The sequence below is a fragment of the Pseudanabaenaceae cyanobacterium SKYG29 genome (assembly GCA_025055675.1).
Classification (GTDB): Bacteria; Cyanobacteriota; Cyanobacteriia; order Pseudanabaenales; family Pseudanabaenaceae; genus M5B4.
Genome location: JANWWT010000001.1, coordinates 688767 through 745831, shown reverse-complemented (window position 1 = coordinate 745831; position 57065 = coordinate 688767). Strand labels below are relative to the sequence as shown.

Sequence of the window (57065 nt, the reverse complement as noted above, 5' to 3'; positions counted from 1 at the left end):
TTGTACATATCCCGCATCGATCGGGCTAGAATTTGCGGCTCTAATTCCGCATTACTGCTTTGAATTTGTTTGAGGGTAGTTTCCGCGTCCTGGGGACTGAGAAAGAAGGGCAATACCCGATCGCTGTCCTTGTCACCATTTGTACCCACCAAAGGAATACCCTGGCTATCAGCAATGACAAAAATAGGAATAGTGGCTAAACGCTCCACCACCTGGGCTTCTGTGAGGGCAAAAGCAGGCAGGGCAAAACTGGTAAGGAGGAAAACCAGCACCAGCAGACGGACACAAAAGTTAACCACAAACTTACTCCTGAAGGGGGATGCCCCTAGTTTAGCAGATCAACGCTACTTCTTCCCCTGGGTCTCCAAGGCTTTTTGCACCGCACTGCTGGAAGGGACAAATTGGAAGGTAGCACTAGCGGGGTCAGGTTTGTTAGTGGGGGTGGTAATCATAGCGCTAATCACCCGATCGAGGGGCACCACCTCAATTCTGGGCTGGGGGGCTTGGGGATTGGCACGGCGATAGTCGTTGATGAAATTTTGTAAGTCCGAACGATCGAAGTAGAAGGGTGTAAATTTTCTTCCTCCCTCCTCAATCATGATCAAACTACCATTTTTATCGGCAGTAGCATAGAAGACAGGAATGCCCTCAAATTGGTTATCAGGTTTACCCTGTTCCCTGAGGACAGCACGGGTAGCCTCCAAACTGTTACGGGCAGGCACAATAACAAAATCGATATTGGTAGCTTTCTTTTGCCTTTGCAGTTCAAAAAACTGAGGCATAGCAGCAGCAACAATGCGCACCTGTCTTGCCAGTTGGGGGTTAACTTTTTGTAAGTCCTGGAAAGCCACTTGGGCATCATTGTAGCTGAGGTAAAAACGAACAAGTTGCACTTCCTTACCCTTGTTAGTCAAAGATAAAACCACTGGTTCATTTTGGGGGGTCATCAACACAAATAGAGGCACAGAACTGAGACGACTTATCGCCTGTTGTTCTGTCATTGCCAATGTGGGTGCAGCCATGCCTAGTAGTAAACTGCCCGTAACAGCAACAAATTGTCTAATCATGCTTACCTCTTTCTCAATCACGCCTACCTTAAGCAAAGAATATCAATACTTACAAATGTTCCCTAGTTTTTCAAGCCTGTGGCTGCTACCCCCCGCAGGATTTGTTGTTGTCCTAGCCAAAATAACACTAAAACAGGAAGAGTTGCTATGACAACAGCTGCCATCAGTAATGACCAGTCGGCGGTGTAGAGTTCCTGAAAGCCGGCTAATACCTGTTGCACTGTCTGTAAACTGGGTTTGGTGGTAAAAAGGAGGGGTTTGAATAGGTCATTCCACTCGCCAATAAAGGCAAAAAGACCAAGGGTCACAATAGCTGGTCTGGTCAAAGGGAAAATAATATACCAAAGGATTTGCCAGCGGTTGGCACCATCAAGCATGGCAGCTTCTTCCAAAGCAATAGGAATTGTTTCCATGTATTGCCGCAACCAAAAAATGCCAAACCCACTTGCTGCCGTGGGTAGAATTAGAGCAGCGTAGGTATTAATTAAATTACCCAGCCGTAGGATTAAAAAGATGGGTAGGGCTAGGAGCTGAAAGGGAATGACTAAGGTGGCAATTACAGCAAATAGTACGAAGTTCTTGCCGTAAAATTGTAGGCGGGAGAGGGCATAGGCAGCTAACAAAGATGTCAGCACTTGCAAAACAGTTGTGGCTACCGCCACGATCGTGGAGTTGACAAATGCCAAGATAAAATTTGCTTGGTTCCAGGCTTTGGTATAGTTGGCGATGGTTAAGCGAGAGGGCAACCAACTCACAGCGGGACGAAAATCAGGGGGAGCTAGGGAGGTAAGCAGGACAAATAGTAAAGGCAGCAAAAGAACAGCTACCCCCAGCCACAAAATAGTAGTTAACCACCAGTTTTTCATAACTAAAGGGGCGGTAATTTAGCCAGCAAATTAGAACGCAGCGGAACAGGGCGTTCCTGCCATGCCATCATACCATCGGGTTTGCGGTGATAAATTGCAGCACACTCAAGAATAGCCGCCACCGATTCTGTTTGCAAATTGCCAAATAAATAACTGTACTTGCCAGGAGACATAAACGCCACGGCACAAGACTGGCTGCAGGCACTCATACAGTTTACCGGTCTAATCACCAATTCCTGATCACTGTTGCTGTCCGTTAAAGCCCGCAACAACATTTCGCCGCCACTAATGCCAACTCTTTTGCCATTTTCCCAAGTACTAGCACAGGTGGTACAAACATAGACAATTGTGGTCATCCCAGTTCCTATTGCCGTGGGACTAAATTGTTAACTGATTGCTGCCCCGTCGCCATCTCCCTTGTACCAGATTTTTTAGGGGGAAGGGACATTCGCTTGCAGCTTATTGTTTTTGCTAGCAATGATTGTGCGCTCTCCATATTGCAACATCCGCTCGATCGCTGTTAAACGGTTATGCCAGGTGTTGACCCGGTAGGGGCGTTCCAGGGCTTCTAGGCGCAGCCATTGGGGTAAATCTTGACTGAGACTCCGCAGCGCTGTGATCGCAGCCTGGTAATTAGTACGAGTGGGGCTGGTTTGCAAGTTTACCAAAGCCGTCTTGAAAGCTTGAGTTTTGTTTTGCATTGCCTGTAGAGTCAATCCCCGTAGCCATAGGCGTTCCCCCGCCAAAAAGGGCTGCCATTCCTTTAACAGAAGTTCATAGCGAATCAGAGCTGCTTGGAAGGGATTGCGATGGGGCAGTATCCTCCCCTCAGGAGTAGAGCGGGTGGACTTCAACAGTTCTTCGTGTTTGGCATTCAAATATTCAGCCGCAAAGAGGGAAAAGCCCCCTGCCGGCAAATCCCGCACTGCCTGCAATTTATCCAGTAATTCTCCCTCGCTCACGTTTTTAAGCAATACCCCCGGCAGGAAGAGACCAGGGGAAGCACCCATACCAGTTAGGGCGGGCTGTACCTTCTCCTGCAAAAAGCGGCTAGTTTCCGGGGCATAGGTCATAGGCACCAACCAATCCACGTGCCCCTCTGCTACCCAAGTCTCCCAGTTCTGTTGAATGCGGTTTAACCGATCGATTTGCTTCCAGGGAAACACCGCTGCCGAAATCACTAGTCGCGGGCGCAGGGGGCGTAACTCTTTAGCAACCCTAGCAACAAATTGATTGATCTGCTCAGCGCGGTATTGTGTCCACAGCCACCACAGAGAACGATCGTTGGGTGTGATATTGACGGGGTCAACCCCAGTCAGTTGTTTGAAGCCCTCCCGAGAAGCCTGCCCATAACTAGCGCTGTGCCAACTACTCTGGCGGGGGTAGCGAATGTAATCCAAATGCAAGCCATCCACATCATAGCGGGTGATAATTTCCCGATAGAGCCTGAGTAAATATTCCTGCACCTGGGGATTAGCAGGGTCAAGGAAGGTTTTGTTTTCGGGGGGGAAGATACTCCCGCTGGCACTGGCATCCGCCCACTGGGGATACAGGCTTAACACTGGCCCAGGATAATCGCTATCCTTACCCACCAACAGGTTGTGGCGACGATTGCCTGCCGCAAATACCCAAACCCAGGCATGGATTTCCATCTTGCGCTCTTGGGCAAGCTTGACTGCTACGGCTAGGGGGTCCCAGCCCTTGGTGAGGGGATTCTGTTCAGGCGCTACACTACTAGGGTAAATAGGATAGCCAGCGTTTACAGTTTCAATAAACACTGTGTTCACACCAGCCGCTGCCATGCGATCGAAAATCCCCTTTAGCCCTTCTGCAGACTTAGCCGCCACGATCGTGCCCCGATCGAGCCAGATTGCCCGCACTTCCGGTAGAGAAGACAAGGCATCGGTAGGGTAAGCCCGCCACAAATTCTGCCGTAGTTGTTCCCATTGTGTCCTTACCTGTAGGTCTCTACCCTGGGCAATTAAACCGGGCATTTGCTTAAGGAAATTTTTAGCCTCCAGGAGTATGGCATTTTCCCCCTGAATGCCGCCCGCTAGCATTGCACTCTCTACTCTGCCAATTAAATCCTGTAATTCCTGCCGCATGGCAATTGCCTCTAGGGTATTGATAGGCATAGAAGTAATTACAGGGGGATCGCCCAAGGAATCACGATCGATGTCATCGGGAGTCTTGAGGGGCTGCGCCACCACACTCAATCCCCACACACCACTCAGTAGAAACAGCCAGAGGTATCTCAATGTCTTTATCTCAAAACCTCAGGTATTGTAGCGGAATTTGCACCCCGATCGGCAGATTTTCGCCAACAACTTCTGGCTATGGTCAAGGGCGTTTGTGTTAAGATGAGCACTAGACTAAATTTAACGCCCAGAGCATGACTACTGAACTGAGTCAACTAAAGGTAGCAAATGACTTACGCCAGCTGCAAAGTCAGAATGTTTCAGGCATCCTGCGCGTAAAACATGAAAAACCAGACTATCCCGACTGGGAACTTTATGTCTATCTGGGGCGCTTGACCTATGCTACGGGGGGCATGCATCGGGCGCGGCGGTGGATTCGCGCAGTACGTTTACACTGCGACATTAACAACTTAAGTAAGGAATGGTTTGCTACACTTAACGATTTGCAATCTCCCTGGGAAATAGATGTTTTGACGCGGGCAGTAATTGAAAACAAAATTACTTCTGACCAGGCAAAGCAAGTCATCCAGTCTTCTATCCGCGAGGTATTTCTAACAATAGTTGACCAAAAAATTGTGGAGACGAAGTGGGAGGAGAAAGAAGCGACGTTCCGCCCCCTAGTGGTTATCTCTGCTGAGCAAGTACTGCAAAATATTGCCACCGCCAAAGCCAAATGGCAGGAAGCAGGACTCTCCCACGTGCAAAATATGATTTCGGGATTTAGTTTTGAACTGGCTCCCGTGGTAGTGGATAACGATCGGTTTCACCAGGTGCTGACTACAGGTGCTTATCCCAACTTGGAGAAACTGGTAAACGGCAAAAACACGCTCTGGGACTTGTCCTTCCTGATGCAAAAATCCATGATTGCAGTTATGCGCTCCCTGTTGCCCTTAGTGTTAGATGGGATTGTGGAATTCCGAGAAGTACCAGATATTGCTCTGCCCTTTTTGAGCAGGGTCAGTGCCAAAGCTACCAAACGAGGAGTGATTGCCTGTATTGATGACAGCCCCCAAATTGGGCAGACGCTGGCGGCGATCCTGAACCCCCATGGTTACGAGACAATTGTCATCACTGATCCCCTCCAGGGCGTAAGCACACTCTTACAGAAGAAACCAGATTTAATTTTTCTTGACCTGGTCATGCCCAACACCAATGGTTATGAGTTATGTACGTTTCTGCGCAAAACCTCCCAGTTCCAGGAGGTACCGATCGTGATTTTGACGGGGCACGATGGGGTAGTTGACCGTGTGCGGGCGAAGTTAGCAGGTTCTACCGATTTTGTGAGTAAGCCCCCTGAAGAGGAAAAAGTGCTGCAAATTATCCAAAAATATATTAAGAAATGACAGAGGAGTTTTGGTATGGCGACAATTTTGGTGGTGGAAGATACCCTTACCCAGGCAGAACTGATAGCGGGGACTCTGCGCAATGCTGGCTACACAGTAGTTGTTGCCACCAGTAGTGAGGATGCCAAGGCCAAGTTAGCCCAACAAAAGCCCAATTTACTGATTCTGGATGTGGTGTTACCAGGGGAAAGCGGTTTTGGATTTTGTCGCGAACTCAAAGAGAACGAAGCGACTAAAGACATCCCCGTTGTTATGTGTTCTACCAAGAGTGGGGAGATGGACAAGTTTTGGGGCATGAAACAGGGGGCAGCTGCCTATCTCACGAAACCGATCGATACAGAAGAACTGCTGCGCACAGTCAAGTTGCTGATCAAGTAGTATGGCAGAGCAATTCCTGACCCTGCTGCTGCCTAGCCAGAGGGTAATGTTGCCTACACAACAGTTATTAGAAGTTATATCTCTCTCGGTTGACCGCCTATCTCCCATTCCTGCTACTCCACCCTACACGATGGGCGTTACCAATTGGCGAGGGGAGGTGTTGTGGGTATTAGACTTATCTGCCCTCCTGGGCTTGGAACCCCTCTATCAGCAGCCGACCCGCTTGCGTAGGTTTCCTGTGGTGATCAGTAGCTGCAGACAAAACCCGATCGGTCTGGCTGTCGTACAAGTGGGCAAGATGGTCAGGTGTGCTCCTCAGGAACTACGCTCTGATGCCCCAGAACTAGTCAAATTTGGGCAGGGAGCTTGGATTTCCCCCGATGGGCAGACAATTTTAGCCCTAAGTGCTGACAAACTGTTACCAATATCTGCCTAGTTGTGGCAGGATTTATCTTATTGCTTAGGAAAGGAATTGATGACAGCTAGAATTCAATTGGCACGGGGTATTGACGAAGACGTATTGGACGTAAGAATTACCAGGTCACGGGATGGGGCATTTAGTGTAGCCAAGTTCTATTTTCAAAAGCCCAAGTGTCTGGAAAATGGCGAGCAAAGCATCACAGGTCTGTATCTCATCGATGAGGAAGGGGAGCTAATTTCCCGCTCTGTCAATGCCAAATTCCTCAATGGGGAGGCAACCGCGATTGTGGCGGAATACAAGATGCGTGGGGAAGCAGAATTTCAAAGATTTCTGCGTTTCATGGAGCGCTTTGCCGCCGAAAATGGGATGGAGTTGACGCGCAATTCCTAATGAAACGGCGACAGTTTCTGTTTCTAGCCAGTGTAGCCTGTGGTGGAGTGGCTCTAGGGACAGGGGTAGCGCGGCGTTTCCAGACCCAAAAACCACCAGTTACCTCTCCTGGTTCTTCCTTGTCTGCTCCTCTTACAGCTCCCTCGCCTAACCCTGCTCCGCCTGGTATGTATGCCCCCCCTAGGGGTGACCTGCGCATTGCAGTGATCAGTGACCTCAACAGTCAGTATGGTTCCACCACCTATGAACCAGAGGTACTCAAGGCAGTGGAGTTGATTCCCTACTGGCAGCCTGATTTGGTGCTGTGCAGCGGGGACATGGTAGCGGGGCAATTCCCCAGTCTGACGGAAGCAGAGATTAAGGCGATGTGGGATGCCTTTGACCTGAATGTGGCGGCTCCCCTCCGTAAAGCTAAGTTGCCCTATGGCTTTACCTTGGGTAATCATGATGCCTCCAGTGCCCGCAGCTTGAGCGGTGGTTTTTTGTTTAAGACGGAACGAGACTTAGCAGCTGCTTACTGGCGCGACCCCAATCATCCCACGGGCTTGAATTTTATCGATCGGGGGGACTTTCCCTTCTATTACTCCTTTATGGTGAAGGAGGGATTTTTCCTCACCTGGGATGCTTCTGGCAATGTTATACCCCAAGAGCAGATTGACTGGGCGGAGCGGAGTTTAGCCAGTGAGGTGGCCCAAAAAGCCAAGGTGCGGATTGTGGTGGGACATTTACCCCTCTATGCTATTACCTACGGGCGGGAGTTTCCGGGGGAGTATCTCGATCGGGCGGAAGAGTTACGGGCACTGATGGAAAAATATCGAGTACACACCTACATCAGTGGACATGACCATGCCTACTATCCTGCTCACAAGGGCAAGTTGGAGTTACTGAACATGGGGATTCTGGGCAGCGGTGTGCGGCAGTTGCTCAATGGCAATACGCCCTTGTTTAAGGCGATGACAATCATTGATGTCAAAACTGACTCTGAGACTGTGACCTACACCACCTACAATATGCGTACTCTGCAGGTAGTACAGCTGTCGGAGTTGCCCCGCTTGATTGCTACCCCCACAGGGCAGATTTATCGCCTAGACATTAACGAATCTGACCTCACTCCGGAGGAACGGGCAATGAAGTTTATCCCCACTTACTAGTTATGTGGCGCTGGCTGGAGTTTCACTTTAGTACCCCTGAGTATGGCGGTGGTTTGCTATTCTGGCTTAGTGTTTTCTTTTTTGCCGCTGCTACCAACACTCTTTCGGGTTGGCTCTATGTCATCAGTGGTATTAGCATAGGTTTGCTGATTGCAGGGGCAACCTTGCCGCCCCGCTCCCTCGCCGATATTGTTATTACCCGCCCCAAGATAGAACCAGTCAGCGCGGGGGATTTTTTAGAGGGGGTATTGCTGGTGGAGAACCGGGGCAAGGTCAGTCGCAAGCTGATTCAAGTGTGGGATTTCCTCCCTGCCACTTTTACTGCTAGCCCTCAGACCACGATCGAGCTACTGCCTGCTAAGCAAACCTGGACATGGCGTTACAGCGTGCCCACGACTAAACGGGGGATTTATCAATTCGATCGGGTGGATATTATCACCGCTGCTCCTTTGGGTTTGTTTCGCAGTCGCAGAAAACGATCGGCACCCCAGCCTGTGGTAGTCTACCCGCTGATCTTGCCCCTCAGTTATTGCCCTATTCTCGATCGGTTAGGTGCAGAGACCAGTCCTCGCCCCCATACAACGGAGTTAAATTTCAACAATGCTACGGAAGGCTTGACGAAAAACCTACGCCCCTATCGCTGGGGCGATCCCATTCGACTGGTGCATTGGCGGACAAGTGCGCGCTATGGGGAATTGCGGGTAAGGGAATTGGAGGTGACCACAGGAGGACAAGAATTTGTCATTGCCCTAGATACCCGATCGGGTTGGTTAGACCATTGCTTTGAGCAGGCAGTAATTGCCGCTGCTTCTCTTTACAACTATGCAGTTAAGCATAACTTTACAGTCTCCTTTTGGTCAGTCCCTACAGGTGTGCTTAGGGATGCCGCGGAAGTCTATGAAGCCCTGGCGGGGATAGGAATTGATGACAGGGAAGGAGAGTTACCCCAGCTGCCCCTAGTGTGGTTGACCCATTCTCAAGTAGGCTTAGATGACTTGCCCCTTGGTAGCTGTTGGTTGTATTGGGGAGAAAAGGAACCGCGTACTAATTTGCCTGGCTTGTTTGCAGGGGTTGCTCGCCCTGATAGTGAATTAGCTGCTTGGTTGCAGTCCTATCCTAGTTAGGACAAAAAATTGCTTAAAAAGCTTTACTAAGCTGATTCCCGAATCAAAAATACGACATCAAACTCATATTCCCAGTTGAAGTGCTTGTAGCAAATAAACTTAGAAAATATATTTAGGATATCCTGCAACTTGAAATCATGAAAATGAAAAGGATTGTAGTGGGTAGTCTTTTTGGAGGGGTATGTTAGGATGACATGATTAATCAGGTTCCTATCACAGAAATTTGGTAGTACTAATGTTTCGGGGATATGCTCAATTGTTTCCACAGAAATTAACATATCTATAGGTCGATCGCTAGTCCAGGTATTCAAGTCACCTTGTACAAAACTAACCTTAGAGCTAGCATATTCCCGTTTAGCAAAATCAATAACTCCTGGATCAGAGTCAATCCCAATTACAGAATGTACATCAGGGTTCGTTGCTAACAGGTAACTACCATAACCACAACCACAAGCTGCATCGCACACTACACCCTTGGCAAATTGCCTGAGTAGAGCATACCGTTCTACATGGCGCCCAATACGAATCCGATTCTCAATTTCTAATAGCTCTGCTTTGGTCAAAAAGATGTGTTTATCAACTTTACTTGTCTTCCCCTCATCAGATCTGCTCATAGTTTTGCTCCCTCCTGTTTCTGTTTGCGCATTTCTATATCCATGGAAATTTCATCCCAGACCTTATTAAAAATGTTCTCCCAGTTATGTTCTCGGAGAACTTGCTCCCTTAAAAGCTGACTTCTTTTCAGCAACTCAGACTCAGGTAAGTTTAATGCCCACCTAATGATTTTGCGATTTTCATCGGGATCATGAGTTAAGTAGATAGCGTGATCACTGATGAATCCACTCTCAGGGGTTACCAAAGGAATTAATCCTCTAGCAACATTCTCCAAAATTGTAGTGGCTTGAGCATCCATCGTTGCTGTGTGTATGTAAAAGTCATAATTTTCTATAATCCACTGGTTAGTAAATGGATCGCTATTATCAATACACCCCAAGAAATTGAAAACAAATTCTTCCCCCTGTATATGAGTTTTGATCAAACCTTCATGAAGTTGCGGTACATTTCCAGCTACATGCAGAAGTACATCTAGCCCCATCAAACTGGCACAGGTAATATCAAAACCTTTGTATGTTCCTAGGTGGCTAATGTGTAGAATTCCTCTCTGTCCAATAGGGTTGAACATGCTTTTATAAGGAAAAATATTTTGCGCTGCTAATCCCATGTTAATGTGTACCAATTTGTGCTTAACCTGACATTGGATAGAACTATCTTCTAATTCTAGAGTCCGATCGTACCATATTCTGCCACATAGACCAAAAATTTTGCGTGCTGATAATAGTTGCGATTGCCAAAAAGGCATGCATTCAGTCCATTCAGGAGGAAAAACTGGAACCCAAGGCATGAAAATGTAAGTATTGGGATGACAGAGTAGATCAGTAGTTAGGGCATTGTCCTTTACCCAATTGCGAATAACTTTTCCACACGGATGTTTCTCAGGCTGATCAATAAATGTGGGGTGTCCCAGCAAAATATCATTTGGGTTCTCAGTTACTTTCCCAGCTAAGAAGTTTGTTAGATGAAAACCTGTTTTTCTACTTAGGTAAAACTCTGCCCATTTACATATCTCTGCATTTGAGTATTCGTAAACTTCATAACTGTGCTCTCGTAAGAGATAGGGGATAAGAAAGAAGTGAAGCATAGTAGTCAAGCAGAAGGTTAGCTTAGTGGCATAGTACCATAGGTTTAATCAAAATTTGAAGACCGATTTTTGGGAAATTGTAGGCTGAACTCTATTTGATAGGGTTCACGTTAATGCCTGCGCCGTAGCCAGACTTTGCTATAATCTCCATCACTATCGGAATCAGGGTTGATGCCTGTGAACAAGCGGGTAGTTTATCGCGAATTTGGCAAAGAGCCAGAACCTGAACCAAAAACCACCCCATTACCGATTGCCCAACAAAAAGTGAGGGTGCAAATTTCCCGCAAAGGGAGAGGGGGCAAGACAGTGACTGTAATTTCGGGTGTGCAGGGAACCGAGGATACCTACAAAGAACTACTCAAAAAACTAAAGACTCTCTGCGGGGCAGGCGGGACAGTCAAAGCGGACACGATCGAAGTTCAAGGGGAACATGCAGATAAAATAGTCACTGCCCTGGTGGAATGGGGTTATAAACAGTGTAAGAGAGGGTAGGATGACTGCTCAGATTATAGATGGCAAAGCAATTGCCCAGGCTTTCCAGGAAAAAATTGCCCAGCGTATCCAACAACTAGCACCAGAATATGGTCGTCCACCGGGATTAGCAGTGATTATGGTGGGGAACAACCCCGCTAGTGCTACCTATGTCGCCAACAAGGAAAAAGCCTGCCAGCGCGTCGGGATAGCTTCCTTCGGCAAACATCTCCCCGCAAATACCACCCAATCGGAGTTACGGGCGCTAATTGAAGAGTTAAACAGTAACCCTCTCGTAGATGGTATTTTGTTGCAGCTACCTGTGCCACCTCATCTCGATAGTAGTGCAATAATCAACACAATCCTGCCCCAGAAGGATGCAGATGGTCTCCATCCTGTTAACCTAGGCAAACTAGTGAGAGGGGAACCAGGGCTAAGAAGTTGTACTCCCGCAGGAGTAATGGAGCTATTAAAAACTCTACCGCTCCCCCTGGCTGGCAAACGGGCAGTAGTAGTGGGGCGAAGTATTTTGGTGGGCAAACCCCTAGCCCTTATGCTCCTAGAAGCTAACGCCACTGTCACGATCGTCCATTCCCGTACTCCCAACCCCCAGGAAATTACCCAGACAGCAGATATTTTGGTCGTAGCTGCAGGTAAACCCAATTTAATTAGGGGCGACATGGTCAAGGCAGGGGCAGTGGTAATCGACGTGGGGATTAATCGAGTGGGGGATAAACTAGTGGGAGATGTGGACTTTGGCGAAGTTTCCCAGGTGGCTAGCTACATTACCCCTGTGCCTGGCGGAGTTGGTCCTATGACCGTTACGCTTTTGTTGCAAAATACATTATGGAGCTACTGCCAACGGTATGGCACTTACCTTTGACCTCAAAAGTTACCTCGATCGGTATCGCCAGCAGGTAGAAACTGCCCTGGATACATATTTACCGATGGGCTATCCCCCCAAAATCTATGAAGCGATGCGCTATTCCCTCCTAGCAGGGGGAAAACGGTTGCGACCCATTTTAGTCTTAGCTAGTTGTGAACTCTGTGGTGGTACACCAGATTGGGCAATGCCGACGGCGGTGGCGGTGGAGATGATCCACACCATGTCTTTAATTCACGACGACCTGCCGGCAATGGACAATGACGACTATCGGCGGGGTAAACCCACTAACCACAAAGTCTTTGGGGAAGACATAGCGATCTTGGCGGGGGATGGACTCCTTGCCTATGCTTTTCAAGTCATTGCTGATCGCACCCCCCTGGAAGTACCCAGAGATAGAGTGGTGCGCGTGATTGGGCTGCTTGCCCGATCGGTTTCTGCGGCAGGCTTGGTGGGTGGTCAAGTGGTAGATTTAGAGATGGAAGGCAATCCCCATGCCACAGAAGAAATGCTGGATTACATTCACAAACACAAGACAGCAGCCCTGTTGGAAGCGGCAGTAGTAGGGGGAGCGATCGTCGCAGGGGCAAGTGACCAGCAGATAGAACTGTTGCGGCAATACTCCCAGAACATTGGCTTAGCCTTTCAGATCATTGATGACATTTTAGACATCACTTCTACCCCTGAAGAATTGGGCAAAAGCGTAGGCAAGGATGAGAAAGCGCAAAAACTGACCTATCCCAAGCTATGGGGCATTGCAACCTCCCAACAGAAAGCCCAGGCACTAATTCAAGAAGCCAAACAACTACTGGCAACCTTTGGCGATCGGGCAATACCCCTGCAGTCACTGGCAGACTACATTGTGGAGCGCACTAACTAGCATAGTATGGAACATCTCCTTGATAACCGTGTGTTATTGATTGCCCTGAGTGCTAGTCTGGTAGCACAGCTGATTAAAGTAATCATTGAGAGTATTCGCCATCGCTGCTTGAAATTGCAGGTGTTTTTTGAAACAGGGGGGATGCCTAGTTCCCATTCCGCGTTAGTATCAGCTTTGGCAACAGGGATTGGTCTTACCCAGGGTTGGGACAGTGGGCTATTTGCTATTGCCTGTGTCTTTGCTGTCATTGTGATGTATGATGCTACAGGGATTCGGCGGGCAGCAGGTCAACAAGCGCAACTGCTTAACCAAATTGTGGTGGAATTGTACGAGGATTCTCCCCCTGACCCCCTCAAGGAACTCTTAGGACACACACCTGTGCAAGTGGTAGTAGGGGCGATTGTGGGAATTGTTTTGATGTGGTGGTTACTCTAATTTGTTCACCCCCAAAACTGCAAAATAGTGACAAACGCCAAATTCCAGGGCTGTTTTTCGCTTATGCTACTTTTCCCCTAGAGCCTTTAACAACTTTGTGGCTGAGTTCTTTGACAACTATTTGAGTTAGGTAAGCTCCTAGTTGATTGCATTTCTCACCTTGCTGCTTAAACCCCTGTCAAAATCTTTCAGGTAATAGGAGCTATTGCAACTGCAGCAGTGCTCTTTGTACACTTTCCACCACCTCTGCCCAGCTTTTGTATTCTTGCTGCCAAAACAGACGCATGGAAGGATACCAGGGACTCGTTTCCTGTAAACGCAACCACTGCCAATCAGGGACAAAGCAAAGCATCCCCCACGCGGGTTTACCTATTGCTCCTGCCAAATGCAGCACAGAACTATCAACACTGATAATCAAATCTAACTTAGTCATTGCCCAAGCTAGGTCTAAATAGTCTTTCAGGTAGGGTTCTAGGTCTATCACTTGTACAGTATTTGGTAATTGTTGTAAATCTCTTGCCCGATCGCCCTTTTGTAAACTGAAAAAAGTCACTCCAGACATGGCTAAAATTGGTAACAGATCAATAATTGGACAGGATCGCAGATCGTTATTACTAGCCCAAGCAAAACCAACGTTAAATTTACCTAAATGCTCCTGCATGAATTCGTCAATTTGCGGTCTGAAAACAGGTGTGATATAGGGAATAGCAGCAGGGATGTTGTCAAGAGTAGTTTTTAAGACCTGTGGCACACTTAACAATGGAATATAGGTATCAAACGAGGACAGGAGAATCTCTCCCGCTAACAGCAGTTCATCAATCCCTTCTACCAATTTGAATAATCCGTACAGCTGTTTGGGACACAAAACTAGCAGGCGCTTACACAAGCGTTTAACGATTGGAGCGTAACGAATAAACTGAATTGCCTCCTCTGTGCCTTGCTCTGTGTAGAGCAGAATTGTTTTGTCACTGATGTCTTCCCCCTGCCAGCGGGGTTTGGGGACATTTAGAGGGGTAAATCCGGGAGTTCGCCATCGCCATTCATATTCTTCCCACCCTCGCATGAAGTCACCCTTTCGTAACAGTTCTATGCCTAGATGCCAATGGGCGGTCGCTTGATCGGGTTGTATACTAACCGCCTTCTCGTAAAATGCAATTGCCCTATCCCACTCCCGATAACGAGCACAAATTCTCCCCAGGGAATTCCAAGCATCAGCGTGATCAGGCTGTATTTTGACAATTTCCTCAAATATAGGGAAAGCCTCTTGGGGTCTATCTAGGTCTAGGAGAGTAGTTGCCATGTTATACTTCGCTTGTAAAAAGTCAGGGTCTAGTTCGAGGCAGCGCTGATAATACTGCAAAGCTGAATCTAAATCCCCCTGGTTATACAAATCATTCCCCCACTGCAACATAACGTCAGGGTTTTCCCTGGACAGACGCTGGAGTTTTTCTGCCAAATACTGTAAACGATGCTGGCAATCAAGCCCCGCCTGCTCAGCCGGCGAGATAGACAAGTCCACAGTGCTTGGGGCATTCTGCAACTGCTGTAACTGCCGATCGAAGGAATTGCCTGGATAGCGCATATACTCCACCGTCTCCTCTGCAGAGGAAACGATCGCACAAAAATTAGCCAAACAATTGGTATACACCCCATCTGCCTTATCCAACTCATCTTCAGGAAACCCCTCTATAAAATCATGGGCTTCCTTTCTGACACACAAATTCAGACAAATAACCCTTTCCATTTGTGCTTTCCAGTAGGGATGTAGAGGATCAGCAGTGTGTACGCCCATCTGCACCGCCGCTGGCAAATTAAAAGGCAGCCTAAACTTGGCACTTGTATTCACTGGACGACTCATTAACTGCAAAGCAGAGTAGCAAAGCAGAGTAAATATGTTGCGGATAGTAGAGGTCATCATCATTACAGAAAAATAACACCTTGCCTGTGGCTGCCCTTGCCCCTGTATTGCGTGCTGCTGGTCGCCCCCGCTTCCGGTCATGTTCTATCAAACGATAGAAAGATTTACCCCGGACAAACTGTTGGACTATCTCCCAGGTATTATCTGTAGAGCCGTCATTCACTAGTATTACCTCATATTTACAGTGGTGTTCTGGTTTCTCCTGTGCTAAGTAGTAATCAATGCTAGCCTCTATACTCTTGAGTGTCCTTTCTAGAACCCCCTTGCCTCTCCTGTTAGTGTTGTACACAGGTATGATGACAGAAAAGGAGTCAATCACTCGTTCTGGGGGCGTGGACAGTTCAGTCTGTACAAATTGACAAACAGCCTCATCAGGTAAAAAGAAAGAGTTAGTCAAGTGAACGTCGTTAGTCTCCAGCACCTCAGGATAACGATGGGGTAAAACAGAGATGGCAAAAATTTCCTGCACTCCCTCTATAAATCGTAAAAATCCCAATGTTTCTCCTGTAACAATATTGACAATCCATATACCACAAATTCGCTCTGTCAATCTCTGGGTAAGGGGAATACCGCTAAACACAGCAGTTTCCCGCACTTGCGAAAGACCAATGAAAGCTAGATTACCCCAAAAATCTATCCCCCTGGTAAAAACTGGCAGTTCTGCCACTGTGGTTAGTGCTCCCGTTCGTAAGTCAACGGTGGCAACACTACCTTTACCTGACTCCAACACCCATAACCTATCTCTGTACCATCTAGGGGAATGGGGCATAGACAACCCCCGACAGATAAACTCATTGGTTGCTATATCCATCAATATCCCACCCCTAGCTCTATTTGCGCGCCAGCCGTTAGGTGTATCTGTCTCCCCTAAAGCTGTAACATAGCGGGGTTTGCCCTCCCTCACCCCCAAGCCATTCAAATGACACCGATCGGTTAAATCGTAACCCGAAATAAACGGTGGCCGCCACTGGGGTACAAAACTGTGGACGCGATCGATCGTGCAAAGACAGGAAAGCTTAGTATTGATAAACCAAATTTCATCATCTGCATAAGCCATTTCATGGATGTCAATATCTCCCGTAATATGGGATTGACGGAGAAGATAACAGGCATCGTGTTTGTAGGGAGGGATCAATTTAGCAGTGACAGCTGGCAAATTGCGGAATTCCAAAATCTGATAACTGGAACCGAGGGCAATTTTTTCACCATCCGCTGCCAGTCCCATAGGCTTGTCGAACTTACGGAAGTGGGTATTGAGTTTATCTCCATCCGCCCTCACTATGATTAAAAAACCTGCTTGGTAGGTGGACACTGCTAAACTGATGCCCAAACTTTGTAGAATGTGGGGGAAGTTAGTAGTAAAGACAGTGCGCAGAAAAATTGGGTCTAGGAACAGGTTCCATATTACCAAGTCCTTGGCCAGTCCCCCCATAATCTCCCAGGAGCGAAGATAATCTACTTAATAATATTCTAGTAGAAACTTCAAGGAAATAATAACTGGGAAATCATTACCATGTTAAATAAAAGGCATAGTAGCAGACTAGCGGTGCCCACTGTGTGAATTTGTATCAGGACATACACAAACGAGGCAGGGAAAAGTTTTGCTATAAAGATAGCCCTTGGGTATACCACAGGGAACACCAGTTAACAAAGGAGCATGGGTAAAGGACGGATTAACGCCGGTAAAGTGCTTATGCCAAATTCTGTCTAACACTTGTCAAATGGAATGCCACTAGTTAGACGACCTTGTAAGCCCTTTGGAATGGGAGGTATAGATGCTGTGCAATTTTGGCGGGAAGAATTAAAATTCGGTAAGCTTATCACTAAAAATATATGGGTTGTTCTGATGGTTTATCTACTGTTATAGTTGATGGGAGGAGATGTAAATGGGTGAACTGTGCTGGTTTGGTCATGGCAAAGATGATCTACACCATAATATTTTGTTAAGTTCTATTTGACATTTTTCTGTCGCAGGCGATCACGGGAGCTACACCATCGGTCTGTACCTAGTCTCTAGAGATGGAATCACCATTTAGCCTAGCACAGGGGCAAGGCGGTCAAGGGCAGCGGGGTCTAGGTATTTTTGACGGATAACAGCGGGGGAATTGCCGACCCAGTAGGCAACAACATCGGAGGAAACACCAGCCGCAATTTGCAGACTGATAAAGGTGTCACGGCAGTTGTAGGGGGTCATGCGGATGCCATTTTTGTAATCCAAGCCTAAACTAGCTAATACCCCCCGCCACGCTCCTACGTTGAAGTTCCTGATGTTGATTGGTTTGCCCCTTTTGCTGGGAAAGACGAGGGGATTAGTAGAACGATCGAGGGACTGCAGTAGTTCTTGCAATGCTTGATTACAGGGAAACTTGCGTACAACACCGGTTTTAGTGGATTGGCGTTCTATTAGCTTACTGCCTGCTATAACAATGCTGGCAGCAAACTGGACAAAACTGCAATCTAAGGCAACAGCAGACCATTTCAGTCCCACTGCTTCACAGGGACGACAGCCAGTCCAAAACAAAAATTTCACCAGGGGGGCATAGTGGCTGTAGGTGGAATGATTGACAAAGGCAGCAATAATCTGATCTCTTTCTTCCCGTGTAAAGGCAACAGGAGCAGTAGGTTTATTGGTTTTGATTTCTCTGTACATACCCGCAAAGGGATTCCGATCGAGCAATCCATGTTTTATACCCCACTGACAACACTTAGACAGGTACATCAGCGCATCCTGGGCTTGCCCTTTGGTCGTAATTTGTAGTAGCTCTCCCCGCAGGCTAACAGGGTCTTGCAGTCCTTCTGTAGAACATTTGGCTAGATAGCGTGTGACTGCCTCATAGCTGTTAACGATCGTGGTGGGGGAGAGAATTTGCTTTTGGTAGTCGACAAATCGCTGCCACAGTTCTGCTAAACGGACGGTCTGACCCTCTGGGCGTTCGTTAGTTATGTATAAAGACTTATTTTCTGGGCGAAATAGCCCTAGTTCAATGTCCTGACGAATTTTCAAGGCTTTTTGATGGGCAATGAGGCGGTTATGGGGTGTATCGGGCAGGCGTAGGCTCCAAAAAAACCTCTGTTTATGGAAACTAAAAACTAGACGTAGATTGCCCCGATCGTCACAGACAGCAACTTCCCCTTTGCGGTGGCGTTTTTGTTTTTTGCGTTTCATGTTATTACTTTGTTTTTTGTCCAATAGGTTTCCCTGTATCCCCCGAAAGCCTAGTAGTGTATTTTAACCACGCTTGGCAACAATCATCACAGGCATACCTTTCTGTATATTTTGGCAGAACAGTCGGTAGGCAGGGGCAGAAGACAAACAAATGACATCGTGCTACACCTTGGGAAAATGCTGTTAGTGCTCTCCTATCCTGTTCATAGCTCTGTTAAAATCAACCGATGCTAAGGTATAGAGATTAGCAAATTAGAACAGTTATTTCCCAGTTATTGGCAGCAGAAGCAACCGCTATACTGGAAGAGTAGTTAGCCAAACAATTACCTTGAACCAAAAGCGTCCTGTTTTTCCCTTTAGTGCCATCATCGGGCAGGAGGAGATGAAACTTGCCCTGATCCTCAATGTCATTGACCCCAAAATTGGCGGTGTGATGATCATGGGCGATCGGGGTACGGGTAAATCTACAACCATCCGTGCCTTAGCGGACTTGCTCCCCGAAATTGAAGTTGTGGCTGATGACCCCTTTAATAGTCACCCGACTGACAGTGAGCTGCAGAGTGAGTTTGTGCGGGAGCGCCTAGCGCGGGGAGAAGTATTACCGATTGTGCGCAAAAAAGTAGCCATGGTGGATTTGCCCCTGGGAGCAACAGAAGATAGAGTATGCGGCACGATCGATATTGAGCGGGCGTTAAGTGAGGGAGTAAAAGCCTTTGAGCCTGGTCTGTTAGCAAAAGCAAATCGGGGCATTTTATACATCGATGAAGTGAATTTGTTAGATGACCACTTAGTAGATGTGCTGTTGGATGCAGCGGCTTCTGGCTGGAATACCGTAGAAAGGGAAGGGATTTCCATTCGTCATCCGGCTAGATTTGTGCTAGTGGGGTCAGGTAATCCCGAGGAGGGAGAATTGCGCCCCCAATTACTCGATCGCTTTGGTATGCACGCCCAGATTAGGACAGTCAAAGACCCTGAACTACGGGTGAAAATTGTTGAACAACGCACCCAGTTTGACCAGAATCCCTATGCCTTTCTGAGTGCCTATGCCAGTGCGCAGGCAGAATTAGAGCACAGAATTACGGCAGCTCAACAACTGTTACCCCAGGTCACAGTGCCCCAGGAGTTAAAACTGAAGATTTCCCAAGTCTGTGCCCAACTGGACGTGGATGGACTGCGGGGGGATATTGTCACTAACCGTGCTGCTAAAGCTCTCTGTGCCTATGAAGGCAGAACAACTGTGACAGTGGGGGATATAGAAAAAGTAATAGTTCTCTGTCTGCGCCACCGCCTCCGCAAAGACCCCCTAGCTTCTATTGACTCAGGGGATAGGGTGCAAAAGGTATTCCAGGAAGTGTTTGCCCAAGTAGCGTGATCACCTTGGTGACAGGACCAACCCGATCGGGTAAGAGTGAATGGGCAGAAAAATTAGCCCTCTCCTCTTCTCTGCCGGTTATCTATATCGCTACTGCTCAAAACTACCCCGATGACCCCGAATGGCAGGACAGAATTGCCCGACACCGCTATCGCCGCCCCCCTCACTGGCAAGTGCTGGAAATACCCATTGATTTGCCCACCGTGCTCCCCTCTCTCCCCTCCCCTGCCTTTGTCCTCATTGATTCCCTGGGTACTTGGGTCACTAACCTCCTCTCCTCTCCCCAATGGGAGCAATACTGCCAAGATTTCCTTACCGCTTTGCAACTGTCCCCAGCCGAGATCGTTATCGTAGCAGAGGAAGTGGGTTGGGGCTTGGTATCTCCCTATCCCCTCGGCAGATTATTCTGTGACCGCCTGGGAGTTCTGGTGCGGGAAGTTAGTAAAATCGCCGATCGGGTTGTATTGGTAGTAGCGGGGTACGCCCTCGATCTCTCCCAAATAGGGGAACCCTTGTCCTAAAGTGGCTGCAAACAACTCAGACCTACTGAGCTACAATATAAGGCTAATATCCTAGGGGAATTTTGATGGTAGGAGTCAGACCAGAGATTCGACAATTGCAGTCAAGTCTGATTCGCTGGCGTAGGCACTTCCACCGTTTCCCGGAATTGGGCTTTAAGGAGAAGCAAACTAGTGCCTTTATTCAATCCCACCTGCGGGAGTGGGGCATCCCCTATGAAGTACTACTGGATACAGGGGTGGTAGCGACAATTTCTGATGGGTCAGGGGGCAAGGTATTGGCAATCAGGGCAGATATGGATGCTCTGCCTATCCAGGAGCTAAACATGGTGGAATACCGCTCCCAAATCGACGGACTGATGCATGCTTGCGGCCATGATGGGCATACAGCGATCGCTCTGGGTACAGCCTATTACCTCTGGCAACACCGTCAGGAACTCAAGGGCACAGTAAAAGTGATTTTTCAGCCCGCCGAGGAGGGACCAGGGGGGGCAAAACCTATGATTACGGCGGGAGTTTTGGCGAATCCCAAGGTAGATGGCATTCTGGGGTTGCATATCTGGAACAATCTCCCCTTAGGCACGATCGGGCTGAAACAGGGGGCACTAATGGCAGCGGTGGACATCTTCCATTGCACTATTACCGGCAAGGGAGGGCACGGAGCGATCCCCCAACAAACGATCGATGCGGTAGTAGTAGCTGCCCAAGTAGTAAGTGCTCTGCAAACCATTGTCAGCCGCAATATTGATCCCCTGGATAGCGCTGTGGTCACGATCGGCAAGTTACAGGCTGGGACAGCTCCCAATGTCATTGCCCAAGAGGCCCACCTCAGCGGCACAGTGCGTTACTTTTCCCCTAGGGTGGGAGATGTAATCTATCAGAGGATTGAGCAGATTCTACAAGGTATTTGTGCTAGCTACGGTGCCAGTTATACTCTGGACTACCAGAAGTGTTATCCCCCTGTCGTCAATCACCCCGCAATGACAGAATTAGTGCGATCGGTAGTACAAGAGACGATCGATTTAGAAGTGGTACCCAACTGTGCAACATTAGCAGCAGAGGATATGTCCTTTTTCCTACAAGAAGTACCTGGGTGTTTCTTCTTCTTGGGTAGCGCTAACCCCGCCAAAGGTTTACATTACCCCCACCATCACCCCCGCTTTGACTTTGATGAAACTGTACTGGGGACAGGGGTAGAAATTTTTGTCCGTTGCGCGGAACGTTTCCTTGGTTATGCCCCAGCAAATTAGTCTGTTTGACTTTGGCGAACCCGATCCCTCTCCCCCCACTCCTCCTGGTACTTTTGCCAGCCTAGATGAACTGGTGGTGGTGGCAAGTCAGTGTCAAAAATGTCCCCTAGGAGCGACCAGGACTAACATCGTAGTAGAACGGGGTAGTAGAAATGCCCCCATTATGATTATCGGGGAAGGTCCAGGACAGCATGAAGACGAGCAGGGACTACCCTTTGTGGGAAAAGCGGGGCAGTTACTGGATAAAATCTTGGCTTCTGTCAATCTTGACCCCGATCGGGATGTCTACATTTGCAACGTGGTGAAATGTCGTCCCCCTGGCAACCGTGTACCCACAGATGAGGAAATCGAGAGTTGCAAACCCTACCTCCTGGAGCAAATTCGCCTAGTCAACCCCAAGATTATTCTACTGACGGGGGCAACAGCTGTACGGGCAATTACGGGCGACAAACAGGGGATTACCAAAATTCGGGGGCAGTGGAGTCAATGGGAAGGTCGCTGGGTGATGCCTATTTTCCATCCCGCTTACCTCCTCCGCAACCCCAGCCGTGAACAGGGTAGCCCCAAGTGGTTGATGTGGCAAGACATCCAAGCAGTCAAGCGTAAACTGCAAGAACTCATGCTATCCTAGAAAAGTTGCTTTGATAAATTAGCTGTGCCCAAACTCAAGACCCGCCGATCGGCTGCCAAGCGCTTTCGGGTGACCGGCACGGGCAAGATAGTCCGCCGTCGGGCTTGCAAAAATCACCTCCTACAGCACAAAACCAGTACGCGCAAGAATCGGCTCTCCCACCCAGCCCTCCTCCATGAAACCGACACCGATCGGGTACACGGGATGTTGCCCTACGTCAAACGTCCCCAGCGGAACACTGTAAAAACTACTACCGTAGAAAATAGCCATGACCAGAGTTAAGCGAGGAAATGTCGCCCGTAAACGGCGCAACAAAATCTTGAAACTGGCTAAGGGATTTAGGGGTTCCCATTCCACCCTTTTCCGTACTGCCAACCAGCAGGTAATGAAAGCCCTGCGCAACGCCTACCGCGATCGGCGCAAGAAAAAACGGGACTTTCGGGGGCTGTGGATTGTCCGCATTAATGCCGCTGCCCGTAGCCGGGGGCTGACCTATAGCCAGCTAGCAGACAAACTGCGCAAAGCTAATATTCAGCTCAATCGCAAAATGCTTGCCCAAATCGCCGTCAAAGACCCCCAAACCTTCGACTACATCATCCAAGTTGCTACCCAAGGTTAGAGGACGCGCAAAACAGCTCCCACAGTCTGCAAGGTAGGCAGTTCCTTAATTTCCCGAATTGCCTGCCAAAAATCTGCTTCCCGCACTGTGTGGGTGATGACTACTACTTGGGCGTATTTCCCCAGTCGGTTCTGCTGGAAAATCGTCTCCAGACTGACGCTATAGCGACCAAAAATTGTCCCCAGTTCTCCAATCACACCCGGCTGGTCGAGGGTAGTAAAACGAGCATAGAATTGATTCTCCCTGGGGGGGACAATCTGCGCCTTGCTGGTAGGCATGTAGGATAACAGCGGGTGGGGAGGATGGGACAACAAAGCACAGACATTAATTAGATCGGCAACTACCGCACTAGCAGTAGCCCCCTGCCCCGCCCCTGGACCAGCAAACACAATCTCCCCGATCGGGTCACCTTTAATGGCAATAGCATTAGTTACGCCGTTGATGGTAGCCAGGGGATGCTCTTGGGGAACCAGCATAGGATAAACGCCAATTTCTAAACCCCCTGTCACCAGCTGGGCACGGGCAATTAGTTTAATGACATACCCCAATCGAGCAGCAGAAGCAATCTCCAAACTAGACACATGGCGGATACCTTCACGGCTAACCTCACTGAGGGGAATCCGTTGACCAAAAGCAAGACTGGCAAGAATAGCGATCTTATCGGCGGCATCAAAGCCATCAATATCAGCGGTGGGGTCAGCTTCGGCATAGCCCAGTCTCTGCGCGTCCGCCAAAATCTCCGCTAGATCGCCCCCCTCCTGGTGCATGCGGGTCAGGATATAGTTAGTCGTGCCGTTAACAATACCTTGGATACTGGTTAGGCGGTTAGCTCCCAGAAACTGCTTGAGCACATTGACGATGGGAATACCTCCCCCCACCGAAGCTTCCAGCATGACATAGACTTGGTGGCGTTTGGCTAACTCAAAAATCTCCTCCCCATGGCGAGCAAGCAAGGCTTTGTTAGCAGTTACTACGTGTTTATTGTTGCTAATTGCCTGTAATACTAAGTCTCGGGCTGGCTCAATTCCCCCCATCACCTCCACCACAATTTGAATTGACGGATCGTTAACAATACTTTCCAAGTCAGCAGTAAATAAACTAGGACTGAGGGTGACCGATCGGGGCTTAGAGGTATCCCGCACACCAATTTTGACAATTTCCACTTCCTGTAACAGTGGATGCCGCCCTGCGGGGTCAGTGAGCACCTGCACAACCCCTGTACCCACCGTCCCCATGCCTAGTAAGCCAATTTTGATCGTCATGGTGGATTTGACAACAGTTCTATGATGATAACTTAAGAGTAGTACCTAGGGTATATTGATAGAGAAAAATTCCATAGGTTAAGTAATGCGTAGGTTAAAACAACTAGGGGAAAACTTAAACGCCTACACTGTTTCCTTTGCGGTAGAGTTACTGGAGGACATTCGACAGTCTTACTATCAGTATGTACATCCCCTTCTATCTGACCAGCCGCAATTGTTGCAACCCAAAGAACTACAAGAAAAAGACTTAGGAGAATATCATCTCGTTAATTATCCTGGTACTACTCTGCTATGGGTGTCCAGTAACACTGCCAAAACCTATAATCTTTACCGTCAGTTCCTAGATAAGTTAGACATCATTGATGACATTAAACTTCTCGTTGATTACAGAGAGAAAATTGTCATGTATTGCGGATTTCTCGTGGTCAGCAATGTTATCAGGCAGCCCAAATGGCACTATGACTATCGCCAAGGCGCAAATGCCTATACTTTAATTACTCCCTTGCTAGCACTATCAACAAACCATGGCAACCTATGCTATAGAGATGACCGACACAAAACCAACATCTATCGTTACAAATTAGGGGAAGCAATTATTTTTGGGGAAGGATTTTTGCACTCCACTGAACCTTATCCCCCCTGCTCAGATATACGTGTTTTGGTCAGCTTAACTTGCGGTACTGATAAGCTAGGCTATTGGCATATCACTTCCCGCACCATTGCTACTCAATCCCGTTATTTTGTCCTGCCCTGTGGCTGTGTAGTGGGTACTTGCAACTGTTATGAGCTATTTCAATTACGCCTTGTTCGCTTCCACATCTGGCTATTTCTGCGCTACTTAGCCCCCTTAGGTGATAACGTACTGCTCTATATTGGTCTCACTATCAAAAACAAAGATTGAGATTATTTATGGCAACCCTCCAGATTCAGGTCGCAGCCAAAATTAACCCTATTCTCCAAATCGTATCAGAAAGAGCCGATGGCTATCACGAACTCAGTCTAGTGTTTCAAAGCATAGGTATTTGGGATACCATCCATCTGACATCTAGTGTAGAAACCCAATTGATCTGTAACCACCCAGAATTACCTACCGATCGCTCTAACCTTGCCCTTAAAGCTGCCCACTTGTTACAGGCAAAATTCCCTGACTGGGGCGGAGTCACCATCGAATTGCACAAAGAAATCCCGATCGGGGCAGGACTAGCTGGGGGGTCAGCAGATGCGGCAGGGGTATTAGTGGGGTTGAATAACCTATGGGGCTTGGGGTTAAGTACACCACAGTTGCAAGAATTGGCGCTGGAGTTAGGTTCTGATGTGCCCTTCTGTGTGCGGGGGGGGACAGCCTGGGGTAGGGGCAGAGGCGAAATTCTCACACCCTTACCCAGTCCCAATTGGTGGGTTTTGGTCTGTAAACACAGAGACTTAAGCATTTCCACAGCCTGGGCTTATCAAAGTTACAAAGCAGGGCGCTTCATCGAAAAGCCTAAGACAATCCCGATCGAGTCTCTCCTCTACAGTTGGCAAACCGACCCCCGCCTGCTGACCAACGACCTAGAACAGGCAGTTTTACCCCACTATCCCCAAATTAGGGAGCTAAAAAATGCTTTACAGGAATTGGGGGCTGAGGGAGTGCTCATGTCCGGCTCAGGAGCGGCGGTGTTTGCGGTTGTACCCACCGAGGCAGCAGGAGTAGAGATGCAGCACAGAATTAGCGATCGGTTCCCCACTGTTGCCACCTGGTTGACCCATACTGTGCCTGTAGGTGTGATCGTAAAGAATCAGGAAAAGTGAGCACAAATCCCTGTAAAGTATTATTGGAAGAACGAAAGTGCCATGAACGCCGAGAAAATTTTGAAGGAATACGCCACAGGTACAAGGGATTTCAGTCGCACCAGCTTAGTGGGGATCAACTTGTTCCAGGCAGACCTACTGGGGGCAGATTTCAGCCGATCGGACATCAGCAGAGCCAACCTCGTTCTCGCCTTTTTGAGCAAAGCCAACTTCAGCGGTACCAAACTGACAGGGACACGTCTAGGAGGGGCAACCCTCAACCAAGCGGAAATGACCAACGCCAACCTCAGTGAGGCGGATTTGCACGGAGCCAGACTACAGCGGGTTAATTTGTTCGGGGCTAATCTTGCCCTTGCTAATTTGATGGATGCTGATTTAACCAGTGCAGACCTGCGCAACGTCAATTTACGGGGGGCAAACCTAAAGGGGGCAATCCTTGCAGCTGCTAACCTAAGGGAAGAACGGGGCTATCCCACCACCAGCCTTGCCAGGGCTAACCTGCAAAAAGCTGACCTACGGGGGGCAAACCTTACAGGTGTGGACTTAGCTGGCGCTGACCTCAGTGGGGCAAACCTCAGTGATACTACCCTAGTGCGTGCTAATTTGAAGGGGGCTAACCTAATCGGTGCCATTATGAAAGGGGTACAACTAGCGGAAGCTGACATCAGTGAAGCTATCCTCACAGGGGCGGACATGACTGAAGCCACCCTCACTCGCGCCAACCTCAGTCAATCCAAACTGGACAAAGTCATCCTAAAACGGGCTAGTGCCAACCGTGCCAATCTGAGCAGTGCCTCTCTTGTAGAAGCAGACTTAAGTATGGGCATTTTCAGTGGAGCAGACTTCAGCCGTGCTAACCTAACCCGAGCGCTCCTGCGGGAAGCCTCCCTTGTGGATGCCTACCTAGCCAGGGCAAATCTGACAGAAGCAGACTTAACAAGAGCTATATTGGAAAAAGCGGAAATCAGCGGGGCAATTCTGATGCGGGCAATTTTACAGGGTACAACCATGCCAGACGGCAGAGTAAATAACTAGGGGGAGTTATGGACTTTTGGGAAGAAATATTTGCGGACCTAGAAAAGCGGGAAGACATTCATCGCATCAAAAAGCTAATCCTATTTACTTGCCATGATTTTTGGGCAGATGAAAATTACGACTTAGATGGCACACCGATCGGGGAATTGATTCATGAAATGTTAGAAATTATTCCTACCCTGGACAAACTCAAAGAAATGCTCAACAGTCATGTCAAAAAGCTCAACAAACAGGCAGAATACTTTCTTGCGGCAGATGCTATTATTGACACATTAGGTCCTGTCTATGCCCAGCGCAACACTGAGGCAACCAACAGCTCTGACCTCTTAGAAGAAGCAACCACTGTAACTGATGATACCAGTGCGGAAGTAATCTACTATGAAGACTCGGAATATGACTATCACAAACTAGCAACTGGCAAAAAACTGGACTACATTCCCCGTCCCTTTGATTTACGAGCGGAAATTGCCCGCCAGGTCAGTCCGCTGCAAGCTAAGATACTGCTGTTTTCTGCTTTACACTTTCGGTTCAATCCCCAAGACCGTGATTGGTCGGCTCTTAGCGCCTATATTCTTGATGATTTACTCCTCCAGTTGTTCAAAAAATGTGACACCTTTGCCTCATTGGAAAAGAAATTGGCAGATACAGCCGATAAACTACCTAATTCGGACGAAAATCGCTATGTGGCAGCCGTAATTGCAGGGGCAATGAAATCTCTCTATGAAGGTACTTAAATACGCCTACTATCCTGGCTGTGTAGCTAAGGGAGCTTGTCGAGAATTACACGCTTCTACCACCGCTATTGCCCAAGTTTTGGGTATTGAATTAGTAGAATTAGACCAAGGCAGTTGTTGTGGCGCTGGTACATTTAGGGAATCCGATCCCCTCCTAGAAGATACAATTAATGCTCGCAATATTGCCCTCGCTGAGGCAATCAATCTCCCGCTGATGACTCAGTGCAGTACCTGTCAAGGTGTAATTGGGAGAGTCAACGAAAAATTGCAAAATAATGCCGATCGGCGGGCAGAAGTTAATCAAGTTTTAGGCAAGCAGGGAATGGAATATCGAGGCACGATCGAAGTTTTACACTTCCTGTGGGTGATGATTAGGGATTATGGACTCGATCGTTTAACTAATAAAATTATCCGACCATTAACAGGATTAAAATGTGCGGCTTTTTATGGGTGTTACTTGTTGCGGGGGCAAACAATACAAAGATTTGATGACCCCTATCATCCCGAGAGTTTGGAGCAGGTGTTTAGGGCAGTGGGAGCAACACCAATTTATTACAATGGTAGGATACAATGCTGTGGCTTTCCCCTATCTAGTTACGACACCCAAACCTCCTTCCGGATGGCAGGTAAGCATCTCCAAGAAGCGATCGAGCTAGGAGCAGATTGTTTAGTTACTCCTTGTCCTCTTTGTCATCTTAATTTGGATTCCCGCCAACCAGAAGTGGAAGCAGTTATAGGAAGAAAACTGAGCATTCCTGTTTTGCACCTACCGCAATTGATTGGTCTAGCTTTGGGTATCTCTCCTAAAGTTTTAGGATTAGACCGTCATGTAGTACCAACAAACAGTTTATTAGACAAAATTGCTAGCTACTAAAAAATGGCAAGACCTATATTACGGTTAAAAGCAAAGATTGAAGCTCTACATTTCCGCGGGCAATTATCTAACTTAGTGGAATATGATTGGGATAATTTTCACATAAATATAGCCAAACCTGCCTGTAAAATTAGATTTTCTTCAGGAGCAGAAATTGCGTTATCTAAGTGGAGGGGACCAAAACGCACCCGCACTTATCCCCTAGCAAAAGTTTACAATACCTATTCCCATAGTGGGAAAACAATTACTGTAATTCCCATTATTAAAGATGAAGGTGGTGACACCAATCTCGATCGAATTAATTATACTACCCTTTCCTGGATGAACTCGATGAATATTTACATAATATTAGCATGGTATAGTGAAGCTAAAGAAAAGGATGGGAAGCGACTGACTAACCAAAAATTGGAAGTTAGCCATGTCCGAAAAAAATTAAACAAATTTTCAGTTGCGAGATGGATGCCCGCTGTTGGAATCGACAACACTTTAGGCGGAATTTCATCTCTATTTACAATAGAGCCTTAAAAAGTTATGAGTCAATCAGTAAAAAACGGGGGGTTACTCTTCACAGTGAGACAGCGCACAAACAGTTCCTAGAGGATGTGAAAGACGATTCTAGACCCTGGTTATTGGACTTAGAAAAATACGCAAAAAAATCCTCAGATGACTCATCAAGTGCGGCAGAAAGAGAAGTGAGGACAGAGCACAATCTGGAAAAAGTGCAAGCTGGTACGGCAAAGGGGTTATTAGAAATAAGGGATTGCTCACGTGGAGTTTATTACTTAACTGCTGATGAGATCATTTTTGGAAACGGAGATGAGGTTATAATTCAAGAAAGCAAAAACACGACAAAGTCATATATTCTCGCTTGGGATGATATAAAAGATGGTCTCTTTAAGTTGCTACTCTACTCTCAGTTACAGGAGTTGCAGATAGAAAAGAGGAGTTTAACTCACTGTGCCCGTCTCAGACTAACGGGAAAATTTTCTGGTAGCTTAACTCTGCCTAATGATGATGCAGTAATAAGAACTTTTGCTTCCTCTGCTGGCTTGAGGAGTAAATCTATTACTAAACTAATGTGGTTAAATGAAGAGTTACGCCTGTTAAATATAAAGGGTATAGTGGAGGGTACTAATGCTTAAAAGTCCCTTGCGGTTCCCTGGCGGTAAGTCGCGCGCCCTCACCCAAATACTGCCCCTAGTGCCAGCCTTCGAAGAATACCGTGAGCCAATGGTTGGCGGTGGCTCCATATTTATTGCCCTCAGACAAAAATTTCCTGACTGTAAATTCTGGATCAACGATATTAACTACGAGTTGTTTTGCTTTTGGAAAACTCTTCAAGGATATGGTGAACGCTTAGCTGCAGCTGTTGAGCAAATATATTGGGAAACACAGAACGGCAAATCCCTCTTTTATTACCTGTTAGACCGCTATGGGCAGGGAGATGAATTTGAGCGTGCAGTACGTTTCTTTGTACTCAATAGAATTACTTTTTCTGGGACAGTTGACTCAGGAGGCTACTCGGAACAGGCATTCAAAGGACGGTTTACATTGTCATCCATCGATCGGTTGCGAAAAATAGCACCTCTTTTAGAAGGAGTAAAGATTACCTGGGGGGACTATGAACCAGTGGTTGTTGCTGCTGGTGAGGAGGTTTTCCTATTCCTTGATCCCCCCTATTATTCTGCTGCCGATTCACGTCTTTACGGCAGGCAAGGCAGGATTCATATTGAATTTGATCATCCCCGCCTGGCTCAAGTGCTGCTTACCACACGTCATCACTGGTTGCTCACCTATGATGATAGCCCCTTTATCCGCAGCCTCTACCAATGGTGTAATATTTCTCCTTGGAGTCTGCAATATGGTATGAACAACTATAAACGATCGACTGCTCCACATGGGCAGGAAATTTTTATTGCTAATTATCCTATAAAATCTGTGCAGCAACTAAAACTAAGTTTAGAGTGAGGAAGTGTCAGAACTATTGATCTTGGTAGATGAACACGATCGGGAAATCGGTGTGGGGGAAAAGTTGGCAGTACACCGATCGGGGCAATTACACCGAGCTTTTTCTATTTTTGTGGTCAATCCCCAGGGAGAACTTCTCTTGCAACAACGGGCATGGGATAAGTATCATTCGGGGGGGTTATGGACAAATACCTGTTGTAGTCATCCCCGTCCGGGTGAGTTGGTGTTGGAAGCTGCCCATCGGCGTTTGCAGGAGGAGATGGGATTTGATTGTGAGTTGGTGGAGTTATTTAGCTTCATTTACTATGCAGAACTGGATGGGGGACTGATTGAGCATGAGTATGACCATGTACTGCTAGGGAAATTCGCAGGCGTTCCTCAAGTTAACCCTTTAGAAGTAGTAGCTTGGCGCTGGATTGATGCTAAGAAATTAGAGGAGGAGATCAGGAACTACCCCGATCGCTTTACCTATTGGCTACGGCAGTGTTATCCCCAGTTTTTGAGTTACCTATGACTATTGCAGATATTGTTACTAAGCAGAGGGAATTTTTTGCTACTAATGCCACTCTAGCTGTAGATTATCGTCTGGCACAACTGCAGTTACTAAAGCAAGTGATCCAAACGCAGCAGGAGGTGATTATTGCCGCACTCCAGAAAGATTTGGGTAAGCCTAGATTTGAAGCCTATGCTAGTGAAATTCTCATTCTTCTGGAGGAAATCAATTTTGTCTGTAAACATCTTAAGCAATGGGTAAAACCCCAACCCGCTAAGATTTCTCTCGGTCAATTTCCTGCTAAGGGTTTTGTCTATCCCCAACCACTAGGTGTAGTATTAATCATTGCTCCCTGGAACTACCCATTTCAGTTACTGGTCAGTCCCCTGATTGGTGCGATCGCTGCTGGCAATTGTGCTGTCCTTAAACCCTCAGAGTTTACTCCCCATGTCTCCCAAGTGATTGCTCAGATTTTTCGGCAGAATTTCAATCCTGCTTTTATCAGTGTTGTAGAGGGGGACGCTACAGTCAGTCAGGAATTATTGGCCCAGAAATTTGACCATATTTTCTTCACAGGCAGTACTAGGGTGGGCAAGATTGTCATGGCAAAAGCGGCAGAACACCTCACACCTGTGACATTGGAATTGGGGGGTAAAAGTCCTTGTATTATCGATCGGGCTGTCAATATTAAAACGGCAGCAAGGCGGGTAGCATGGGGGAAATTTTTTAACTGTGGTCAGACTTGTATTGCCCCTGACTATGTCCTAGTCCATGCTGATATTTATGACCAACTCAAGGCAGCTCTGATTGATGCCATCAGGGAATTTTATGGTGATGACCCCCAACAAAGTCCCGATTATGGTCGCATTGTCAACGATCGGCATTGGCAGCGGTTGGTTAATTTTCTAGGGGAAGGACAGATAGTGTGGGGCGGAAACCACGATCGGGAAAATCTTTATATTGCCCCTACAATTGTTGCAGGTGTAAGTTGGGATAGTCCTGTGATGCAGGAGGAGATTTTTGGTCCCATTCTGCCCCTACTTACCTACACTGACTTGGCGGATGTGATCAAGAAAATTAATGACCGTCCTCGTCCCCTTGCCCTCTATTTCTTCTCAGACAATAAAAAGCTCCAGGAGGAAGTCATCAAATCTATTCCCTTTGGCGGTGGCTGTATTAATGATACAATCATGCACCTTTCTAGTCCTTATTTACCTTTTGGGGGTATCGGGGATAGTGGCATGGGAAGATACCACGGCAAGTACACCTTTGACACCTTCACTCACTACAAAAGTATCCTCAAAAAATCCCTAAAGTTTGACCAACAGTGGCGCTATCCCCCCTACAAAATTAACCTCAATTTCCTCAAATGGTTTGTCTAGTCTTCTTACATGTGCCAAGCCTTATAGACCATGTAAATTGCCATTATTACCAGGAAAAGGCGAAATAGATGGGTGACTAACCGATCGGGTAGTTTTGGTAATAAGCTAGCTCCCAACTGTCCCCCCAGAGCTGTGCCCATCCCCAACCAGAATCCTTTCTCCCATAACACATTTCCCTTCAAGCTATGGCTGACTACCCCCCACAGAGAAATAATTGTGATAGCGCCTAGACTCGATCGGATAGCATCTTTAATGTTTTGACCTAGCCACAACATTTGTAGAGGTACCATTACTAATCCACCCCCTACCCCCAAAAGTCCTGACAACATACCTGCTATCCCACCAATCAGGGGAGCACCAGTGACAAAGCGGGGGGTATGCTCTTGTTTACTAATCTGCTTCTTTAAGTCCAACAAAAATATGGCGGTAATTAATAGAAGAGCAAAAGCAAGTAGCAGGTAGCGTCCAGGTAAAATATTGGCAAGTCTTACGCCTAATTCTGTCGTCAGTAATGCAGGTAGCGCCAAATAAATCACTATTCCCCCTGCCAAATTGCCGCTGTACCAGTTCTGTACTGTAGCTGCAGTTGCCCCTAAAAATACCCCCACTAAACTAGTAGCAGTTGCCTGCACGGGCGTTGCTCCTAAAAAATTGAGAACTGGGACAATCACTAAGCCACCCCCAATCCCCAAAATTGCGGCTAAAATCCCCACCCCCATCCCCAAAGCCAATAACCAAAGTGCCTGCCACATACCCCAACCAAATATCATCCACCCGCAATTTGTAGTTAGACAATATCGTCTATGATAGATAAAGTAGATGCACGCAAGAGTCCGATCGAGATATGGTAAACGTCCTGCAAATGTTACTAGGCGACTCCAATCAGCGCCAGTTAAACAAACTCAAACCCTACGTGGCTTTGATCAACTCCCTGGAAGCTGAATACCAAGCCCTCAGTGACGAAGCATTGCAGGCGAAAACCGCGGAATTCAAGCAGAGATTGGAGAAGGGCGAAGACCTAGATGACCTGTTGCCGGAGGCGTTTGCCACTGTCAGAGAAGCTTCCCGCCGTGTTTTAGGGTTGCGCCATTTCGATGTGCAACTGATGGGGGGCATGGTACTGCATGCGGGGCAAATTGCGGAAATGAAGACAGGAGAAGGGAAAACCCTAGTTGCCACTCTGCCTAGTTACCTCAACGCTCTTACGGGCAAGGGGGTACAAGTAGTCACGGTCAATGATTACCTAGCTCGACGGGACGCGGAATGGATGGGACAAGTGCACCGCTTCTTGGGACTAACCGTGGGGCTAATTCAGCAGTCTATGGACCCAGTCGAACGCCAACGCAACTATGCCTGCGATATTACCTATGTAACAAATAGTGAGCTGGGTTTTGACTACCTGCGGGACAACATGGCTACCTCCCTGGAAGAAGTTGTACAACGTCCCTTCCACTACTGCATCATCGACGAAGTAGATTCCATTCTGATTGACGAAGCCCGCACGCCCCTAATCATTTCAGGGCAAGTAGAAAGACCAACGGAAAAATACACGATCGCTGCCCAAATCGCTGCCCAATTAGAGAGGGAAAAACACTATGAGGTGGACGAGAAGCAGCGCAATATCATCCTAACAGATGAGGGGTTTGAGATGGCAGAAAAACTCCTAGGGGTAAAGGACTTGTTTGACCAAAATGACCCCTGGGCACACTTTGTTTTCAATGCCATTAAAGCGAAAGAATTGTTTCTCAGGGATGTTAACTACATTGTCAGAAATAATGAAGTGGTGATCGTGGATGAATTCACAGGGCGGGTAATGCCTGGCAGAAGGTGGAGTGATGGTTTGCACCAAGCGATCGAGGCGAAAGAAGGTGTACCGATCGAACCGGAAACGCAAACCCTGGCTTCCATTACCTATCAGAATCTCTTTCTTTTGTACCCCAAACTGTCGGGCATGACGGGGACTGCCAAAACGGAAGAAGCAGAATTTGTGAAAATCTATAACCTAGAAGTCACCTGTATTCCTACGAATAAGAAAAACCGCCGTATTGACTACCCCGATGAGGTGTACAAAACAGAGGCAGCGAAGTGGCGGGCCGTGGCGCGGGAATGTCAAGAGATGTACGAAAAAGGCAGACCTGTTCTAGTCGGTACAACTAGTGTTGAAAAATCAGAATTACTCTCCTCTCTGTTAACGCAGATGGGAATTCCCCACAACCTCCTCAATGCCAAGCCAGAGAATGTAGAGAGAGAAGCGGAGATCATTGCGCAGGCAGGGAGAAAGAAAACCATCACGATCGCTACCAACATGGCAGGGCGGGGAACGGACATCATCTTGGGTGGGAATCCTGACTACATGGCGAGGCTGAAAATTAGGGAAGAACTATTCCCGCGGATTGTGCGCCCAGAGGATGACAGTCTGATGCAGCGGACGTTATTTAGCAGGCGATCGGGGGGAGAAGGTTTCGGTACGGCTAAGAGGAAGACCTGGAAAGCTTCTGAGCATCTTTTCCCCGCGGAGCTGTCCATGGCTACCCGAGAGAGACTCAAAGAAGCCCTAGATTTTGCAGTGGAGAAATTGGGGGAACAGAGCGTGACGGAATTGCAGGCAGAAGACCTCCTAGCGATCGCGGCGGAAAAGTCGCCTACCAATGACCCTGTCATTCAAAAACTGCGGGAAGTGTTTAACTTGATCCGATCGGAGTATGAACAATACACCAAACAAGAACAGAAAGAGGTAATAGAGTTGGGGGGCTTGCATGTAATTGGCACAGAACGCCATGAATCGCGGCGCATTGACAACCAACTGCGGGGACGCTGTGCCCGGCAGGGAGACCCTGGCTCCACCAAATTCTTCTTGAGTTTAGAAGATAACCTGATGCGCATTTTTGGCGGCGATCGGGTGGCTAGTTTGATGAATGCTTTTCGGGTGGAAGAAGATATGCCTATTACCTCTGGTCTTTTGACCCGCAGTTTGGAAGGGGCGCAGAAGAAGGTGGAGACCTACTATTACGACATACGCAAGCAGGTGTTTGAGTATGACGAAGTGATGAACAAGCAAAGGCGGGCAATTTATGCCGAACGGGCACGGGTTTTGCGGGGTGAGAATCTGCGGGAGCGGGTGTTAGAGTATGCTGACCAAACGGTAGAAGACTTAGTCAACTACTATGTCAATCCTGACCTGCCGCCAGAGGAATGGAACTTGGAAGGGCTAGTCAATAAGACCAAGGAATTTGTCAAACTGCTGAAAGACTTACAACCCCAGCATTTGGAAGGCATGAATCATGAGGAAATCACCGCCTACCTAAAAGAAGAAGTAAGACGCGCCTACGAAATCAAAGAGATGGAAGTAGACAGCGTGCAGCCAGGCTTGATGCGCCAGGTGGAGAGGTTCTACATCTTGCAGCAGATTGACACCCTGTGGCGGGAACACCTCCAGGCGATGGAAGCACTGCGGGAATCGGTAAGCTTAAGGGGTTATGGACAGAAAGACCCTCTCATCGAGTATAAGACGGAAGGGTTTGACCTCTTTTTCGCCATGATGACAGACATAAGACGTAATGTGGTCTACTCCATCTTTGAATTTGACCCCCGTCCCCAGCCCCCCAGTGAGCAAATCGAAGTAGAAGTGGTATGACCTATGCGCTGCCCTTTCTGCCGCCATCCTGACAGCAGAGTCCTAGAATCCCGATCGGTGGAAGATGGTAGCATAAGAAGGCGGCGGGAATGCCTCAATCCCAGTTGTCGGCGGCGCTTTACTACCTACGAGCGGATCGAATTTGTGCCGATTACTGTAATTAAGCGGGATGGCAGTCATGAATCCTTCGATCGTTCCAAGCTCCTGCGAGGAATTGTGCGTGCTTGCGAAAAGACAGATGTTACAGAAGAGCAAATTCAGGGGATTGTGGATGAGATCGAAGCACTGTTACAGAGTCGGGGCGATCGGAAGATTACCGTCACCAGTGCGGAAATTGGGGAGATGGTGCTATGCTACCTGCGTACACTCAACGAAGTTGCCTACGTACGGTTTGCCTCCGTCTATCGTCAGTTCAAGGGTGTGAAGGACTTTGCTGACACATTGCGCCTACTGGAACTAGAGTCCCTCAAAGTGGGGGCAGTTACTACAGGGACCAGCGGGATAGACAGCACAACGCACTAACTCCGAGCGGGCACTATACCTGCAATTGGGATTCCCTAGCACCCAACGTCCCTCCCACTCGTACAGCTCCCCTCTCTCCAGGGGTTGCACAGCTAGAGTCGCTTTGTAAAGCCGATACTTGCCTTTCTGCAAACGGTAGAGGTGACGGCGCTCCAAAATGCGGTACAGATTGCCCTCTACCTCGATGCACTGCCCTGGTTGGGGTTGATGGTCAAGAATTAGCCTAGCAATAAGCCGATCGTGGGAACGCAACTCCACTGGCAAACCGTTATTGAGAGAGTCCATCCAGTCCATCAAGAGAGGCAAACTTTCGCTGCGTTGATGAGCCTACCAAGGGAAAGTAAGCTTGCCGAACCATATTCTGGTGAGCTTGTCGAACTAGTTGATGAGCTTGCCGAACTAGTTGATGAGCTTGCCGAATCATCACGCCGCTTGCTGCACTAGTTCTGCCAGGGGTTTCCAGTATACTTCCCGCCCACTACCCACTTCCAAGACAATTTTGACACGGCTATCCTGTTGGGGAATGTTGGCAATTACTTGCCACTCTTGGCGCGAGAGAAATTTACCCTCAATTAGCCAGACTAGCAAACCCTTGGATTTAGGAGAGAGATTTGCCAAGCGGTATTGAATTTTGGGGGGAAGGAAATAACGCCTCACATTTGGTGGGCCTGGTTGCTTACCCAAGTGGGGAGGGCGAACACCATGAATGCCTGTCAAGTAGGCAGCCACATCCCCTAGCCCTCGTGCTGTGATAAACAAAACTTCGTAGCCAGAATTGCGCAACAGTCGCTGGAAACGACCCTCATAGCCCCCCTCTGGCGGGACATACATCCCCAGTGCCCCATACTTTTCAATATCCTGCAGAATCTTGGTAGTAGTCAACAATGGCATAGGTGAGACATGAACCCGCGCAACTCTACTTAATTTAACATAGGGTGGGGGAAACGATCGTTACTTTCCCTCTATAATTAGCATTACTCTTCTTGCAGCTAGTATGACGAAAATCATCCGTGGTCCAGTTTTTGTTGTGGATGACAACATCGATACTGACCAAATCATCCCAGCCGAGTACCTGACCCTTGTTCCTTCTAATCCGGAAGAGTACGAAAAATTGGGGAGCTATGCCCTCAGTGGCTTACCCGATCGCTACGGCAAATTTGTGGAACTAGGGGAGATGAAGACCAAATACCCGATCGTAATTGCGGGGGAAAATTTCGGCTGTGGTTCATCGCGGGAACATGCCCCCATAGCCCTAGGAGCAGCAGGAGTAGAAGCCGTAGTCGCCCAATCCTATGCCCGCATCTTCTTCCGTAACTGCGCCGCCACAGGGGAACTCTACCCATGGGAGTGCGAAACCCGCCTCTGTGAAGAATTCCAAACCGGACACCTAGCCACGATCGATTTTGATCAAAACCTCATACATAACGAAACCACAGGAAAAACCTATCCCTTACGTCCCCTGGGAGAAATTCGCCCCGTTATTGAAGCTGGGGGACTATTCGCCTACGCGCGCCAGACTGGAATGATTCCCAACCGTGCCTAAGTTGACCTATAGTGCCCCGATTTTCACCTATCAGATTGACTTTGCTGGTCACGTGAACAACGGCGTCTATTTCCAGTGGCTAGAGGAGGCAAGGCAATTGCTACTAGCGCAGGTGGGATTGCCCATCCCCCAGCTCCTCGAAGGAGGTATCATCCCTATCATAGCTAATTTTGCTATTGAGTACAGACATCCCCTCTACCTCCATAACACTATGCACCTGCAGATGTGGTGTGGGGAAGTGAGTTATGCCTCTGTCATGATTGTGGGAGAAATTCGCAATGAGCACAGCACCTTAATTGCTACATCTAAGCAAAAAGCACTATTCATCAACGCGCAAACCCGCAAGCCCCAACGCTTTACCCCTGAACAGCGGACAAAGTTCCTCCTATACAAAGGGGAATGAATAAGAGACAATACTTATACATACCTCTAATCTTGCGGTTAGAGGTTCGGACTACTCGCCGAAGGCGGCAAAAGGTGATACAAGTTAAAGCTAAGTGATGAGGAGTAAGCAACATGACAGCGAGCAGAGCGCCCCTACCGCGGATTGAGACTCGCCCTGTTTCCCGCCCCCTAACCCAGAGAAGAGCCAAACCAAAACCTACATCCCAAACCCAACTCCTCCATCGCTTACAGTTGTTGCAAAATTTGGCAGTTGGCAGTGTTGTTCTCCTGACGGGTTGTGTGTTTGTCCTCTATGCCTGGACGGTTTACGTACAAAAGCGCTGGAATCAGCAATACAGCAAGCTGGAATACCTAAAGCAACTAGAAGGTAGGCTAATCAATGCAACGGAAGCTCTGCAGCACGATCGCATACAACAGGCTTGGGAAGAGGGAAAATTACTGCGGGAAACCCCCGATCGGATTATTTTTATTGAAGCTCAACCACCCCGTCCCCCTATCCAACCCCCTACGCCGAGCCCAGACCCTGCCCCTCAACTACCGATTGCCTACTAGTTAGGTTTTACGCTCCGCTAGCAATAGACGGGAGAAGTAAAACTTTGTTTTCTGCATCGCGTCTTTGGTGACAGTGAATCCCGCGGCTGCTAGAGTTTGGCGGATTGCACTTTCAGGATGGAGGTAGGCGCGAGTAGCTTTACTAGCCCCAGGGAAAAGGGAGCCAATTTTTTTGAGGATGGCGTAGTAAAGAGTCTTGGGGGCAAAGCTTAAAATCAGACGGTGGGTGCTCAAACTAGCAAGATGCTTGATCATTCTTTGGGCATCTGCCAGGGGATAGTGAATAAGGACATCCAGACAGATAACTGTATCGTAAGTACCTGTAATTTGCTCTAGGTCAGCAACTTGGAACTGGGGATTGTCAGGATTAACTGCTTGGGATTTCGCTACTTCTACCATCCTGGCAGAAATGTCATTTGCCCAAACTTTTGCTCCTAGTTGTGCTAGGGGAAGACTTAAACTACCTGTGCCACAACCCACATCACAAATACTGATGTTTTCTAAACTGCCCTCTTCTTTTAGCCAGGTGAGCACCCGATCGATCGTTTGTTGATGTCCCAGGCGAATATCCGCTTGCACGGAATTGACTGGTTCTGTACCATAGATGCGCCGCCACCGCTCGAAGCCTACACCGTTAAAGTACTCCTTGACCACCTCTTTATCATTATCTCGTCTGGTGAGCTTGTCGATATCTCGTCTGGTGAGCTTGTCGAACCAGAGCTTGTCGAACCAGAGCTTGTCGAACCAGAGCTTGTCTTCGCTAAACTCAGCCCTTCGGTCGAACGAGAACCGAGGTTTGATGGTCAAACCGATCGTTATACCTACCACAACCAAAGCCAGAAAAAGCAACGATTGCCATTGTGTCCAGAATAGACTTGTCATAGATACAAAACTTTATAGTCATCTCAACTATGTTACACGGTTCCCGTGAGCTAACCGAACACACCTATTGGATGGAGCAAGCCCTAGAGCTAGCGCGACAAGCAGGAGCAGCGGGAGAGATTCCTGTAGGAGCGGTGATAGTTGATGACCAAGATAATGTCCTTGCCAAGGCAAACAACCGCAAAGAAAGGGACGGTGACCCCCTCGCCCACGCCGAAATTTTAGCCATTCAGCAAGCTACCCGCGTTCTGCAATGTCGCTATTTACTCAACTGTCGTCTTTATGTCACGTTGGAACCCTGTCCCATGTGTGCCGGCGCGATCGTTTTAGCCCGTCTGGGCATGGTCATCTACGGGGCTGCTGATAGCAAAACGGGGGCTATGGGGTCTGTTTTAGATATTCCCCGCAGTCCTGCCGCTTTTCACAGTGTGACAGTGATTAAAGGCGTGAAAGACAGAGAATGTCGTGAATTGATGCAATCTTGGTTTCGGCAACTGCGAGCTGCTAAGAAACAGGAGAAAGGATAATCTGCCCTTCTAAGCGAGTTGTACGATCGTCAACACGAGTTTGTGTAAAGGTAATTGCGTCAATGGAGTTGAGAATTGCCATTGTCTCCTTGAACCAATCCTGAGCTTGCCATTCTGGAGGAGCAATATTGTTACTAAACAAAGCCCGTGCCACCCCCATATCTAGATAGAAATAACCGCCATTTGTCTGCGGCAAACCTGCCACCGATCGTTGCCATTTAGCATCGCTTAACAGTGAATTATTGAACTTAATTTGATCCCCCAATTCCCCCATTGCCCAGAAGTTATATCCACCAACTGCGCCATGACTAGCCGCAACTGATTTACCGACTAACCACAGAGTGCGGTCATTTTTTCCCTGCAAAGTCACACCCTTGGGTAACAACCCACCCTGGGAATTAACTGCCAAATTATCCAACTGCTCAAAAAAACGCTGACTTGCCTGTCTACCCCCTTCCGCCAAAAAAACCAGACCAAACCCCGTGGTTTTACCTAGTACACCAGTTTGGGTAGGTATTCCTGCGATACCCCATTCCCCCTGCATCCAACCAAAAACATCCTGTTCCAGGTCTAAACCTGCTTCACTGAGCAGAGAATTGCGCCATTCCGTAATTTTTGTCTGATCGGCGAAAACATTAGTGAAAAACAACCAACTCTCCCTCAGTTGCCAGCCGCTCACATAGAAGAATGTTTGTGCTGGCAGCAGAGCAACCAGCTTGGACTCTCTATCAGAAATGGGGGGTAGAGGGTTACGGAAGTAGGTCTGGAATTTGACATGTAATCCCTGCGGCAGTGTTGTCAGGGCAAAAGAGAAAGCTTCTGGTTCTTTTAGCCGAGTTTTATCAGCAAATAAATTGGTATTCTGTCTCACCAGACCATGGAGGAGTAACCGATCGGTAGTTTCTGTCTGCAATTTGAGCGAGCTTGATGACTGCCAAACTGCTAAAGCTGCTAAAGCCGGTTGTCTGTTTTGTGCCACATCAATGATCTGGAACAAGGCTTGGGGGTGACTAGCGATAACCACTGCATCCTTGACTAGGGCAACAACTTCTGAACGATCGGGGTTACTATTTTGCTGATAGATAATCCCTTCATAGCTACGTTCTTCACTTTGACTCCAGCTCCCCTGATAACGTCTGATAAAATCCTTTGCCCCCGCTGTACTCTGAGCAGGTATAAGCACCGCCACGGCTGTACTCTCATCCTGACTACTACCTAAAAGAGCCAAACCCACCATGCCCCTTGACCAGGGCTGTACATGCCTTTGCCAGTCTAATCCCGCCTGTTGCACCATCCTCATTACAGGTAAACGATCGAGGCTTTTTGCCAGGACTTCCCTAGCACTGGGGGCAACAGACTTATGGACAAACGACCAAGCCTGGGGAGTCATATCCACTGTGCACAAAACCTCTGTAGTTTGAGGCAAGAGAGTAGCAACGTAGTCCAGATTAACCACCTGCTGACGGGACCAGCCGAACCATAAACCCAAACCCACACCAGCGATTGGCAATAGTAGGAGTATCAACCACCAACGACTAAAGGTAGTCTGTCTTTTCTTCCTAGGGGCAACCATGACAAAGATAACAGAAACCGTCGTTATTATAGAGCGAGGGGGTGAAAATTTGGTAGCATATAATTGTTTTGTTTAAGCTGTGTAGTTTTTATGGAAACACCCTTAGCCCTTTCCTATTTGCTTTTGTTGATAGCGATATTGGCAGTTGTAGGTTTCTTAGTAGTCAGGGAAATTCTGCGCAATCGCGAATTAGAAAAAGTGATCAGCGAGCTGCAACCCAAGTTACAAAAACAAAAAGGTACGCCAGAGGAACACTATGAATTAGGTAGCGTCTATCTCAAAAAGAAACTCTATGCTGCCGCTATTAAAGAACTACAACAAGCCATCAAAAAATCCCCGTCTCCTTTTCCCGAAGCCCTTAACGCCTTGGGCTATGCCTACTTCTGCCAGGAACAGTATGACCTTGCCATCAAAACCTACAAAGAAGCTGTTGAAGCTAAACCTGACTATACTGTTGCCTGGAACAACCTTGGTCATGCCTACGAGAAGAAAAAATTGATTCCCCAAGCGATTGAGGCCTATCAAAAAACAATAACGATCGATGCTAACAACAAAACTGCCCAACAGAGACTAGAGTCTTTACAGAAACGGGTATGACCGTACTAAATCTCAGCCCTATTACTAAACTCACTCTTGCTGACTTTGAAAAACTGTGTGCAGCTAACCCTGATTTGCGTTTAGAAATGACAGCCCAAGGAGAATTAATTGTTATCCCTCCCACTGGTGGCGAAACTGGCAATAAAAACTTTGCAATTAATGTGGAACTGGGTGTATGGAACCGTTGCTACGACAAAGGAAAAGCTTTTGACTCCTCCACTGGATTTTTGCTACCCAATGGGGCAGTACGTTCTCCCAATGCTGCCTGGGTGAGTATGGAAAGATGGAACAGTTTGACTTCCGAGGAGCGCAAAAAATTCTTGCCCCTATGTCCCGATTTCCTCTTGGAATTGCTTTCTCCCTCTGACGATTGGCAAAGTGGTCTAACCAAGATGCAAGAATACATGGACAATGGTTGTCGGTTGGGCAGAAAGCAAACGGGTAGCAATTTATCGTCCTAACCAAGCTCCTGAAATTCTCACAGCTCCGGCTGCTCTCTCAGGGGAAGATGTCCTGGAAAACTTTACTCTATCTTTGTCGTTTCTGTAGTAACTATGAGTGTATTAAATCTGGAACCGATCGGTAAAGTAACCCTAGCAAAGTTTGAGAAGCTGTGTAAGGCTAATCCTGATTTGAGGTTAGAATTGACGGCTACGGGAGAGTTAGTTGTTATGCCCCCCGCTGGTGGTGAAACTGGTAGCTATAATGCGGAGTTAAATGCAGATTTAGTTTTGTGGAATCGTGTTAGTGGCAAAGGTAGGGTATTTGATTCTTCCACTGGATTTGTACTACCTAATGGGGCAGTGCGTTCTCCCGATGCTGCTTGGGTGAGTATGGAAAGATGGAACAGTTTGACTCCCGAGGAGCGCAAAAAATTCTTGCCCCTGTGCCCGGATTTCGTCCTAGAATTACTATCTCCCTCTGACGATTGGCAAAGTGGTCTAACCAAGATGCAAGAATACATGGACAATGGTTGTCGGTTGGGGTGGCTGATTGACCCAGAAAGCCAACGCGTAGCAATTTATCGCTCTAACAAAGCTCCTGAAATTCTCACAGCTCCGGCTGCTCTCTCAGGGGAAGATGTCCTGGAAAACTTTACTCTCTCTTTATCATTTCTGTGGCAGTTATGACTGTATTAAACTTGGAACCGATCGGTAAGGTAACCCTAGCAGAGTTTGAGAAGCTGTGTAAGGCTAATCCTGATTTGAGGTTAGAATTGACGGCTACGGGAGAGTTAGTTGTTATGCCCCCCGCTGGTGGTGAAACTAGTAATCGGAATGCCGAAATAGTAACGGACATTAGTATTTGGAACCGCTCTAGTCAGAGGGGGAAAGTATTTGATTCTTCTGCTGGTTTCGTTCTTCCCAATGGAGCTGTGCGTTCCCCCGATGCTGCTTGGGTTCCTCTGCAAAAATGGGACAGCTTGACTACTGAAGAGCGCCAAAAATTCTTACCTCTCTGCCCTGATTTTGTGATAGATCTGCTTTCCCCTTCTGACAGTTGGCAAAGTGGTTTAGCTAAGATGCAAGAATACATGGACAATGGCTGTCGGCTGGGCTGGTTGATCGACCCTCAAACTAAGAAAGTAGCTATCTATCGCCCCCACAGACTACCTGAAATTCTTACTGCTCCCGCTACTCTTTCTGGAGAAGATGTCCTGGAAAACTTTACTCTCTCTCTATCATTTCTGTGGTAACTATGACTGTGTTAAATCTGGAACCGATCGGTAAAATAACCCTGGCGGAGTTTGAGAAACTGTGTAAGGCTAATCCTGATTTGAGGTTAGAATTGACAGCGGCAGGAGAATTAATTGTTATGCCCCCCGCTGGTGGAGAGACTAGCAACAGAAATTTTGAAATTGGTGTAGAGTTAGGTATGTGGAATCGACGTGTTGGCAAGGGAAAAGCTTTTGATTCATCTGCTGGTTTCATATTACCAAATAAAGCTGTACGTTCTCCTGATTTAGCTTGGGTTACTTTGGAAAAATGGAATAGCCTGACTCCTACACAGCGACAAAAATTTCTTCCCCTTTGTCCCGACTTTGTCATGGAATTACTTTCCCCTTCTGATAATTGGCAAGCTGGTCTAATCAAGATGCAAGAATACATGGATAACGGCTGTCGGCTGGGGTGGTTGATTGACCCTCAAACTAAGAAAGTAGCTATCTATCGCCCCCACAGACCGCCTGAAATTCTCACAGCTCCTGCCACTCTCTCAGGGGAAGATGTCCTGGAAAACTTTACTCTCTCTCTGTCATTTCTGTGGTAACTATGACTGTGTTAAATCTGGAACCGATCGGTAGGGTAACCCTAGCAGAGTTTGAGAAACTATGTGCTGCTAATCCTGATTTGAGGTTAGAATTGACGGCGGCAGGAGAGTTAGTTATCATGCCCCCCGCTGGTGGTGAAACTAGTAATCAGAACGCTGAAATAGTGATAGACCTTGGTAACTGGAATCGGGCAAAGAAACAAGGAAGAGTATTTGATTCTTCTGCTGGTTTTATTCTCCCCAATGGAGCGGTGCGTTCCCCTAATGCTGCCTGGATTCCCCTACAAAAGTGGGATAATTTAACTGCGGAAGAACGACAAAAATTCTTACCTCTCTGCCCTGATTTTGTGATAGAGTTACTTTCGCCTTCCGATAGTTGGCAAGGTGGTCTAGCTAAGATGCAAGAATACATGGATAACGGTTGTCGGCTGGGGTGGTTGATTGACCCCAAAACAAAGAAAGTAGCCATCTATCGTCCCCACAAACCGCCTGAAATTCTTACTGCTCCTCCCACTCTTTCTGGGGAAGATGTCTTAGCAGGATTTACACTCTCCCTGTCATTTTTGTGGTAAGTACAGATATGTCGAACTGAAAACCGAAACCAAAGTATCTTCGTCAGAGTTTGGGAAACTCTGTGCCACTACTACATTTTCTCTTCTATAATTCCCTCCGCCCAGTTGGCAATCATTTTGAGTTGATCGATCATACCGATCGGGGCATTTTGCCATAGGTTTCTTTGCTGTGCTTCTAACAGCCGCTCGGCAATATCTCTCAGTGCCCAGGGATTGACCGTTGCTATAAATTTTTGTACTTGTTCGTCCAGAACATAAGCATTAGCTACACCCTCATACATAAAATCAGCAACACAGTTAGTTGTGGCATCGTAGGCAAATAAAAAATCGACTGTTGCTGCTAATTCAAACGCCCCCTTGTAGCCATGGCGCATCATACCCTTGATCCACTTGGGATTAATCACTCTAGCACGATAAACCCTAGCAATTTCCTCCTGCAGTGTCCTTATTTTTGGATTTTGTTGACAGGAGTTATCCCCAAAATAAACCGCAGGCATAACCCCAGTAATTTGTTTAACGGCATTAGCTAAGCCGCCTTGAAACTGATAGTAGTCATCAGAATCTAGTAAATCGTGTTCCCGGTTGTCTTGATTATGTAATACTACTTCTAATTCCCCTAGTCTGGTAGCAAATACCTCTGGTAATGCTTCGCCTTCCATGTTCCCACCGTAAGCAAAATAACTGTTATCAATATAAGCACGGGCTAAATCAGCTGGACTAGACCAATTTTTAGAAGTAATAAGCCCCTGTAATCCTGCGCCAAAACACCCAGGGGCAGAACTAAAAATACGAGCAGTAGCCCTCTTCTCTGCCTCATAAAAAGATAGCCCCCGCTGTTGCCAAATTGCTATTTCTTGCTTTACTTTTGCAGCCAAGGGGTTGACATCCTCTGGTTCATCTAAGGTGGTAATTGACTTGATAACCCGATCGAATAACTCCAGCAAATTGGGAAAAGCATCCCGGAAAAAGCCTGATACTCTTAAAGTGACATCTACTCTGGGTCTGCCCAGAATTGTAGTTGGTAAAATAGCAAAGTCTACCACTCGGCGGGAAATTCCATCCCAAATTGGTTGTGCTCCCAACAAAGCCAGAGCTTGGGCAAAGTCATCACCACCAGTACGCATTGTAGCCGTTCCCCAGATAGAAATAGCTACACTTCTGGGATATTCCCCATGCATTTGTGTGTGATATTCTATTAAATTTTCTGCAGCTCTGCTACCCACATCCCATGCCGTTTCTGTTGGTATAGCCCGAATATCTACACTGTAAAAGTTCCGTCCTGTCGGTAAAACTTCTGGTCTGCCTCTAGTCGGTGCCCCTGACGCACCACTTGGTACAAACTCTCCATTAAGGCCCCTTAATAAATTAGTAGTCTCCTGCTCAGTTCTGTAGAGCCTTGGTAATAGATATTCCTGCACCCACACTAACTCCGATCGGATTGGCTCCTGTAGTGCTTCTGTATTGGTCCCCCCTAATAACTTCTCTACTAAAGTAATAGCATGCTCTTCAATTTTGCTCACAGCATCACCAATGGTACGACAGTCAGCAATATAGCTGTTGGTTGTGGCTAGCTTATCACCTAAATTAGCAGTGAGGGGGTCAAAGTTTAAGCCCCAGCTTTTCGCAATTGCCCTAGTTAAACCCGATCGGCTGGCTGTAGGATTGCGGGCAATGGCAATAATTAAATCCCTTAACTGTGTACCGCTGGGACAACAACCAAAAATATGCAAGCCGTCTCTAATTTGTAATTCCTTTAGTTCACACAAGTAGCCATCAGCAGTAGAGAGAATCCGATCGATGTTTTGATTTAACTCCTCTATACTAATCCCCAAGTCATAGTGCAGATGCTCTGACTTAATTAAATTGACTAGTCTTTCTCTGACCAGAGGTAGCCGATCGGGTTCTAGGGTTTCTACCTCGTAGTATTCATCAATCAAGCATTCCAGTTGTTGCAATTTACCATAGAGTTCAGCCCTAGTCATGGGCGGAGTTAGATGGTCTAAGATAACAGCGTGCGTGCGTCTCTTTGCCTGTGATCCTTCCCCAGGGTCATTAACTATGAAGGGATAAAAGTGGGGAATAGCTCCTAAAATTAACTCAGGGTAACATGTCTCTGACAAAGCCACTGCTTTACCTGGCAGCCATTCTAAATTTCCATGCTTACCTACATGGACTATGGCATCTGCCTGAAAAATTTCCCTCAGCCAAATGTAAAAAGCTAAATACTCATGGGGGGGAACTAGGTCAGGATTGTGGTAATTGCAACTAGGGTCAGGGTCATGGCTCCTGGCTGGTTGAATACCGACAAAAATATTGCCAAATTGCTGACCAGCTATACTAAACTCCCCTATCTGTTGATAGTCTCCCCATTGCTTAGTTATTTCTGTTTGCACCCGATCGGGTAATTTTAACCAAAACTCTGCATACTGTTGTTGGGATAAGGTTTGACGGCTAGGGCGGACTATGTTGGCTGCACGGTCATTAGTTTTTGTAGTAGTAAGTAAATTAATTAACTCCTCACCTGTGCTGGGAATTCCTGATAACTTATATCCAGCTTCCTGCAATGCTTGCAAAATTTTTAGGCAGCTGTGGGGTGTATCTAACCCTACACCGTTACCAATTCTGCCATCTTGATTAGGGTAGTTAGCGAGGATAAGAGCTATCTTTTTTTCAGAATTTGGCTTTTGTCTCAACCTTATCCAACCATCAGTTAAGTCAACAATAAAGGCAATGCCCGATCGGTGTGGTTCATAGGCTAAAACTTGTGTTTGTAGTGATTGGCTAAAGTCTAAATCTGCTTTGAAGGAGGCAACTCTGGTGCTAATTCTGCCATCTACTTCAGGCATGACAACATTCATTGCCATGTCACGAGGTGCCAGACCTTTTTTGCTATTTAGCCAGGCTTGTTTAGTATTAGTAGAAAAAATTACTTGTAGCACAGGCACATTCAGATTTTGCCATAAATCAATTGTAGATACTTCTTGTTTTAGGTCAGCAATAGAGAAGCTAGTAGTATTGAGAATCACCTGACAATCTGCACATAGTTCCCTCACAGCTTTTTGGATGTCAGGGTTCTTCAGAGATGAGACATAGATAGGGATAACTTGTATCTGTTTCTCCCCCAGGGCATAAACTAATTCATCGATCGTTTTGGTATTTCCTGATAGATAATGGGCACGGTAGAAGAGTAGGGCAACTTTCCTATCTGTAGTCAAGGTTTTGTGGGGGGTGGGGTAAATACCAAAGCGGGGTATAGTTGCTGGCTCATGGTAGTCAATGGCATAACCCAAGCATCGGTTAGCGATGTAGTAGAGCAAATTTTGATAGTTCTGACTACCTCCCTCCAGAAAGTACTGCCAAATATAGTTGACTGTAACAGCATCTACTGTGGAGTGACTCAGCAAATCTAGGTCAGGTATGTCATCCCCTGGTAGAACAATTAACTGCGCGCCCGTTGTTTCTGCTGTTGCCTTTACTACCTCTAAGCCATAACTCCAATATGACCTGCCACCAATAATGCGCAAGATAATTACTTGGGCAAACCTTAAGACCTCATCAGCGTAGGTATCGATAACAATTTGTTGCTGCAGCTGCAAAATATTTACTACTCTCAGGGCAGGAAAATCTGTTGGCAAATTGGTTGCTACCTGGGCCAAAATTTGAATATCGGTATCAGCAGCGGTAATGAAAATAATGGGAGCTGGTTCTTGATTGACAAATATAATACTATCAGTAGTACTTTCACTTTTACCTGGCGTAGTCACAAGGCGGTGCATAATGGCAGTAATAATTGCAAGCGAAAGGAGTGGTGTGGGCAAAACAACAGTTGCCCTTGCTATTTTAGCAGCAATGAAATGTTGGGGTAAAGTGGTGCAATCTTTTAAGGTCGGTCCCGACTACATTGACCCTATGTATCATACCAAAATTACTGGTTTACCCTGCCGTAATCTCGACCCTATTTTGACATCAGAAGACTATGTTCAAGAGTGCTTTGCTCGCCATGCTCAGTCCTATTGCCTTATTGAAGGGGTGATGGGTTTATTTGACGGTGCTACTGGTGTTAATGATTTTGGTAGCACTGCCCATATCGCTAAATTGTTGGATATACCTGTAGTTCTCGTGCTCAATTGTAGCAGTATTTCCCGATCGATCGGGGCAATTATACAGGGCTATACTACGTTTGATCCCCAGGTAAAGATAGCAGGTGTCATACTAAATTTTATCAGTAGTGACAGGCATGTGGAGATTTTGGAGCAGGCAATTGCTAGTTTCAATCTACCCATTCTAGGTCGTATTTGGCGTGGTCAAGCTCCCACAGTTCCTGAGCGCTATCTTGGTTTAGTTCCTCCTGGGGAATTACTTAATTTAGACGACATTATTGATCACTTAGCCCATCTAGGTAAATCTAGCTTTACTTGGGATTTATTATTGCCATTACTGCAAACAGATTCCCATGATTGTCTACCGTCACCACCCCAACCAACAGTAAGATTAGCAGTTGCCTGGGATGAGGCATTTAACTTCTATTATGCTGACAATTTTGATTTGCTGCAGTCTGTAGGTATGGAGTTGGTATATTTCAGTCCCCTACAGGATTGCGCTCTACCTCCTGGTGTCGATGGCTTGTATTTCGGTGGAGGATTTCCTGAACTGTTTGGCGATTGTCTATCTAACAATACTGAGCTGATTGACTGCCTACAAAGGCTAATTTATAGTGGCATACCTACCTATGCTGAGTGTGGGGGTTTGATGTATCTCTGCCAGGGAATTGTTGATAGTAACGATCGGTTCTACCCTCTGTTAAATATTCTACCCACTACGGCAAAAATGACTGATAAACTGACACTGGGCTATCGCTTAGCTACTGTACAAAATCCCAGTTTCCTCTGTCAAGTAGGGGAACAATTTTGGGGGCATGAATTTCACCGATCGGTCTTAACGAAATATAGTCCTCAGCCTGTCTTCCAATTGCACAGATATAACTCCCAACTACCAGCAAATCCCGATGGTTGGAGTCTGTTAAATGTCCATGCTGCCTATGTCCATCTCCATTTTGGTGGCAAGACATATCTACTCCAGCGGTGGCAAGGGCTGTGTCGACGCTATCAGCAACTAAGATGCACCAGGGATAACTAGGGGCAAAAATTCCGCTATTTTCGGCTGTACAAGCTCCCTCTCTGGAGTTATACTCAACTTGGCGTGGTGTAAAGGATGAACAATGGCGTTCGGCGAGACTCACGAGCTGCTGAAACCAGTTGACTTCAGCGGGAGGCCCTTCCACTTTATCGGTATTGGCGGGATTGGAATGTCGGGAATTGCGCACATTCTGGCAAAAAAGGGTCTGACAGTCACTGGCTCAGATATTGCCCCTAATCGCATCACGCGGCAACTGGAACAACTAGGTGTGCGTATCTTCCAAGGACATGAGTTGCAGAATATCAATGTTGCAGCCCAACCCCAAGTTGTCTGTTCTAGTGCTATTCATCCCCACAATGTTGAATTGCAAACAGCCCTAACCCATAACCTGCCTGTGTTACACCGATCGGATGTGTTGGCAGCGTTGATGGCACAGTCCCACAGCATTGCGGTGGCAGGAACCCATGGTAAAACTACGACGAGCAGTTTAATTGGTTTCCTATTGCTGCAGGCGGGTTTAGACCCCACGATCGTAGTCGGTGGTGAGGTGGACACTTGGGAGGGGAATGCCAGACTGGGGCAAAGTCAGTACCTTGTAGCAGAGGCAGATGAGTCAGACGGTTCCCTGGTCAGGTTTGCTCCCCAAATTGGGGTAGTAACGAACATTGAACTAGACCATCCCGACCACTACAGCAGTTTGGAACAAGTGATTGCTACTTTTCAGCACTTTGGACGGCAGTGTGAAACCTTGGTTGCCTGCGTGGACTGCCACAATGTGCGGGCGCATTTGCCAGCAACTATTACCTATGGGTTAGAACAAGCAGCGGATTACACAGCGCGGCAAATTCACTACAGGGCAGAGGGCACCTTAGCAGAGGTATGGGAACGGGGTCAACCCCAAGGGATAATTCAATTGCGGATTTTGGGTAAGCATAATTTGTTGAATACCTTGGCAGCGATTGCTGTAGCACGGCATCTGGGAGTAAGTTGGCAGGTAATCACTGCTGCTCTACCACTATTTGCAGGGGCAAAACGGCGGTTTGAATGGAAAGGGAGCTACAATGGCATTACCTTCATCGATGACTATGCCCATCACCCCAGCGAAATTCGGGCGACCCTCACTTCGGCAAAATTACATAGACAACACCAAATTGTGGCTATCTTTCAGCCCCACCGCTATAGCCGTACCCAAGCCCTACTACAGGAATTTGCCCAGGCGTTTGCGGATGCCGATCGGGTGGTAATCACGGACATCTACGGTGCAGGGGAGAGTAACACTTTTAATATTTCTGGGGCGGATGTGGCAGCGGCAGTGGCAAAGATGCATCCCTGCGTTTCCTATCAACCCCGTTTGAGTGATGTGCAAGCTTTTTTGCTGAAATGTCTGTCCCCAGGGGATTTGGCGCTGTTCCTAGGAGCGGGTAACTTGAATCAAATCATTACGCCCACCTTGGAAGCAATGGCACGGGCAGGAGCAAGGGTGTAATGTGGCAGACAGGTGTACCCCTGAGTAACTTTACCTCTTGGCGGGTGGGAGGGGCAGCGGAATTTTTGGCTCTACCGCGATCGGTCTTGGAACTACAGGCAATCTTGGAGCGGGGGCAGGGTTTACCCTTGACTTTTTTGGGGGCGGGCAGCAATTTGTTAGTCAGCGATCGGGGTATTCCTGGTTTGGTCATCTGTACCAAGTATCTGCGGGGTGTCAGGTGGACGGCAGACAGGGTCTATGTGGGGGCAGGAGAACCTCTGCCCAAATTGGCTTGGCAGTTGGCAAAGCGGGGCTGGGCAGGCTTGGAGTGGGCGGTAGGGATTCCAGGGACGGCTGGGGGTATGGCAGTAATGAATGCGGGGGCGCAGGGGGGGTGTGCTGCGGACTGTGTAGTGGGGGTAGAAGTGTGGACTACTGCTGGTCAACGGCAATGGTTGGCTAGGGAGGATTTGCAATATAGTTATCGTCATTCCGTGCTGCAGGGGGGCAATGCTATTGTGACAGAGGTGGTGCTACAGTTACAGCCAGGACATGACCCACAGTCGGTATTGGCGCGGACAAGACAGAATTATGAACATCGCCATCGCACCCAACCCTATCATCTCCCCAGTTGCGGCAGTGTATTTCGCAATCCGCCTAACTACGCTGCTGGTTGGTTAATCGATCGCTGTGGGTTAAAGGGTTATCAACTAGGGCAGGCCCAGGTGTCAGAACTCCATGCCAATTTTATTTTGAACTTAGGGGGAGCAAAGGCACGGGAGATTTATGAACTAATGGAGACAATTAAGCTTAAGGTGTGGGAGCAGTGGTCAATTTTATTGCAACCAGAGGTAAAGATGATCGGGGATTTTAGCTATTAGTTTGTCACGGCGGCATTTGTTGTACGTACTACCTTACTTGGAGCAGGGGGGGACGGAAAAGCATACTCTCTCCCTAGCTGTGTATTTCCGCCAATTTTATCGTGTGTCTCTGCTTGCTCCCCCTGGTTCCACTGCCCACCAATTTACCGCTTTGGACATCTTGCCCTATCACTTTCCCCGCTGGGATTTTAATTTTGCCCAGGGTATTTGCCAACTATACCAACATCTCCAGGCTATTCATAAACAGACTAAAATTGATTTAATCCATGTCCATGCTGCCCCTGAGTTGATGTTGGCAGTAAAACTATTTCTACCACAAATACCGATCGTTTTTACTGTCCATGGCTATCATGGTGCTGGCAAAAACTGGAGCTATTGGTTAGGCAGTCAACTGGCAAATTGGGGTGCCGATCGGGTGATCGCTGTCTGTCGCGGGGAAGGGAATATCCTCCTAGGATATGGTCTCAAGCGGCACAAGCTCACAGTCATTTACAATGGTGTTTGTCTGCCATCGATTTCAGAGAATAGTTGCCAAGCACTTAGGCAAAAATTGGCGTTAGGGGAGGGGGAGATTGTGATTGGTACTTTAGCCCGCTTAACACCTGAGAAAGGGATTACTTACCTCCTGGAAGCTTTTTGCCAATTAGTCCGCCAATATAATAACCTGCGTCTAGTGATTGCTGGAGAGGGAAAACAGCGGCATGAGTTAGAAAAGCAAGTTACTAACCGCCATCTACATAGCAAAGTCAACTTTTTGGGTTACATCGATCGCTCTGAAAATTTCCTAGCCCTGGTGGACATTTTTGTTCTGCCTTCCCTCCAGGAAGCTTTTAGTCTGGCAATTTTAGAGGCAATGGCTCTGGCAAAACCGATCGTGGCAACTAAGGTCGGCGGTACTCCCGAACAAATCCCCTCGGCTCAAATTGGCATGCTGGTACCCCCGCGGTCAATTTCCGGGTTAACGGTTGCCTTGGCAAAACTCATCTCTGACCCCCAACTCAGACAGACTATGGGACAGGCAGCCCAGGCTTACTATAGGGAAAATTTTACTTTAGAAAAGATGTTGCAACAGACCGCAACTATCTACGCTGATTTGTTAGAAAGCGCCGGCGCTATTCCCGATAGTGTTGTTTAATTTTATGCCATAGGAACTGAAAACGCCGTACCCGTCGGGTCATGGTGATGTTGGTATTAACCTCTAATTTAGCCTCTAAAATTTCCCGTAAATTACTACTAGAAATGGGGCGCTCTAGCTTCCCTCCCTCAGCAAACCCGATCGAGCCAGTTTCTTCCGACACCACAATACAAAAGCATTCAGGGATGCGTTCCGTAATCCCCATAGCGGCGCGATGTCTGGTGCCAATTTCCCGCGAGGCTTTGCGCTCGGATAGGGGTAAAATTACTCCCGCTGCCACAATTTTGTCCCCCCGAATAATTACTGCCCCGTCATGTAACAAGGTACTGGTTTGAAAGATAGTTTGTAACAACTCCTTGGAAAGCTGGGCATCAATTTTTACCCCTGGTTCGTGGATGTCCTTTTCCCCAATTGGTTCCCCTGTTTCTACCACTAGTAACGCCCCTGTGCGATTTTGTGATAGTTCCCGCACTGCTTCAATAATTTCATCGATGACAGCAACCGATCGGGAACCAGCACGGGCTTGGCGGTCCTGGGGCAAAAAATAACGCCAATTTCCCTCCCCCAAATTTTCTAGAAAGCGCCGAATTTCTGTTTGAAACATTACTGCCAAAGCAACAGAAATACCGGTTAATAAACTGTTGAGGACAAGGGTGAGCATAGGCAAACGCTCTACATTCCCCCAATTGATGATTTGCCGTAGCAGTAAAGTTACCACCACCAGAAAGATGTACCCCCGTGCTAACAAAACCGTGCGCCGATCGTTGCTCAAACTCAGCAGCCCCCAACTGAGGAGAAAGACTGCCGTTATATCGATGACCAGGGGTAGCCAAGTCGGCAACTTTTGCATTCATTGCCTCAGATACGCAACCGAGTAGGTAGACAGTCCTGGCGGAGGAGATCGGCATAGGTCTCCCGTCTAAGGATCAATTCTGCCCTGCCACCATTGACTAGGACAGCTGCTAAACGGGGTAAGCGATTGTAATTGGAAGCCATGCTGTAGTTGTAAGCCCCCGTTGCCAAAACTACTAAAATATCCCCTGCTTCTAGCGCCGGTAGGGTAATGTCTTGAATCAACACATCCCCCGATTCACAGTGCTTGCCCGCAATTGTAACGGCTTGACTTAGGGGGGAACCCATGCGATTAGCAACAACAGCGCAGTATTGGGCCTGGTACGTAATCGGGCGGGGATTGTCCGACATGCCCCCATCAACAGCAACGTAGGTTCTCACCCCTGGAATGACCTTGCTGCTGCCCACGGTATAGGCAGTTACACAGGCGGGACCCACGATCGAGCGCCCAGGCTCACACAATAGTTTGGGGAGGGGCAAATTTAACTCCCTACAGGTAGAAATTACACCTGTTGCTACCGCCTTCACCCAATCGGTAATAGGGGGAGGGTCATCCTGTTCCGTGTAGCGAATCCCTAAACCCCCACCAACATTTAATTCAGTAAATTGGAAGCCAAATTCAGTGCGTGCTAATTGGTAATAGTTTAACAAAATCCGCGGCAGGTCGTGGGGATGGTCGAGGGAGAAAATCTGCGAACCATTGTGGGCATGGAGTCCTACACACTCTAGGAGACTGGCTTGCAAATGGGCAAATACCTGGGGCAATTCTTCTAGGTCAAAACCAAACTTGCTGTCCCGTTGTCCTGTGCGGATGTAGGCGTGGGTATGACAGTCAATCCCTGGGGTCACCCGTACCATTACCCTAGGGCGAGTTTGGCGCTCCTTGGCAATTTTTTCACTGATTTTAATGTCATGCCAGTTGTCCAGAACGATCGTGCAACCAGCGGCAATGGCTTCAGCAATCTCCTGGGCTGATTTATTGTTGCCGTGCAGATAGATAGTGCGGGGGTCAACCCCTGCTTGCAGAGCTGTGTATAACTCTCCCCCCGAAACTACGTCTATGCCCAAGCCCTCAGAGGCAACCAGGGCACACAAGGCTAAGCAACTCCAGGCTTTAGAGGCATACAAAACTAGGTGGTCAGCGGGGTAATATTGTCTGAAGGCTTCCCGATACTGTTGGCAGGCTGTACGGACAGTCACCTCGTCCAGGATGTAGAGGGGAGAACCAAATTCCTGCACCAGTTGGGGGACAGCACACCCCCCGATCGTCAATTGGTATTGGCTGTTAACTTTAGCAGTAAGGGGTAGGAGTTGTTGGTTAGGTGAGAGGGTCATAGACAGCAGGCAAGGGAACTCCTTACCATTATGAAGTAAATTTGGGCTAGACGTAGACACCCCTAGCTCTTTGAGTCTGCCCTGATATTACCTAGCGGTTTGCTGCCGTACTGAGGTAATGCACCAAAATGCGTAACTGGTGGCTGAGAGTGGGCATCCGCCCAATGTAGACCAGGCGGCGTAGCCAGTAGCCCAGATTGCCGTTAAGGGGAAAGCGATTGAACAAAGCCACTGCTGCCCGATCGGTGCCTAAACTGACCATCTCCCCCAGGGGCACGTAGGTAAAGGGGAGTAGTGGGTAGCCCTGCAGAGTATTAAAAATATTCCAGGCACAGTATTGGGCTTGTTGAATTGCCACTTGGGCTGTAGCAGGGAGGGGAGGAGTAAACTGGCTAATATCTCCTAGGGCAAATATTTCGGGATAGCCGAGGCACTGGAGATAGGCATTAACGGCAATTTTGTTGGCTGTAGCAATTGGCAACTCCGTCAACCAACTGGGTACGGCTGTCCCTACTGTCCACAGCACTATATCTGTGGGCAAATCTGCCACCTGCCCGTTGACCTGCAAAGTGACACTCTCTTCCTTTACTGCTACTACAGAGGTGCGTAGGTCAATCCACACCGAGCGTTTCTCCAGTTCCCGTAGGGCAAACCGCCGATTAACCAGGGGTGAGCGTCCTAGTAAACAGTCATTGCGATCGACGATTCTAATTCTGCCCCTTTCCCCTAGGCGATCAGCTAACTTACAGGCTAACTCCACGCCACTAGTGCCCCCCCCAGCAATTACCACGCGGATTTTTTCCCGATTGGTATTTTCCAACTCCTGCAGGCGTGCCTCTAAACGATGACAATCTGCCAAGGTGC

Annotated in this window: 60 protein-coding genes and 2 pseudogenes (2 of these 62 cut by a window edge); 42 read left to right on the top strand and 20 right to left on the bottom strand. The window is 47.7% G+C overall.

What is annotated here, in order from left to right; genetic code table 11:
• The 5 genes from NZM01_03595 to NZM01_03575 all read right to left on the bottom strand — a co-directional run.
• Positions 1-299, bottom strand: the 5' portion of a protein-coding gene (locus NZM01_03595) for a hypothetical protein (protein ID MCS6959112.1). The gene continues 442 nt to the left of window position 1, outside the view; the window shows 299 of its 741 coding nt (coding positions 1-299); the start codon lies at positions 297-299; its stop codon lies off the left edge, out of view.
• A gap of 45 nt (positions 300-344) precedes the next feature.
• Positions 345-1067 carry a hypothetical protein gene (locus tag NZM01_03590; protein MCS6959111.1) on the bottom strand — a complete coding sequence of 241 codons (723 nt, stop codon included), beginning with the start codon at positions 1065-1067 and terminating at the stop codon, positions 345-347.
• A 62-nt stretch (positions 1068-1129) separates the two neighbouring features.
• The gene (locus NZM01_03585) at positions 1130-1933 is read right to left on the bottom strand and encodes a carbohydrate ABC transporter permease (GenBank protein ID MCS6959110.1); all 804 of its coding nucleotides are present in this window, start codon (positions 1931-1933) and stop codon (positions 1130-1132) included.
• A gap of 2 nt (positions 1934-1935) precedes the next feature.
• A complete protein-coding gene (locus tag NZM01_03580; GenBank protein MCS6959109.1) occupies positions 1936-2289 on the bottom strand; it encodes a DUF1636 domain-containing protein in 354 nt (117 codons plus the stop codon).
• A 75-nt stretch (positions 2290-2364) separates the two neighbouring features.
• The gene (locus NZM01_03575; GenBank protein MCS6959108.1) at positions 2365-4191 is read right to left on the bottom strand and encodes a family 10 glycosylhydrolase; all 1827 of its coding nucleotides are present in this window, start codon (positions 4189-4191) and stop codon (positions 2365-2367) included.
• Positions 4192-4325: 134 nt separating this feature from the next.
• Between NZM01_03575 and NZM01_03570 the strand changes: the two genes are divergently transcribed.
• The 6 genes from NZM01_03570 to NZM01_03545 are packed head-to-tail and all read left to right on the top strand — an operon-like array spanning position 4326 to position 8938.
• On the top strand, positions 4326-5474 hold the full coding sequence (locus tag NZM01_03570) for a response regulator (protein MCS6959107.1): 1149 nt from the start codon (positions 4326-4328) through the stop codon (positions 5472-5474).
• Between the two features lie 15 nt (positions 5475-5489).
• The gene (locus NZM01_03565; GenBank protein MCS6959106.1) at positions 5490-5852 is read left to right on the top strand and encodes a response regulator; all 363 of its coding nucleotides are present in this window, start codon (positions 5490-5492) and stop codon (positions 5850-5852) included.
• 1 nt (position 5853) lies between these two features.
• Positions 5854-6288, top strand: coding sequence for a chemotaxis protein CheW (locus tag NZM01_03560; protein MCS6959105.1), 435 nt, complete (start codon positions 5854-5856; stop codon positions 6286-6288).
• A 39-nt stretch (positions 6289-6327) separates the two neighbouring features.
• Entirely contained in the window at positions 6328-6663 is a 336-nt protein-coding gene (gene psb28, locus NZM01_03555; protein ID MCS6959104.1) for a photosystem II reaction center protein Psb28, read from the top strand.
• Positions 6663-7814, top strand: a complete 1152-nt coding sequence (locus NZM01_03550; protein ID MCS6959103.1) for a metallophosphoesterase — start codon at positions 6663-6665, stop codon at positions 7812-7814. Before psb28 ends, NZM01_03550 begins: the two co-directional genes overlap by 1 nt.
• 2 nt (positions 7815-7816) lie before the next feature.
• Positions 7817-8938: a DUF58 domain-containing protein gene (locus NZM01_03545; GenBank protein ID MCS6959102.1), complete on the top strand. Its 1122-nt coding sequence runs from the start codon at positions 7817-7819 to the stop codon at positions 8936-8938.
• Positions 8939-8964: 26 nt separating this feature from the next.
• Here the strand turns inward: NZM01_03545 and NZM01_03540 are convergent, their stop codons facing one another.
• Together NZM01_03540 and NZM01_03535 are read right to left on the bottom strand one after the other, a co-directional pair.
• Positions 8965-9552 (bottom strand): class I SAM-dependent methyltransferase, encoded by a 588-nt coding sequence (locus tag NZM01_03540; protein ID MCS6959101.1) that lies wholly within the window; start codon positions 9550-9552, stop codon positions 8965-8967.
• On the bottom strand, positions 9549-10637 hold the full coding sequence (locus tag NZM01_03535; GenBank protein MCS6959100.1) for a glycosyltransferase family 1 protein: 1089 nt from the start codon (positions 10635-10637) through the stop codon (positions 9549-9551). The genes NZM01_03540 and NZM01_03535 overlap by 4 nt, the downstream gene beginning before the upstream one ends.
• Before the next feature lie 171 nt (positions 10638-10808).
• Here NZM01_03535 and NZM01_03530 point away from each other — a divergent pair, with 171 nt between their 5' ends.
• Genes NZM01_03530 through NZM01_03515 form a run of 4 tightly spaced genes read left to right on the top strand, consistent with a single transcriptional unit; the run spans position 10809 to position 13306 of the window.
• Complete coding sequence (locus tag NZM01_03530; protein ID MCS6959099.1) at positions 10809-11129, top strand: translation initiation factor; 321 nt, start codon at positions 10809-10811, stop codon at positions 11127-11129.
• Between the two features lies 1 nt (position 11130).
• Positions 11131-11991, top strand: a complete 861-nt coding sequence (gene folD, locus NZM01_03525) for a bifunctional methylenetetrahydrofolate dehydrogenase/methenyltetrahydrofolate cyclohydrolase FolD (GenBank protein ID MCS6959098.1) — start codon at positions 11131-11133, stop codon at positions 11989-11991.
• The gene (locus NZM01_03520; GenBank protein ID MCS6959097.1) at positions 11975-12871 is read left to right on the top strand and encodes a polyprenyl synthetase family protein; all 897 of its coding nucleotides are present in this window, start codon (positions 11975-11977) and stop codon (positions 12869-12871) included. The genes folD and NZM01_03520 overlap by 17 nt, the downstream gene beginning before the upstream one ends.
• A 6-nt stretch (positions 12872-12877) precedes the next feature.
• Positions 12878-13306, top strand: coding sequence for a divergent PAP2 family protein (locus NZM01_03515; protein ID MCS6959096.1), 429 nt, complete (start codon positions 12878-12880; stop codon positions 13304-13306).
• Between the two features lie 202 nt (positions 13307-13508).
• Here NZM01_03515 and NZM01_03510 read toward each other — a convergent pair whose 3' ends face one another.
• From NZM01_03510 to NZM01_03500, 3 genes are all read right to left on the bottom strand, one after another.
• Positions 13509-15164, bottom strand: coding sequence for a tetratricopeptide repeat protein (locus NZM01_03510; protein MCS6959095.1), 1656 nt, complete (start codon positions 15162-15164; stop codon positions 13509-13511).
• A complete protein-coding gene (locus NZM01_03505) occupies positions 15130-16656 on the bottom strand; it encodes a TIGR03032 family protein (protein MCS6959094.1) in 1527 nt (508 codons plus the stop codon). The genes NZM01_03510 and NZM01_03505 overlap by 35 nt, the downstream gene beginning before the upstream one ends.
• Positions 16657-17256: 600 nt before the next feature.
• On the bottom strand, positions 17257-18390 hold the full coding sequence (locus NZM01_03500) for a tyrosine-type recombinase/integrase (GenBank protein MCS6959093.1): 1134 nt from the start codon (positions 18388-18390) through the stop codon (positions 17257-17259).
• 382 nt (positions 18391-18772) lie between these two features.
• Between NZM01_03500 and bchI the strand changes: the two genes are divergently transcribed.
• The 6 genes and pseudogenes from bchI to rplT all read left to right on the top strand — a co-directional run bounded on the left by bchI (position 18773) and on the right by rplT (position 22780).
• Complete coding sequence (bchI, locus tag NZM01_03495; GenBank protein MCS6959092.1) at positions 18773-19762, top strand: magnesium chelatase ATPase subunit I; 990 nt, start codon at positions 18773-18775, stop codon at positions 19760-19762.
• On the top strand, positions 19759-20283 hold the full coding sequence (gene cobU, locus NZM01_03490) for a bifunctional adenosylcobinamide kinase/adenosylcobinamide-phosphate guanylyltransferase (protein MCS6959091.1): 525 nt from the start codon (positions 19759-19761) through the stop codon (positions 20281-20283). The genes bchI and cobU overlap by 4 nt, the downstream gene beginning before the upstream one ends.
• Before the next feature lie 65 nt (positions 20284-20348).
• Positions 20349-21530: an amidohydrolase gene (locus NZM01_03485; GenBank protein MCS6959090.1), complete on the top strand. Its 1182-nt coding sequence runs from the start codon at positions 20349-20351 to the stop codon at positions 21528-21530.
• Positions 21514-22161: a uracil-DNA glycosylase gene (locus NZM01_03480; protein MCS6959089.1), complete on the top strand. Its 648-nt coding sequence runs from the start codon at positions 21514-21516 to the stop codon at positions 22159-22161. The genes NZM01_03485 and NZM01_03480 overlap by 17 nt, the downstream gene beginning before the upstream one ends.
• 24 nt (positions 22162-22185) lie before the next feature.
• Positions 22186-22371: pseudogene (gene rpmI, locus NZM01_03475) on the top strand (50S ribosomal protein L35).
• A 58-nt stretch (positions 22372-22429) separates the two neighbouring features.
• A complete protein-coding gene (rplT, locus tag NZM01_03470; protein MCS6959088.1) occupies positions 22430-22780 on the top strand; it encodes a 50S ribosomal protein L20 in 351 nt (116 codons plus the stop codon).
• Here the strand turns inward: rplT and NZM01_03465 are convergent.
• Positions 22777-24042 (bottom strand): homoserine dehydrogenase, encoded by a 1266-nt coding sequence (locus tag NZM01_03465; protein MCS6959087.1) that lies wholly within the window; start codon positions 24040-24042, stop codon positions 22777-22779. The genes rplT and NZM01_03465 overlap by 4 nt on opposite strands.
• An 85-nt stretch (positions 24043-24127) precedes the next feature.
• On the opposite strand from NZM01_03465, the gene NZM01_03460 reads away from it, so the two are divergent.
• The 10 genes from NZM01_03460 to NZM01_03415 all read left to right on the top strand — a co-directional run bounded on the left by NZM01_03460 (position 24128) and on the right by NZM01_03415 (position 32319).
• Positions 24128-24943: a hypothetical protein gene (locus NZM01_03460; protein MCS6959086.1), complete on the top strand. Its 816-nt coding sequence runs from the start codon at positions 24128-24130 to the stop codon at positions 24941-24943.
• 8 nt (positions 24944-24951) lie between these two features.
• Positions 24952-25833, top strand: a complete 882-nt coding sequence (ispE, locus tag NZM01_03455) for a 4-(cytidine 5'-diphospho)-2-C-methyl-D-erythritol kinase (GenBank protein ID MCS6959085.1) — start codon at positions 24952-24954, stop codon at positions 25831-25833.
• Positions 25834-25875: 42 nt separating this feature from the next.
• On the top strand, positions 25876-26868 hold the full coding sequence (locus tag NZM01_03450) for a pentapeptide repeat-containing protein (GenBank protein MCS6959084.1): 993 nt from the start codon (positions 25876-25878) through the stop codon (positions 26866-26868).
• Between the two features lie 8 nt (positions 26869-26876).
• Positions 26877-27602, top strand: coding sequence for a hypothetical protein (locus NZM01_03445; protein ID MCS6959083.1), 726 nt, complete (start codon positions 26877-26879; stop codon positions 27600-27602).
• Positions 27589-28476 carry a CoB--CoM heterodisulfide reductase iron-sulfur subunit B family protein gene (locus tag NZM01_03440; protein ID MCS6959082.1) on the top strand — a complete coding sequence of 296 codons (888 nt, stop codon included), beginning with the start codon at positions 27589-27591 and terminating at the stop codon, positions 28474-28476. The genes NZM01_03445 and NZM01_03440 overlap by 14 nt, the downstream gene beginning before the upstream one ends.
• Before the next feature lie 3 nt (positions 28477-28479).
• Complete coding sequence (locus tag NZM01_03435) at positions 28480-29001, top strand: hypothetical protein (GenBank protein MCS6959081.1); 522 nt, start codon at positions 28480-28482, stop codon at positions 28999-29001.
• 77 nt (positions 29002-29078) lie between these two features.
• Positions 29079-29618 carry a hypothetical protein gene (locus tag NZM01_03430; protein ID MCS6959080.1) on the top strand — a complete coding sequence of 180 codons (540 nt, stop codon included), beginning with the start codon at positions 29079-29081 and terminating at the stop codon, positions 29616-29618.
• The gene (locus tag NZM01_03425) at positions 29611-30444 is read left to right on the top strand and encodes a DNA adenine methylase (GenBank protein MCS6959079.1); all 834 of its coding nucleotides are present in this window, start codon (positions 29611-29613) and stop codon (positions 30442-30444) included. Before NZM01_03430 ends, NZM01_03425 begins: the two co-directional genes overlap by 8 nt.
• Before the next feature lie 4 nt (positions 30445-30448).
• Entirely contained in the window at positions 30449-30958 is a 510-nt protein-coding gene (gene idi, locus NZM01_03420) for an isopentenyl-diphosphate Delta-isomerase (GenBank protein MCS6959078.1), read from the top strand.
• Positions 30955-32319, top strand: a complete 1365-nt coding sequence (locus NZM01_03415; protein MCS6959077.1) for an aldehyde dehydrogenase — start codon at positions 30955-30957, stop codon at positions 32317-32319. Before idi ends, NZM01_03415 begins: the two co-directional genes overlap by 4 nt.
• A 5-nt stretch (positions 32320-32324) precedes the next feature.
• On the opposite strand, the gene NZM01_03410 is transcribed toward NZM01_03415, so the two are convergent.
• The gene (locus NZM01_03410) at positions 32325-33071 is read right to left on the bottom strand and encodes a sulfite exporter TauE/SafE family protein (protein MCS6959076.1); all 747 of its coding nucleotides are present in this window, start codon (positions 33069-33071) and stop codon (positions 32325-32327) included.
• Between the two features lie 92 nt (positions 33072-33163).
• On the opposite strand from NZM01_03410, the gene secA reads away from it, so the two are divergent.
• Positions 33164-35953 carry a preprotein translocase subunit SecA gene (gene secA, locus NZM01_03405; protein MCS6959075.1) on the top strand — a complete coding sequence of 930 codons (2790 nt, stop codon included), beginning with the start codon at positions 33164-33166 and terminating at the stop codon, positions 35951-35953.
• Between the two features lie 3 nt (positions 35954-35956).
• Positions 35957-36475, top strand: coding sequence for a transcriptional regulator NrdR (gene nrdR / locus NZM01_03400; protein MCS6959074.1), 519 nt, complete (start codon positions 35957-35959; stop codon positions 36473-36475).
• Here the strand turns inward: nrdR and NZM01_03395 are convergent.
• Together NZM01_03395 and NZM01_03390 are read right to left on the bottom strand one after the other, a co-directional pair.
• Positions 36410-36769: a DUF6464 family protein gene (locus NZM01_03395; protein MCS6959073.1), complete on the bottom strand. Its 360-nt coding sequence runs from the start codon at positions 36767-36769 to the stop codon at positions 36410-36412. The two genes, nrdR and NZM01_03395, sit on opposite strands and share 66 nt — an antisense overlap.
• 129 nt (positions 36770-36898) lie before the next feature.
• On the bottom strand, positions 36899-37366 hold the full coding sequence (locus NZM01_03390) for an NAD(P)H-quinone oxidoreductase subunit N (GenBank protein ID MCS6959072.1): 468 nt from the start codon (positions 37364-37366) through the stop codon (positions 36899-36901).
• Between the two features lie 103 nt (positions 37367-37469).
• Here NZM01_03390 and NZM01_03385 point away from each other — a divergent pair, with 103 nt between their 5' ends.
• The 3 genes from NZM01_03385 to NZM01_03375 all read left to right on the top strand — a co-directional run bounded on the left by NZM01_03385 (position 37470) and on the right by NZM01_03375 (position 38975).
• Positions 37470-38018 carry a 3-isopropylmalate dehydratase gene (locus tag NZM01_03385; GenBank protein MCS6959071.1) on the top strand — a complete coding sequence of 183 codons (549 nt, stop codon included), beginning with the start codon at positions 37470-37472 and terminating at the stop codon, positions 38016-38018.
• Between the two features lies 1 nt (position 38019).
• Complete coding sequence (locus NZM01_03380; GenBank protein ID MCS6959070.1) at positions 38020-38421, top strand: acyl-CoA thioesterase; 402 nt, start codon at positions 38020-38022, stop codon at positions 38419-38421.
• A 113-nt stretch (positions 38422-38534) separates the two neighbouring features.
• Positions 38535-38975: a hypothetical protein gene (locus NZM01_03375; GenBank protein MCS6959069.1), complete on the top strand. Its 441-nt coding sequence runs from the start codon at positions 38535-38537 to the stop codon at positions 38973-38975.
• Here NZM01_03375 and bchM read toward each other — a convergent pair whose 3' ends face one another.
• Entirely contained in the window at positions 38976-39665 is a 690-nt protein-coding gene (bchM, locus tag NZM01_03370; GenBank protein ID MCS6959068.1) for a magnesium protoporphyrin IX methyltransferase, read from the bottom strand.
• Between the two features lie 221 nt (positions 39666-39886).
• Between bchM and tadA the strand changes: the two genes are divergently transcribed.
• Entirely contained in the window at positions 39887-40384 is a 498-nt protein-coding gene (tadA, locus tag NZM01_03365) for a tRNA adenosine(34) deaminase TadA (GenBank protein MCS6959067.1), read from the top strand.
• Here the strand turns inward: tadA and NZM01_03360 are convergent.
• Positions 40362-41957, bottom strand: coding sequence for a DUF3352 domain-containing protein (locus NZM01_03360; protein ID MCS6959066.1), 1596 nt, complete (start codon positions 41955-41957; stop codon positions 40362-40364). The genes tadA and NZM01_03360 overlap by 23 nt on opposite strands.
• 90 nt (positions 41958-42047) lie before the next feature.
• Here NZM01_03360 and NZM01_03355 point away from each other — a divergent pair, with 90 nt between their 5' ends.
• The 6 genes and pseudogenes from NZM01_03355 to NZM01_03330 all read left to right on the top strand — a co-directional run bounded on the left by NZM01_03355 (position 42048) and on the right by NZM01_03330 (position 45394).
• Positions 42048-42554: a tetratricopeptide repeat protein gene (locus tag NZM01_03355; GenBank protein MCS6959065.1), complete on the top strand. Its 507-nt coding sequence runs from the start codon at positions 42048-42050 to the stop codon at positions 42552-42554.
• Positions 42551-43103 (top strand): annotated as a pseudogene (locus NZM01_03350) (Uma2 family endonuclease). Before NZM01_03355 ends, NZM01_03350 begins: the two are co-directional and overlap by 4 nt.
• Before the next feature lie 5 nt (positions 43104-43108).
• Complete coding sequence (locus NZM01_03345) at positions 43109-43684, top strand: Uma2 family endonuclease (GenBank protein ID MCS6959064.1); 576 nt, start codon at positions 43109-43111, stop codon at positions 43682-43684.
• Entirely contained in the window at positions 43681-44250 is a 570-nt protein-coding gene (locus NZM01_03340; GenBank protein ID MCS6959063.1) for a Uma2 family endonuclease, read from the top strand. The genes NZM01_03345 and NZM01_03340 overlap by 4 nt, the downstream gene beginning before the upstream one ends.
• 2 nt (positions 44251-44252) lie before the next feature.
• The gene (locus NZM01_03335; protein MCS6959062.1) at positions 44253-44822 is read left to right on the top strand and encodes a Uma2 family endonuclease; all 570 of its coding nucleotides are present in this window, start codon (positions 44253-44255) and stop codon (positions 44820-44822) included.
• Between the two features lie 2 nt (positions 44823-44824).
• Positions 44825-45394 (top strand): Uma2 family endonuclease, encoded by a 570-nt coding sequence (locus NZM01_03330; GenBank protein MCS6959061.1) that lies wholly within the window; start codon positions 44825-44827, stop codon positions 45392-45394.
• Between the two features lie 71 nt (positions 45395-45465).
• Here NZM01_03330 and cobN read toward each other — a convergent pair whose 3' ends face one another.
• Positions 45466-49170: a cobaltochelatase subunit CobN gene (gene cobN / locus NZM01_03325; GenBank protein ID MCS6959060.1), complete on the bottom strand. Its 3705-nt coding sequence runs from the start codon at positions 49168-49170 to the stop codon at positions 45466-45468.
• A gap of 1 nt (position 49171) precedes the next feature.
• On the opposite strand from cobN, the gene NZM01_03320 reads away from it, so the two are divergent.
• The 4 genes from NZM01_03320 (at position 49172) to NZM01_03305 (ending at position 54014) form a co-directional block, all read left to right on the top strand.
• Positions 49172-50530: a cobyrinate a,c-diamide synthase gene (locus tag NZM01_03320; GenBank protein ID MCS6959059.1), complete on the top strand. Its 1359-nt coding sequence runs from the start codon at positions 49172-49174 to the stop codon at positions 50528-50530.
• A 106-nt stretch (positions 50531-50636) separates the two neighbouring features.
• Positions 50637-52016 carry a UDP-N-acetylmuramate--L-alanine ligase gene (murC, locus tag NZM01_03315; GenBank protein ID MCS6959058.1) on the top strand — a complete coding sequence of 460 codons (1380 nt, stop codon included), beginning with the start codon at positions 50637-50639 and terminating at the stop codon, positions 52014-52016.
• On the top strand, positions 52016-52879 hold the full coding sequence (murB, locus tag NZM01_03310) for a UDP-N-acetylmuramate dehydrogenase (protein ID MCS6959057.1): 864 nt from the start codon (positions 52016-52018) through the stop codon (positions 52877-52879). The genes murC and murB overlap by 1 nt, the downstream gene beginning before the upstream one ends.
• 1 nt (position 52880) lies before the next feature.
• Positions 52881-54014 (top strand): glycosyltransferase family 4 protein, encoded by a 1134-nt coding sequence (locus NZM01_03305; GenBank protein ID MCS6959056.1) that lies wholly within the window; start codon positions 52881-52883, stop codon positions 54012-54014.
• Here the strand turns inward: NZM01_03305 and cdaA are convergent.
• From cdaA to NZM01_03290, 3 genes are all read right to left on the bottom strand, one after another.
• Positions 53992-54864 (bottom strand): diadenylate cyclase CdaA, encoded by an 873-nt coding sequence (cdaA, locus tag NZM01_03300; protein ID MCS6959055.1) that lies wholly within the window; start codon positions 54862-54864, stop codon positions 53992-53994. The two genes, NZM01_03305 and cdaA, sit on opposite strands and share 23 nt — an antisense overlap.
• 8 nt (positions 54865-54872) lie before the next feature.
• Positions 54873-56201, bottom strand: a complete 1329-nt coding sequence (lysA, locus tag NZM01_03295) for a diaminopimelate decarboxylase (GenBank protein MCS6959054.1) — start codon at positions 56199-56201, stop codon at positions 54873-54875.
• A 91-nt stretch (positions 56202-56292) separates the two neighbouring features.
• Positions 56293-57065, bottom strand: partial view of an NAD(P)/FAD-dependent oxidoreductase gene (locus tag NZM01_03290; GenBank protein ID MCS6959053.1) — the 3' portion only. Its footprint extends 370 nt past the window's final position; the window shows 773 of its 1143 coding nt (coding positions 371-1143); its start codon lies off the right edge, out of view — the gene reads right to left on this strand; it ends in the stop codon at positions 56293-56295.

Coding starts and splice junctions, on each gene's coding strand:
- NZM01_03590 (MCS6959111.1), bottom strand. CDS start 1,067: ATGATTAGACAATTTGTTGCTGTTACGGGCAGTTTACTACTAGGCATG.
- NZM01_03585 (MCS6959110.1), bottom strand. CDS start 1,933: ATGAAAAACTGGTGGTTAACTACTATTTTGTGGCTGGGGGTAGCTGTT.
- NZM01_03580 (MCS6959109.1), bottom strand. CDS start 2,289: ATGACCACAATTGTCTATGTTTGTACCACCTGTGCTAGTACTTGGGAA.
- NZM01_03570 (MCS6959107.1), top strand. CDS start 4,326: ATGACTACTGAACTGAGTCAACTAAAGGTAGCAAATGACTTACGCCAG.
- NZM01_03565 (MCS6959106.1), top strand. CDS start 5,490: ATGGCGACAATTTTGGTGGTGGAAGATACCCTTACCCAGGCAGAACTG.
- NZM01_03560 (MCS6959105.1), top strand. CDS start 5,854: ATGGCAGAGCAATTCCTGACCCTGCTGCTGCCTAGCCAGAGGGTAATG.
- psb28 (MCS6959104.1), top strand. CDS start 6,328: ATGACAGCTAGAATTCAATTGGCACGGGGTATTGACGAAGACGTATTG.
- NZM01_03550 (MCS6959103.1), top strand. CDS start 6,663: ATGAAACGGCGACAGTTTCTGTTTCTAGCCAGTGTAGCCTGTGGTGGA.
- NZM01_03545 (MCS6959102.1), top strand. CDS start 7,817: ATGTGGCGCTGGCTGGAGTTTCACTTTAGTACCCCTGAGTATGGCGGT.
- NZM01_03540 (MCS6959101.1), bottom strand. CDS start 9,552: ATGAGCAGATCTGATGAGGGGAAGACAAGTAAAGTTGATAAACACATC.
- NZM01_03535 (MCS6959100.1), bottom strand. CDS start 10,637: ATGCTTCACTTCTTTCTTATCCCCTATCTCTTACGAGAGCACAGTTAT.
- NZM01_03530 (MCS6959099.1), top strand. CDS start 10,809: ATGCCTGTGAACAAGCGGGTAGTTTATCGCGAATTTGGCAAAGAGCCA.
- folD (MCS6959098.1), top strand. CDS start 11,131: ATGACTGCTCAGATTATAGATGGCAAAGCAATTGCCCAGGCTTTCCAG.
- NZM01_03520 (MCS6959097.1), top strand. CDS start 11,975: ATGGCACTTACCTTTGACCTCAAAAGTTACCTCGATCGGTATCGCCAG.
- NZM01_03515 (MCS6959096.1), top strand. CDS start 12,878: ATGGAACATCTCCTTGATAACCGTGTGTTATTGATTGCCCTGAGTGCT.
- NZM01_03510 (MCS6959095.1), bottom strand. CDS start 15,164: ATGAGTCGTCCAGTGAATACAAGTGCCAAGTTTAGGCTGCCTTTTAAT.
- NZM01_03505 (MCS6959094.1), bottom strand. CDS start 16,656: ATGGGGGGACTGGCCAAGGACTTGGTAATATGGAACCTGTTCCTAGAC.
- NZM01_03500 (MCS6959093.1), bottom strand. CDS start 18,390: ATGAAACGCAAAAAACAAAAACGCCACCGCAAAGGGGAAGTTGCTGTC.
- bchI (MCS6959092.1), top strand. CDS start 18,773: ATGAAACTTGCCCTGATCCTCAATGTCATTGACCCCAAAATTGGCGGT.
- NZM01_03485 (MCS6959090.1), top strand. CDS start 20,349: ATGGTAGGAGTCAGACCAGAGATTCGACAATTGCAGTCAAGTCTGATT.
- NZM01_03480 (MCS6959089.1), top strand. CDS start 21,514: ATGCCCCAGCAAATTAGTCTGTTTGACTTTGGCGAACCCGATCCCTCT.
- rplT (MCS6959088.1), top strand. CDS start 22,430: ATGACCAGAGTTAAGCGAGGAAATGTCGCCCGTAAACGGCGCAACAAA.
- NZM01_03465 (MCS6959087.1), bottom strand. CDS start 24,042: ATGACGATCAAAATTGGCTTACTAGGCATGGGGACGGTGGGTACAGGG.
- NZM01_03460 (MCS6959086.1), top strand. CDS start 24,128: ATGCGTAGGTTAAAACAACTAGGGGAAAACTTAAACGCCTACACTGTT.
- ispE (MCS6959085.1), top strand. CDS start 24,952: ATGGCAACCCTCCAGATTCAGGTCGCAGCCAAAATTAACCCTATTCTC.
- NZM01_03450 (MCS6959084.1), top strand. CDS start 25,876: ATGAACGCCGAGAAAATTTTGAAGGAATACGCCACAGGTACAAGGGAT.
- NZM01_03445 (MCS6959083.1), top strand. CDS start 26,877: ATGGACTTTTGGGAAGAAATATTTGCGGACCTAGAAAAGCGGGAAGAC.
- NZM01_03440 (MCS6959082.1), top strand. CDS start 27,589: ATGAAGGTACTTAAATACGCCTACTATCCTGGCTGTGTAGCTAAGGGA.
- NZM01_03435 (MCS6959081.1), top strand. CDS start 28,480: ATGGCAAGACCTATATTACGGTTAAAAGCAAAGATTGAAGCTCTACAT.
- NZM01_03425 (MCS6959079.1), top strand. CDS start 29,611: ATGCTTAAAAGTCCCTTGCGGTTCCCTGGCGGTAAGTCGCGCGCCCTC.
- NZM01_03415 (MCS6959077.1), top strand. CDS start 30,955: ATGACTATTGCAGATATTGTTACTAAGCAGAGGGAATTTTTTGCTACT.
- NZM01_03410 (MCS6959076.1), bottom strand. CDS start 33,071: ATGTGGCAGGCACTTTGGTTATTGGCTTTGGGGATGGGGGTGGGGATT.
- secA (MCS6959075.1), top strand. CDS start 33,164: ATGGTAAACGTCCTGCAAATGTTACTAGGCGACTCCAATCAGCGCCAG.
- nrdR (MCS6959074.1), top strand. CDS start 35,957: ATGCGCTGCCCTTTCTGCCGCCATCCTGACAGCAGAGTCCTAGAATCC.
- NZM01_03395 (MCS6959073.1), bottom strand. CDS start 36,769: ATGGACTGGATGGACTCTCTCAATAACGGTTTGCCAGTGGAGTTGCGT.
- NZM01_03390 (MCS6959072.1), bottom strand. CDS start 37,366: ATGCCATTGTTGACTACTACCAAGATTCTGCAGGATATTGAAAAGTAT.
- NZM01_03385 (MCS6959071.1), top strand. CDS start 37,470: ATGACGAAAATCATCCGTGGTCCAGTTTTTGTTGTGGATGACAACATC.
- NZM01_03375 (MCS6959069.1), top strand. CDS start 38,535: ATGACAGCGAGCAGAGCGCCCCTACCGCGGATTGAGACTCGCCCTGTT.
- tadA (MCS6959067.1), top strand. CDS start 39,887: ATGTTACACGGTTCCCGTGAGCTAACCGAACACACCTATTGGATGGAG.
- NZM01_03360 (MCS6959066.1), bottom strand. CDS start 41,957: ATGGTTGCCCCTAGGAAGAAAAGACAGACTACCTTTAGTCGTTGGTGG.
- NZM01_03355 (MCS6959065.1), top strand. CDS start 42,048: ATGGAAACACCCTTAGCCCTTTCCTATTTGCTTTTGTTGATAGCGATA.
- NZM01_03345 (MCS6959064.1), top strand. CDS start 43,109: ATGAGTGTATTAAATCTGGAACCGATCGGTAAAGTAACCCTAGCAAAG.
- NZM01_03340 (MCS6959063.1), top strand. CDS start 43,681: ATGACTGTATTAAACTTGGAACCGATCGGTAAGGTAACCCTAGCAGAG.
- NZM01_03335 (MCS6959062.1), top strand. CDS start 44,253: ATGACTGTGTTAAATCTGGAACCGATCGGTAAAATAACCCTGGCGGAG.
- NZM01_03330 (MCS6959061.1), top strand. CDS start 44,825: ATGACTGTGTTAAATCTGGAACCGATCGGTAGGGTAACCCTAGCAGAG.
- cobN (MCS6959060.1), bottom strand. CDS start 49,170: ATGCACCGCCTTGTGACTACGCCAGGTAAAAGTGAAAGTACTACTGAT.
- NZM01_03320 (MCS6959059.1), top strand. CDS start 49,172: ATGGCAGTAATAATTGCAAGCGAAAGGAGTGGTGTGGGCAAAACAACA.
- murB (MCS6959057.1), top strand. CDS start 52,016: ATGTGGCAGACAGGTGTACCCCTGAGTAACTTTACCTCTTGGCGGGTG.
- cdaA (MCS6959055.1), bottom strand. CDS start 54,864: ATGCAAAAGTTGCCGACTTGGCTACCCCTGGTCATCGATATAACGGCA.
- lysA (MCS6959054.1), bottom strand. CDS start 56,201: ATGACCCTCTCACCTAACCAACAACTCCTACCCCTTACTGCTAAAGTT.